Source organism: Arthrobacter sp. AZCC_0090, assembly GCF_014207375.1.
GTDB lineage: Bacteria > Actinomycetota > Actinomycetes > Actinomycetales > Micrococcaceae > Arthrobacter.
Map to the genome: position 1 here is coordinate 1 of NZ_JACHEE010000015.1, position 57,671 is coordinate 57,671.

Here is a 57,671-nt window from a genome sequence, read left to right on the forward strand (position 1 = left end):
CCCGGCACAACTCCCGAACCCGGGAACCACGCCGGACAAAACACCATCCGGGACCCCCGGAAACCGCACCGGAACACACAAAAGCGAACCAAGAATTGGTTTCCATTTGAAAGGGAGTCTGTCGCAATTTTTCCGCATCAGCGGCGGCGACTCGAACTACTCTACACACCACCAAGACCCCACGCAAATTCACGTGCAGAGGCTCAAGAACCGCGGCAATCCGCGGCGAAACGGACGGTTACGCGCAAAAAGAAGCCGTCGGCGTCGTCGTCCGGCATTGTGTGGTGCACCACTTAAACGGAAGCAACGGTTAAATGCAAGAAGGGCCAGCAACCAAACGGTTGCCGACCCTTCTAGTGCTCTGGATTACCAGGAAGACTTGGTGATGCCCGGAAGCTCACCACGGTGAGCCATGTCGCGGAAGCGAACACGGGAGATACCGAACTTCTGGAAGGTACCGCGCGGGCGGCCGTCGATGATGTCGCGGTTACGCAGACGGATCGGGGAGGCGTTGCGGGGCAGCTTCTGCAGACCGAGGCGAGCCTCTTCGCGTGCTTCGTCAGTCGCGTTGGCGTCAACCAGGGTCTTCTTCAGTTCGAGACGCTTGGCAGCGTAACGCTCAACGATGACCTTGCGCTGCTCGTTGCGAGCAATCTTGGACTTCTTAGCCATGTTTAGCGCTCCTCTCGGAATTCGACGTGCTGGCGGATCTTGGGGTCGTACTTCTTCAGGACCAGACGGTCCGGGTCGTTACGACGGTTCTTGCGGGTTACGTAGGTGTAACCGGTTCCCGCAGTCGACTTCAGCTTGATGATCGGACGTACGTCCTTGTCCTTTGCCACTAGAGCTTCACCCCACGAGCCAGAACTTCGGCGACGACTGCGTCAATGCCGCGAACGTCGATGGTCTTGATGCCCTTGGCCGACAGGGTCAGCGTGACATTACGGCGCAGGGACGGAACCCAGTAGCGCTTCTTCTGAATGTTGGGATCGAACCGCCGCTTGTTGCGACGGTGCGAGTGCGAAATGCTGTGTCCAAAGCCCGGCTCGGCTCCGGTCACCTGGCAGTTTGCTGCCATGACGACTCTCCTAAAAATAAAATGAAACGGCCAGCAGAGTTCCTGCGTGCCGTGCGACAGGCGACGTCCGCAACCAGTCCACACCGTTTTCGGTAGTTCCCGCGGGGCTGGATCCATCGACTGAAATCAGTCAATGATCACCGCTGCGGCGAAGGTAGTGGGTCCCGGACAACAGGCCGGAATACTGGGCGAATACTGGAATGCACGCAACTTGAGCCCCTAACTACCGGCCCGCGGATATCCCGTTGTTGCCAACAGTTGCCGCCAACCGGAGCAATTGCACACGCTCCGCGCCACCTAGCGCCTAATAAGTCTAGGGGCTGGGGCAAATTAAGACCAATCGGGTGTATAAGACCACTCCACAATGTGGCCCGCTCAAATCATAAGCAGCGGCCAGTCCCTTCACAGGAGAACGAAAGGTTGAGAGTTCAATCTTGAGCTATGAAGTCACAACTCCTCGCCTCCCCAGGCCAACGTGTGAGCACGCCCCCGGATCGGCCTCCAGCGCCCACGCGGCGCAATCCCACCATGGGAAGGTTCGCCGCACAGCATCGCCGACGCATGTTCAGGACGGACATGCTCACCGTCGCGCTGTGGGCTTCCCTCGCGGCGGCGTTGGCTTTGTGGCTCGCCGACGGCGGGGTGTCGTCCGTCGGGAATGTCACCCAAGCAGTCACCGCCGTCGGGATCTTGGTGGGGCTTGCCGGCATGGATCTGGTCTTCCTCATGCTTCTGCTCGCGGCGCGATTGCCTTTCGTGGATGGCGCAGTCGGGCATGACAGGGCGCTGAAATTCCATCGGAAGCTGGGGAAACCCGCACTTTATCTCCTACTGGCACACGGACTTCTCCTCGCGATCGGCTATGGGATGGCCGAGGGTTTGGATCCCGTCAGTGAGGCCATTGCGCTTTGGGTCCTGGTACCCGATATGTGGCTGGCGTTCGTATCGATGGCACTGTTCATTGCCGTGGTGGTCACCTCGCTTGTGGCTGTACGGCGCCGCTTTCCCTACGAATTCTGGTATTTCGTCCATCTGCTCACCTATCTGGCGGTAGCTGCGGCTTTGCCGCACCAATTCAGCGTGGGCGGCCTGTTCGCTGAGGGCACCTGGCAACGCTGGTACTGGCTGTTCCTGTGCATCGCCACGGGATCGGCATTGGCTTGGTTCCGTGTGGCCCAGCCCGTGATGGCCACATTCCGTCACCAGCTGACCGTACGCCGCGTGGTGCGCCTTGCGCCGGGCGTCTTCAGTATCGAAATGAGCGGCCTGCGATTGAACGAATTGTCAGGTAGCGGCGGGCGTTTCTTCGTGTGGCGCTTCTTGGCACCCGGCATGTGGTGGCAGGCACACCCGTTCAGTTTGTCGGCGGAACCGCAGGTCGTGACACAGTCCGCCGGGCCGTCGTCGGGCCTCCTGCCACAGCAAGGAAGCTTGCGCATCACCGTCCGGAACCTGGGCAGGGGCTCGGCCCGGTTGGCCTCGCTCAGACCGGGAACCAAAGTGAGCATGGAAGGCCCCTACGGAGTCTTCAGTACTGCAGCCCGAAGCCGGGAACGGGTCGTGATGATCGGGGCCGGAATCGGAATCACGCCTCTCCGGGCGCTTCTGGAATCCACTCCCTTTGCCCCCGGCCAGGCGACCGTCCTGCTGCGCGGCAGCAGCGCAGATGAGCTATTCCTTGGCGACGAGATCCTGGAGCTGTGCAGGAAGCGCGGTGCCACGCTCTTCCATCTCATCGGGCCGCGCTCCGCGAATCCTCAGGGCACGTGGCTGCCTGCCTCGGCTGGCGCCTCGCGGCTGCGGGATTTCGTACCGGATATCACGGAAGCGGATGTCTACATCTGCGGCCCCTCCGCTTGGGCTCGCAACGTCCTGGCCGAGGCAAAAAGCGCAGGCGTGCGGGAGGAACAACTCCACTACGAAAGGTTCGACTGGTGAGACTCAGAGCAGGAATATCAGCGGCGCTGGCGTCGGCAGCGATCCTCTTGGTCGGGTGGCAGGCAGGTGCGCACGTGGCGGACTCCAACGCGTCGGGAGTCACGACGTCCGCCGCGGGCGGCACCGGCACGGGCGGGACCGCAACCGCCGGCGGGACGGCCTCGGATACGGGCTCGACGACGAACGGCACCACCGGGAGCAGCGCTTCGGGATCGTCCTCGGGAACTGGAGTCGGATCCAGTTCCAGCTCAGGCTCCAGTTCCAGTTCGGGCACCGGCGCGAGCGCTAAGGCAGGCGCATCAGCGAAGGCCGGTGGCACCTATGCCGGCCAAGCCGTGGAGACCCGCTTCGGAACAGTACAGGTCCAGGTGACCGTTAAGGCCGGAGTGATCACGGATGTTACTGCCCTGCATCTGACCGACCAGGAACAACGATCGGTCCAGATCAGCAATAGGGCGGCGCCCCTGCTCCGCTCCGAGGTCTTGAGCGCACAGTCGGCGAACGTCCAGACCATCGGCGGTGCCACCGTAACCAGCGATGCGTACTTGACGTCGCTCCAGGCAGCCCTCGATGCAGCCCATTTCTAGCCCTGGCGGACCCCTGCAAAGTGACAACAAGGAACCGCGCCTTCGTTCCCGCATCTTCACGAGCATGGGCACCGTGGTGAGCCTCGCCGTCCCCGCCGCTCCGGCGACGGCTCCCCAAGCCGCGGTGGACGAGCTCGAGGCAGCCACCGCCGTCGTCGAGAAGTTGTTCAACGGGCTGGATCGTACGTTCAGTCTCTACCGTCCCGACTCGGAAGCGAGCGCGGTGGCCCGGGGTGAGTTGGCACTGACGGACGCCTCGGCGGACATGCGCCGGCTGTATGTCGAGGCCTCCGAGTGGCGCACGCTCACGGATGGCGCGTTCACAGCGGAACGGCCAGACGGCGTCGTGGACTTGGCGGGGATTGTCAAGGGACATGCGATGCGGGAAGCCGGAACGTCGTTGCTCGCGCTGGGCCTGAAGGATTGGTGCCTCAACGCGGGTGGGGATGTCTTGGTGGACGGTTCGCCGACGCCAAGCAGTGCGCGGCCGTGGCTGGCGGGGGTTGTCGACCCAGCGGATCGGACGACGCTCCTGACCTCGTTTCCGCTCGGCGGGTACAGTCTCGTCAACGCGGGCAAGCGCGCCCTGGCGACCTCCGGAACCAGCGAACGCGGCCACCACATTTGGTCAGCCGGCTTGCAGGGCGGGCAGGGCGCCGGATTCCTGCAGGTTTCCGTCGCGTCAGCCGACATCGTCACGGCCGACGTCCTGGCCACAGCAATCATGGCCGGCGGCGCCCGGACCCTCGCGCTGGCTACCGCGCGTTGGGACGTGGAGGTGCTCGCTGTGAAGAACGACGGCGGCCTGCTCGCCACGCCGGGATTCCGGAAGCCTGCCGCTCAGAACAGTTAGGGCCGGGTGAGCTGCGGGTACTTCGGGCTCAGGCCGTCGCCGGACGATTTGCCCGTAACGCGTCGGACGACCCAAGGGGCGGCGTGTTCACGGACCCAACGCGCGTTGGCCCGCAAGGCTTCCACCCGCGCAAGCTGAGGTTGCGTGACAGGCGGCGGCACCTCAAGGGAACCTTCGTGCTCCAGGACGGCCAGGACGCGGTTGGCCATGTTGATGTGGCCAGCAGTGGACATGTGCATCCGGTCCTGCGCCCACATGTGCCAGTCGTGGTATTCGCTGAAGCGCCAATAATCCACCAGCAGCGCCCCATGCTCTTCGGCGATTTCGCGCACCAATTCGTTGTAGATAGCGGTGCGTCCGCGCATAGTGCCGAACACCTTTGAACTGCGGGCGTCGAAGCCCGTAAAGAGAAGCAACGTGGCGCCGGTGGCGCTGAGCTTCGCAATGCCGGCTTCGTAGTCCTCCATGAGCCTGTCGATGTCCACCTTCGGGCGGAAAATGTCGTTCGCCCCGGCGTATAGGGTCACCAGCGTCGGTTGAAGCGCGACGGCGGCGTCCACCTGTTCTGCCATGACTTGCCGGAGCTTCTTGCCGCGAATCGCGAGGTTGGCATAGCCGAAATTGTCGTTGCTTCGAGCTAGCTGCTGGGCAACGAGGTCCGCCCATCCCCTGACTCCATTGGGTCGCGAGGGGTCGGCGTCGCCAAGTCCTTCGGTGAACGAGTCTCCCAATGCCACGTACCGGGCAGAAAAATCCATGGCGCCAGTCTTTCATTATTGCAGGGCGGCCGTCACTCGAAGGCGGGCCGTCACTCGAGAGCGGGCACCGTCACTCGCGGCGCGGGCCAAAGCTCAGCGTTCGCGCAGGATCCAGTGATCGTCATCCAGGCGCGCCACGATCTTCTCGCCGATCCGTGCGAGGTCCGCAACGTCGTCGTCGGTCATGGCATCCAACATCAAGGCGCGAACGGCATCCACATGCCCCGGGGCGAGGGACACGATGGTGTCCATGCCGGCGTCCGTCAGGTGCGCCACGGTGACGCGGGCGTCGCCCGGGTGCGCCTCGCGTTCCACCCAGCCACGCCGCTGCAACTTGGTGACTACGTGCGACAACCTCGACAAGGAAGCGCTGGTGCGGGCCGCGAGCTCACTCATCGGAAGGAACCGCCCGTCCGCTTCGGACAGCATGGCGAGCACGTTGTAGTCGAACAGCGACAACTTGCCGGCCGCTTGCAGCTGGGTGTCCAGGGCTGCGGGCAGCAGTGTGTTGATGCTCAGGAGGGCCAGCCAGGCACGGCGTTCGTCGGCATTGAGCCAGCGCGGTTCGGTCATGGATTCATCTTAGAAGGAAATTAATGCTTGACACTTCAACTTAATGCGATTATGGTTTTAGTTGAAGCTTCAAGTAAGTGAATGCGGACCAATCCGCAGGACCATGAGCACTCAAGCAAAGGAACAACAATGGCTGACATCACCATCATCGGCACTGGCAACATGGCATCCGGGATTGCGGCCCGCGCCGCCACCGCAGGCAAGAGCGTCCAGGTCCTCAGCCGCGACGCCGGCTCCGCTGCAGCGCTGGCCGCATCGGTCAACGGAACGTCCGGCATCACTGGCTCACCGGTGGAAGGCAGCATCGTGGTGCTGGCCACTCCGTTCGAGGCCTCCAAGGCCGTCCTTTCGTCCTATGGTTCCGCGCTCAACGGCAAGACGATCGTGGACATCTCCAACCCCGTGAACTTCGAGACGTTCGATTCCCTTACTGTTCCCGCCGGATCGTCGGCCGCCGAAGAACTCCAGGCCTTGGTCCCTGGCGCATCCGTCGTCAAGGCGTTCAACACCGTGTTTGCAGCCACGCTCGCTGACGGCGAAGTGGACGGCCAAACCCTTGACGTGCTGGTGGCGGGCGACGACGCCGAGGCGAGCTCCGCCGTCGTCGACTTCGTCAAAGGCGCCGGGCTACGCCCGGTGAACGTCGGGCCGCTGCGCCGCTCGCGTGAGCTCGAAGCGTTCCAACTGCTCGTCATGACGCTCCAGATCAGCGACGCCCACCCCGACTACAACTGGAACTCTGCAGTCAAGCTGCTGCCGTAGGGCATTGCGGTTTCGGAGGGCGGCCCGTTGTGGCCGCCCTCCGCGTTGTAGGCTGGGCGGCATGTTCGTCGTTTCACTGACATACAAAGTTCCCGACGAGATCGTCGACTTCCACCGCCCCGCACATATGGATTGGGTCAAGGAAGCGTTCGACGCCGGCACTTTCGTTGCGTCTGGACGTCGCGTTCCGGCGGTCGGCGGTGTGCTGTTGTCCAACGTTGACCGTGCAACGCTGGACGCTTCTCTCGCTACGGATCCGTTTTACGTCAACGGGGTGGCCGACTTCGAGATCATCGAATTCTCAGTCACGACGGCTTCGCCAGGGTACGAAAACCTGCTGGACTAGTCTGCTACCGGTTCAGGCTCTGGTTGCGGTTCCGGGGCGTCACGGGGAGCACATTTTTGGTGCCTCACCTCGGCGAGAAGCCCGGAAATTCGCGCCTTCGATGCCCGCCCACCTCGAAAAAGTTGTCAGGCGTGACGCTGACGCCTCAAAGCCGGGCCGGCTCAGGGGACGTTCCCAGGCGCTCCGGCAAGACCACCGGCATCAGGGCCGGCCAGCGGGCGCTCAGGTGATCACCGCTCGAAACTCCCCTGAAACGGCGCGAAAGCCACGGCGCCACATCGCGCCTGAGCCACGCGGCGTCGTCGGCCACTATCTCGGCGCGGGTCCTCGGCTGCAACGGCCCAAGGACCGGTGAGCCCAGCGAATGTGCGGCCCCCAACACTTCCAAGACCTTCTTAGCCATGTATTCGTGCCCGATTCTGGACATGTGCAGCCGGTCCGGAGCCCACATCCGGCGGTCCTGGTACTTTTCGAAGCACCAATGGTCTACCAGGAGCGTTCCGTACGCGGCGGCGATGCGCCGGACGTGCTTGTTGAAAACGGCCGTGCGCAGCTTGAGAGGTTCCAACACCGGTGAGAGCGGCACGTTGTACTCGGTGAAAAGCAGGATTTGAGCGCCGCTCTCCGCGATACGGGCAACCGCTCCTTCGAATCCGCCGATCACAGCGCGCATATCCAGCCGAGCACCGAGGAGATCGTTGCCGCCGGCGTGGAAACTGACCAGCGTGGGAGCCATGTGGAGCGCGGGCTCAAGTTGTTCAGCCACGATCTGCTTGAGCCGGCGGCCGCGAAGGGCCAGGTTGGCGTAGTGGGTGTGCGGCTGGCGCCTGGCCAACTCCTCGGCGACGCGGTCGGCCCAGCCGCGGCAATCGTTGGGAAGGCGAAGGTCGTTGTCGCCGACCCCTTCCGTGAAGGAATCCCCGACGGCGACGAACCGCAGCGGCGTATGCGTAGTCATGGACATGTCCCCCCGTTGTTTTGAGCGTTGCTTTTGTTGTTGCTCTGGGTGTGGCTTCCGGCGGCCGCTTGGCTTCCGGCGGCCGCTTGGTGGGCGGCGGCCGCTTGGTGGGCGGCGGCGACCGCTCGGCGTGAGGCCGCTGCCGCGGCTTTGCGTTCGGCGAGCTTTCGCAGCCCGGCCTTCCGCGGAACCTTCACGGGCTCCGGCCAGCGCGGGCTCAGCGTGTCTCCCAGCGTGACACCGCGGAGCTTTCGGCCGAACAGGGGCAGGACCCAGTCATTCACCCAGCGTCTCTGGCGACGTTCCCAATCGCGCAGCTTGAGCCGCTGCGGCGGTTCCCAATCCTTGGGTGAGAACTTGTGCGGGATGCCGAGGTGGTCCAGGACCTGCGCCGCCATGTATTTGTGCCCGGCCTTGGACATGTGGAGCCGATCCGAGGCCCACATCCTGCGGTCGTGATAGGCGTCAAGGCACCAATAGTCCACCAACACGGCGCCGTGCTTGGCGGCGAGCTCGCGCACCCGTTCGTTGTAGAGGGCATTGCGCTTCTTGAACGGTTCCAGCACGGCCGAAACCTTGACGTCGTACCCCGTGAACAGGACCAATGTGGCTCCCGTGGCTGCGAGCCGAGCTACAAGCTTTTCGTATTCGGCCATGAGTTGGTCCATGTCGGTGCCGAAATCCAGGATGTCGTTACCGCCGGCGTAAAGCGTGATGAGCGTGGGTTCCATGGCCAAGGCCCGGTCCAACTGTTCCTCAACGACATGGCGGAGGCGCTTGCTCCGGACGGCAAGATTGGCATACTCCCAGCCCGGTTGAGCTTTGGCCAGTTTCTCGGCTACGCGGTCGGCCCAGCCCCGGACGCCGTTCGGTAGGGCCTCGTTCCGGTCCCCCACGCCCTCGGTGAAAGAATCGCCCAAGGCGACAAACCGCCGTCGTCCGTTCTGGTCAGCATGAAGCACGTTCCCAGCCACGACGCCAGCGTACCCCCGCCCGGTTGCCCGCCGGCAAAGCCCAGGTTAATTCGACGCTCGCTCACCTATGGCGTCTTTTGGCCGAACGCTCGCTCACCTATGAGGCCGCCCGGCGGAACAAGAGTGCGACAAAAGTGAGCGAGCGTCGCAGGGGCCGGTTAGAGTTCGGCCTTCCCCTTGCGCCAGTAGCCCATGAACGCCACTTGCTTCCGGTCGATTCCTACATCCCTGACAAGATACCGGCGCAGCTCCTTGATGACCCCGGCCTCGCCTGCGATCCAGGCGTAAAACGGCAGTGCGCCGGCGGGAAGGCCCGGGTTGCGGCTCGTTTCGATGACCGCCGTGTCCATGCGCAGCGGGGTTTCCCAGAGGATGTCCTGGTCCACATTGACGTCTTCCGGTTCGGGACCAGCGGCGCCGTCCAGCGAGATGATGCCCACCCAGCCGGGGACGGGAACCGCTCCCCGGACGGCTTCCTTCAGAAACTCGCCATGAGGCCGCGAGCGGCCAATCGCGGCACCCCGCGCGAGCCAGGTGATTTCGATGTCGGCCTCGGTGGCGAGGTCCAGGAAGTCGCCCGCCTCAGGCACTTCGAGGAAGGCATGGCCTGTGATGCCCGCAGGCAAAGACTCCAGAATGGCACTGATGGCCGGCACGGCCGTTTCGTCTCCGGCAAGGAGGACGCGCTGTGCCAAGCCGGGACGCCACTCGATGCCCGAGTAGATTTCGGCAGTGATGCAATGGGCTGCCCGATTGTTGGGGCCGATGATCGTGATCGAATCTCCAGGTTTCGCGGCAAGCGCCCAGTTGGCTGCCGGACCACCCGACCGGAGGGCAGGCGGGGCCCGCTTGTACGACGGCGCCCTGCCGGACTCGCGCGACCCGGCCGCGCCAGCTGCGCCTCCACCGCCCGCCGACCCGCCGCCGTCGTCGAAATGCATCACGAAGTCGACGTCGATCTCCGGGTAGACGGCGTCCAGCCTCTCGTTCCGCACTGTGTAGGTCCGCATCGAACCGCGCACCGCGGGGTCCATGGCCAACCATTCCTGGTACCAACCGGCGTGGCCCATGTTGAAGGCAGGTAGCGGCAACGGGTGGCCGTCCGCGTCGAGCGACGGAATCATGAGCTTGATGCGCAGGTCCAAGGTGTTCCCTGAGACGCCGAACCCGCGCAAGCAATATCCCCCGAAAGTGATGCGACGGAAATTGGGTCCCAAATCCTGCACCGCGGTGACCGTGACGTCGAACGCGAGGGTCATTGGCTCGGTGATGGCGTTCCGCACTGCGTTTGCGTTCATGAGGCGAACTCCAATTCGACACGGTTTGAGGGAGAGACGGTGTGGTGCCGCCCGATCGGAAGAACGAGCGGGGTGCCGGAAAGCGGATCCGGAACCACTCGGGACTCCAGACCGAAAACGTCGCGGACCAGATCCTCGGTGACAACATCTTGCGCAGATCCCTCGGCAACAATTCCCCCGGCCTTCATGGCGATGACGTGGTCGGCGTAGCGCGCCGCCAGATTGAGGTCGTGAAGCACGATTGCCACCGTAGTTCCGCGGCGACGGTTGAGGTCGGTCACCAGATCCAGCACCTCCACTTGGTGTGCCAGGTCAAGGTAGGTGGTGGGCTCGTCGAGGAGCAGGACCTCCGTTTCCTGGGCGAGGGCCATCGCGATCCACACTCTTTGGCGTTGCCCACCGGACAATTCGTCGACGTTCCACTCAGCAAGCTCAAGCGTTGCCGTGGTTTCGAGCGCGCGCTGCACGGCGGCGTCGTCGTCCTCCGTAGCGGTGCGGAAGAATCCTTGGTGCGGATAGCGTCCGCGGCCCACGAGTTCGCGGACGGTGATGCCATCCGGGGCAAGGGGGTGCTGCGGCAAGAGGCCCAGGATGCGGGCGAGTTCCCGGGCCGGACGGCGGTGGATGTCCTTGCCATCCAAGGTGACGACGCCGGCGCTCGGCTTCAACAGCCTGGACAGCCCTCGGAGCAGCGTGGACTTTCCGCAAGCGTTGGCACCGACGATCATGGTCACTTTGCCTTCGGGAATCACCGTCGAGAGTCCTTCAACCACGCGGCGTTGCTCGTATTGGAGCGTCAAATCGTGTGCTCTCAGTTGTGCCATGTCAGGCTTCCTTTCGGTTGGACGTGACCAGCAGCCACAGCAGGAATGGAGCACCAAGGGCCCCGGTGATAACGCCGACCGGCAGTACGGTGCCGCCCAGGACCAAGGGGGCCACGTTGTACGCGAAATAGTCGGCCGCGAGGACAATCAAAGCGCCTATGAACGACGACGCCGGAAGGCTGGGCCGCCCGAGAAACCGCCGCGCAATCGGCCCCGCAAGGAAGGCAACGAAGGCAACCGGCCCGGCAGCCGCCGTCGCAACCGCTGCGAGCGCGACGGCGGTGATCACCAGCCCGAAACGCACAGCGTTGACCCGGATCCCCAGTCCGGCCGCGGCGTCGTCGCCCAGTTCGAGCATGCGCAGTGGTCGGGCGAGGATGGCCAGTGCGGGAACGAGAACTGCGAGGGAAGCGAGGAGTATGCCCACGCGCTCCCAGTTGGCCGAATTCAAGGAACCGTTGAGCCAGATGAGGGCCTCGGAGGCTGTCCGGATATCTGCCCTAGTCATGAGGAAGTTCACCACTGCCCCCAACACGGCGGCGATCCCTACGCCGGCGAGGATGAGCCGGTTGCTTGCCGCGTTTCCGCGCCCGCCAGAGCCCTGCCCGCCCGAACCGCGGCCGCCCGAACCCCGCGAAATGGCGTAAATGAGCAGCGCGACGCCGATTGCTCCAGCCAGCGCAGCCGCCGACACAGCGGCGCCGGACGCGCCGAACACGACGATAGCCAAGACCGCCGCGGCACTGGCTCCGTAGCTGATGCCGATGACGTCGGGGCTCGCGAGGGGGTTGCGGAGCATGGTCTGGAAGAGCCCGCCGGAGAGGCCGAACGCCACGCCGATCAGGATGCCCAACACAGCCCGCGGCAATTTGTTTTCCATGACGATGAAGCTTGCGCCTGGGATCTTCTCGCCGTCCGTCAGATGGGCCATGAGGATCCTGAAGAAATCGGGGATGGTGACGGTATAGCTGCCCAGGAGTACGGTCACCGCAAAGAGAATCACGACGCCGGCGCCCAGGAGTCCGGTCCGCTTCAGCCTGTGCGAGGCGGCGCTCATAGGGAGGCCCCTTTGCCCCGGCGGACGAGCCACACGAAGACGGGAGCACCAACAATGGCTGTCATGATGCCCGCGGGGACCTCGCTGGGAAGCATCACGACTCGGCCAAGCACGTCCGAAGCCAACAACAGCGCCGGCGCGAGAACCATCGAGAACGGCAGGATCCAGCGGTAGTCCGGGCCGGTAAAGAAGCGCACGGCGTGCGGAACCACGAGTCCGACGAAACCGATGGGACCAGCCAACGCCGTGGCCGAGCCACAGAGCAGCACGATCCCGAGCGCGGTGACACCCCTGGCCAGAACCACATTCTGGCCGAGTCCACGGGCAACGTCGTCTCCGAGGGCCAGGCCGTTCAGGATGCGGCCGCTACCCAGGACGATCAACGCCCCAAGCAGCAGGAACGGCAACCCGGTCAACACCACGGACCAGTCGCTGCCGGCGATTCCACCCACCTGCCAGAAGCGGAAACGGTCCAGCGTGTCTTGGCTCGAAACCAAAATGACGTTCATCAGCGAATAGAGCCCCGCGCTCAGGGCCGCTCCCGCCAAAGCGAGCTTCACCGGCGTCGCCCCGCCACGCCCCATGGACGCAATCAGATAGACGACGACGGCGGCCGCCGCGGCACCGACGAAAGCGAACCAAATGTAGCCACTCGCCCCCGAGATACCGAAAAGGTAGATTCCTGCGACCACCGCGAGTGCCGCTCCCGCATTGACGCCCATGATGCCGGGGTCGGCCAGGGGGTTGCGGGAGACTCCCTGCATCGCAGCACCAGCAAGGCCAAGGGCAGACCCTGCCACCAAGCCGAGGACGGTGCGTGGAATGCGGGAGTGAACAACGGCATGGTTGCCGTCGTCCGGGTTGAACCGCGTGAGGGCTTGCCAGACGGTTTCAAGGGACATGCCCCTCGCACCGATCGTGAGCGAGGCGGCGCAGACCAACACAAGCACGACGACGGCAGCCAACAACCACCCACCTTTCCCGCGAACTAGCAGGTGATGCCCCTTGGGAGCGCTTTGACGGTCATGAGCTGCCAATTCGCGCGTGGTTCCGCCGGGGGAAGGTGGGCCAACCGTCGTCGTACTTTGTGTCATGTCAGGCGCATCGCTTACTTGGCGGCCGCGTCGGCACCTTTGGCCAGCTGCGGCAGGAACGTGTCCAATGCCCACGGCAGGCTTAGGGGCGAGGATGCGGAGATCGCCAGGGTGAGGGTGTTGTCAGAGTCGGCAACCAGGGCGCCCTTCTTGATGGCGGGGATCTGGCCCAGCAAGGGGTCATTCTTGATCTGGTCAGTGGTCTTGGAATCCGGAACCCAGGTCACGAAGACGTCCGATGAGAGCTCGTTGGCCTTTTCAGCGGACCAGGGAACGAAGAATTCCTTGGAGCCCTGGCTGGCGTTCTCCACCACCGGAGCAAGCTTCATGCCGATTTCGGAAAGAAAACGCGGCCGGTTGTCGTTGGCTGTGTAGACGTTGACGCCGTCGCCCTTTGCAGGCTCGAGGTTGCCGTAGATGAACGTCTTGCCGGCGAGTTGGGGGAAAGCGGAAACCTTGCTCTTGATGGTGGCCTCGGTGTCCGAGACCAGCTCGGCCGCCTCTGAATTCTTGCCCAAGGCCTTGCCGATGATCGTGGTGGCCTCCTGCCACGGTGTGCCGTACGCGAGTTCGGGTTGCGCCACCACCGGGGCAATTTCGGAGAGCTTCTTGTAGTCGGCTTCGGTCAGGCCGGAATAGGCGGCAAGGATGGCGTCCGGAGCGAGCTTGGCGATCTCCGTGAAGTTGATGCCGTCTGCCTCGGAGAACTGTGCCGGCGCCTTCGCGGTGCCGAAGCCGGCACCCAGCTTCTCAAGCGCGGCGTCCTTCCAAGGAGTAGAACCCTTGCCGTTGTTGCCCCAGGCGTTCTTCGGAACACCGACCGGCACGACGCCGAGAGCCAGGGCAACGTCGTCGTTGACCCATGAGACGGTCACCACGCGCTGCGGTTGCGTCTTGATGGTGGTCTCACCGAAGACGTTCTTGATGGTGACCGGGAACTGACTGCTTGGGGCCGGGGCCGTTGCGGAACTGGCGGTGGTCGATCCGGTCGAGCAACCGGTGAGGGACAGCGCGACGGCGGCAAGGACAGCGGTCGCTGCACCTGTGGTCTTTAGCAGGGTACGGCGTGAGGGGAGGGAAGCCACGGGACTCCTTAGGTAAGTGACGCAAACCTAAGTAAGGCTAGCCTACCCTTTGGAGAATTACGAAACGTTTACTTTGCGTAATTGCCTCGCGTTGGTGAACCCCCGGACGCTCACTCACCTATGAGGGCAAAACCCCGGACGCTCGCTCACGACTAGTGAGCGAGCGTCCGGCGGAAACCGGCCAAAAGTGAGCGAGCGTCTGGGCTAGCGGAGCACGATGTCCACGGGGTTGGCCTCGGAACGCCATGCACCCGGCACGCCCGGGCCTCCGATCACCGGAGCGGTAAGCACGCCGGAGCGGTTGGTCCGCTTGTCGCGCAGGATTTCGGTAACGGAACCGAGGTGCCGGGAAAGGTCGATCACGTTCTCGGGCGCGGCAAGCAACAGCTGGAAGCCGAACTCGTGCAGCGCCTTGATGCCCGCGCCGGCGAACTCCTCCGAGGCCAGGACGAATGCCTCGTCCATCATGACCGTTCCGTAGGTCGTGAAACCCTGCTCGGCGATGCCCAATTGGTAACTCAGGGCCGCGGCCATGATGAACGCCGTGAAGCGCTGCCGCTCACCACCGGACATCGAGCCGGTGTCCGCGTGCATGTACACCTCGGTCTTCTTGCCACCCCGTGGGCCTTGGACGGAGCGGTGCTCCTTGCATTGGATGAAGAGATGCCCGCGGACATCCAGCACCTCGGCTCGCCACCGCCGGTCCTCGGGGGCCTGCGATCCGAGACGCTTGACCAGCGTTTCGAGCGACTTGTAGCGGTTGGTGAGCTCGACGTCGTCGTCCGCCTCGGTGAAGGCACCGGCACCCGAACGCGACGGCCGCGAGTGGCGCGTCTTCAACGCGTTCTGGATGGCGTCCTTGAACTGCTTCGCCGTGGCGGGCAGCGTCTGCTTGATGTCGAGTTCCAGGAAGCTTCCCTCGTGGAAATTGACCTCGGACAGGATGCCGTTGAGGGGCAGGATCCGGCTGGTGATGGCGCGGCGTTCCTCGTCGAGCAAGTGCAACAGCGTGCTGAACGATTCGTGCGTGCGCTGGTTGAAGAACTGCCTGAATTCGGCTTCCTGCGCAGGCAACCCTTCGCTGACGATCTGGTGATAGCGGGACTCGAACTCCCCCGCGGCGCCGATCGAGGTGCCGTGGTCCGCGGAAATGGCGGTGCCCCATTCGCGCACGAATCCTTCGAACATGCGCGTCAGCCGCTCGGCCAACGCCTGCCCCCGCGACTCGGCGGCGTGCAGTTCCGCCAGGAGCTTGCTACGGACTTCGGCAGCCAGGGTGTCGAGTTCGTGAAGCTCCCTCACCTCGCCGAATGCGCTGAAGTACGGTTCGAGGGCAGCAACGGTAGCGCCCGACGGCGGCGCCTGGTCCAGGCGGTTGCGTGCGGCATCAAGGAGTGTGTCAGCCGTGGTCATCTGGTGGTCGAGTGTCTTGTATTCGCTCTGCAAAACCGCCGCCGACCCTGTGGAGGACTGGTGCTTTTCGCGTACGGCCTCGATGTTTGCACGCAAAGGTTCCAGGTCGGCCTGCGCTGACAAGGCATCCTTGAGCCGCTGTTCGATCTTCGCCAGCTCCTCGGCCGCCACTGCTGCAGAGACCTGATCCCAGCCACGTTCGTCGTCGGCGATGCGGCGCAACGCTTCGAGCTGGCGCGTCATGCCTTGGTGGGAATCCTCGCGGTTTTGGGCGAGTTCGGCGGCCTTCAGAAGCTCGTTTTCGAGCTCGCCGACTTTCGCGGCCACGAGCTCCAGCTTGGAAGCATTGTCGAAACCGAGAACGTAGTCCTGGCGGCTCGTGAAGCGGTCATCCTTCTCCACGGTGTGCCTGTTGCGCTTGACCACTCCGCCCAGGCTCAGGCCTTTGTCCAGCTTGGCGAGCTCGTCCGGGTCTTCGACACACGGGAAAGCGAAATCGAGGGCGATCCGCTCGCGGATCCACTGTCCGGCGTTCTCATTGGCACCCAAGGTGAGGATGTTCAACTTCGTCAGCAAATCGCCGTCGGACACGTCCTCCACAGCCAAAGCGCCCCCCGCGAGCGGTTTGGAAACGTCCACGGCCCGCAGCGCGCCGCGCACCGTGTTGTCGTTCAGGTAGCGCGTGACCGCGGCGAAATGCTCGCCCGGAACCAACAGCGTCGTGGCCAGGTTCCGCAGGGCGCGCTCGGCCGCGGGCCGCCACTGTTCCTCCCCCTCGGCGAGGTCTATCAGCTCGCCTCCAAAGGGCATGCGATCCTCGGGAACGCCGGTGGCTGCGGCGATCGCGGCGCGGTTTTCAATGCTCGACGGCGGCAGCAGGGACTTGCGCGTCTTCAGCGAGACGAGCTCCTGTTGGGCTGCCGCGAGTTCACGTTTCTTGGTGGCGTGGCCGTCGAACGCTTCGAACCGGAGTTCCCTGAGCGCTTCGGAATCGTCCTTGAGTTCGGCGGAGCGGCTCGCGGCCTGCTCATGGGCCTGCTCCCAACCCTCAGCTGTCCACTCAAGGTTGAGTCCGGCGTCGGCCAATGCTTGGCGGGCCGCTTCCTCGACCTGTTGGCGGAGCTTGAGGCCGACCCGGGCATTTTCGAGCGACTGCTCGATCGCCGAAATCGCGTTCCCGCCCTGGTTGTTGTAATCCGATTCGAGCTGGCGAAGTTCCTTGGCGAGTGCGTCGCGGACGCCTCGCTCAGCGCTGAGCTCCTTGGCTTTCGCCTGGACAAGGTCCTTGAAGCGGGCCAAGGTCTTGGCATGGACCGTGACCGAGAGCTGCTGCTTGTATGCGTCGAACTCCTCGCCGCTGAGCTCCCGGAGCCGGTTGGCCTCCAGCAACGACTGGGCATATTCCTTGTTCATCCCGGGGACGGGAGCGAGCTGATCGCGCTGCTGGCGGACGTCCTCCAGCCGCTGCCTGATGGACATGAGGTTGCTGAATTCCTCGACGACGTCGTCCGCAGCAGTGAGCGTCGCGGGGGCGTCGAGCACCTGGTCGCGGAAGAACGTGTTGACGCTGCCGCCAAGCCCCTTACCGGCCTGGATCACACGCAAAAGCGGAAGCGCCTGGTCCGAGTTGATGCCAAGAAGCCGGCGGAAACGCTCCGCAAAGGCCTTGTGGACATCGAAGATCTGGGCATCCGGGAAGATGGTCTCCAGCGCGCCCTTGGTGAAGCGCTTCTCCGCGATGCCCTCGATCGCTCCGAGATCCAGAGGCTTGTTGTCAATCACGTAGAACCGGCCGACGCTGGACTCCGTGCCGTTCTTAGGCAGGTCAAAAAGCGCCGAGATAGTGATCTTGGTGCCGGCCGCGTTGTCGAACGTCAGAGCGACGGCGGACCAGGTGGCACCCGGTCGCTGGAAGGCACTCGCCGAGCCCTCGCCCACGGCCTTGTCGCCCACTTTTCCACGCATGTACGTGAACGTGGTCCTCTTGTCCTCCACAGCCCCGCCAGCCCGCTGCGCGGCAGCCTCGTTGGAGCGCGGACGGGCATCGAAGACACGCAGCATGGCATCGAACAACGTCGACTTGCCGACGCCCGAATTGCCTGTCAGCAGCGTGCCGTTGCGGTCCACGTGCATCGTGTGGGCGCCATGGAACGTGCCCCAGTTGACCACCTGGACCAAGGCAAGGCGCATCTGGCCCGGGTTCGTGAGTTCGCCGATCGGAAGCATGGTTGCGATAGTCACTTGGCTGCCTCACTCTCGAGCGAAACCCCATCGGAGCTGTGGTCACCTGTCGCGACGCCACCGGACACATGCTCGGCATGCTCGCTCGTTCCTCGCTTAGACGCATGCTGCCGCATGTCCCCGTCGTCGCCGCGGTCAGTCACCGGGTCGTCGTCTTCCTCGGAGTCGGAGTCAGCGTCGTTGGAGTTGGGGTCGTCGTCCGATCCTGTTAGTTCGATGAGGGGTTCTGTCCCTGATTCGTCGGATGCTACTGCGATCAGTGCTTCGATTTGGGCTGGGATGTCGCCGATATTTTCGAACGGGAGGGCTAGTGGGAGAGCCTTGGAGATCGCGAAGGTGTCCTCGATGCCGGTGGCCAGGAGGAGTTGGCGGGCCAGGAGCTTCGTGACCGTGCGGTTCACGACGTCGGTGTCGCGGAGGGCGTCTTGCTGGCCGGATGGCTGGTAGTGCGCCACGAGTTCGGCGATTTCTTCGCGCGTGATGACGGGGTCGGTCTGGGCCGTGACGTGCCGGTCGAGGAGGAGCCTCAGGCGCAGAAGCACAATGGTTTCCACCCGGCTCAACGCGCGCTGTTGGCGCAGGATGCTTGAGCGAGCGCTGCCTCCGATGGCTTCCGGATCAACAGGCCGGAGCACGGCGATTTTCCGTTCGTGATCCAGCTGCAGGTTCAGGAAAAGCTCGGAAAGCCTGCTGCGGAGAATCACTTGGTTGTCCAGGAGGGTGGTCCAGAGCTTTTCGTCGCGTCCGCCGTCGACATATGGTCCTTTGAGTAGCCGGACGAGGGCCTGGCGGACCTTCATGGGCAGCACGCCGGTATCGCCGGGGAACAGCGCCGCGCCGTCGACGAACGTGTCGCGCGGCGTGACTCGGAACGGATCAGAGTGGACATGTCCATCCGTCGCCCCCACCCAGGGAGCATGTACCTTGCCGGATTCCGCCGTAGAGGGGGCATGTCCATCCTGCGAAGCCTCGGACCGGACATGTTGCGTTATGTCCACTCCTTGCTCCGAAGAGGGGGCATGCTCGGTGGGGTGGGCGTCAGTCATCGGAATCCTTAGTCAGCGTCACGAGCGGCAGGTACGCGGTGCGTGTGCTGCCATCGATTTGTTCGAAGTCGATGTTTTCCCAGGCGGCCCGGTCGAATGCCGCGCCACCGTGCAGCGCTTCCGACAGGAGGGCCCGGACGGTGTTGATATGCCGTTCATCTTCCGGGAGGTTGGTCCAGGCCTCCGCCAGGGTGGCAGCGCCCGCCATGGCGGAGCGAACGACGTCGGGCCTCGCCTTCGCCGAGCGCAGCGAGCGGACGCGGTCCGAATCGCTGAAGGCGATGGGGTCGGCGAGCTTGGGAGGCGCTGCGAACTCGTCTGGGTCGAAGAGCTTGACCATGGCGAGTGATTCGAACCCCGCGTTGAACAACACCGGGCCGCGGACCAGGCCGGGACGGTCGCGTTCGTAGGGCATGGAGCGGATCGCCTGTTCGGCTTCGCGCAGGACCTGCCGCAGCCGCACGGACTGGCGGATATCGTCGCTTTGGATGTAGTTGTTGAGGCTCTCCGAAAGCCGGCCGTAGATGCGTTGGATCTGGCTGTGCTGCGTTCGCAGTTCCGCTACCAGGTTCTTGAGTGTTTCACGGTCCTCGTGGCTGAGGTCGTCGGCGAACTGGCGGCTCAACACGTCACCGATCGCCGAACGGAAGCGCAACTGTTGCTGCGGATCTTCGAGGAACGCCGTGAAGGAGCGGAACGTGCGGCCTTCGGGGCTCTGCCGCAAGCGTTTGTCCGCCTCGAGGACCTGCGCCATGGTGGCACCCTTGCTGAGGGACTCCTCGATGATCTGGTTGCGGAGCTCGCCCACCAGTTCTTCGATGCGGTCGCGCATTTTCTTATAGTCCGCGGGCAGGCTCGCGGCCAGGTCCAGGATGTTTCCAGCCGCTTCAACAGCCTCTTCATCGTCCAAGAGACCGTCGAAGTCGCCCGAGCTGATGTCTTCGATCAGCTGCTGCCGCTCTTGGATCTCCTCTTCAAGGGATTCCAAACGGGCGCTTTGATCCGGGTTCGTCTCGTTGGCGAGCTTTTCGACGTCGCCCAGCAGCGTTCCGAGCCGGGAACCGTTGAGGGTTGAGCGTTCGCTGGAGAGGCTATCGAGGAAAGCCAGGACGCGTGCGGCAGCCTCGGTGATTTCGTAGACGATCTGGCCGGACTGGCTGCGACGGGTCAGGAACTGCTTGCGGGTCCACTCGTCGGCAAAGGCCTTGCCGCTCGCCTGGCCGCCCAGCCCGGGATCCTGCCTGCGGAGCTGCTCAAGGAAGGCGTCGACGTCGGCGTGGAACTCTTCGAGCGGAAGCTGCGGCCTTGTGCGCGTGAAGGACGCCTGGAGCACCGCGATGACCCAAGGAGCCGAGCGTGTGAGGGCCCATGCGGGGCCTTTGGTAAGAAGTTCGAGGTCCCTGAGCCGTGCACTGATGGCGTCGGCTGAGGACATTGCTGAGCGGGACACTTACTCTCCTTCAGCTGCCGCGGAACCTTCTGGCAGCGGAAATCCCGAAAACTGCCCCGTATAAGGTTAACGCAGGGTGCGCCGCAACCCTTCCGTGATCTACCTACCGGTAGGGTTTCGATCGCGTATCAACACGCGCGGAGGCCGGTGTTGTTGCTGGCTGGACCGACGATGCCGGCCCTAGTGTCGTTTCCAACGACTTCGACATTCCGACGTCGGCTTTGGCAGCGTTGCGGAGGGGACCCAATGCAGTTCGACCTTACGACTTTGGACACCAGCACCTACGTCTTCGGCGGAACACTGGTCTTAGGCCTGGTCCTAGCAGCGTTCATTGCAGTGGCCGCCATGGCCACTCTTGCGCTGGTTGGAGCGGCGAGCCTCGCCTGGTTCGCCGTGAAGAACGTGCTGGGTGGCCTGGTCCACGGCATCAATTTCGCGTGGGATCAATTGGTTCACCAGGCAGGCAAGGTCGAACTGCCCGTGGAATTCCCATCGCAAACCTCCCCTAGCACAGGTACCTACCCGCGGGTAGCATTGAGGGACAGCTAAAGGGTCCCCCACCCGAGGCGGATCCTGGGCTCGAACCGGCACAACCGGCAAGAGGAGTCTCCCCATGACCTCCGCCACTGATAACAAGAGCACTGGCGTCACCGCGGCAGAAGCCCGTGCCGTCGCCGAGGCCGCCCGCGAAACCGAATGGAACCGCCCAAGTTTTGCAAAGGGGCTGTACCTGGGGGATTTCGATCTTGGACTCATCCACCCATGGCCGCAGGCAAGGGCCGAAGACGTCGAGCGCGGCGAAGAATTCATGGCCAAGTTGGCGGAATTCTGCAGCACCATGTCCGGCCGCGTGATCGAGCGCGAGGCGAAGATCCCGGACGAATACCTCGCCGGCCTCACCAAACTCGGCGTTTTCGGCATGAAGATTCCGCGCGAATACGGCGGCTTGGGCCTGTCGCTGGTCTACTACGGCAGGGCCTTGGCGCTCTTGGGATCAGTCCATCCGAGCCTCGGCGCGCTGCTTTCGGCCCACCAATCCATCGGTGTCCCGGAGCCGGTCAAGGTCTTCGGCACACCCGAACAAAAGCAGGAGTACCTGCCGCGTTGCGCGGCCGGCGCCATCACGGCTTTCCTCCTGACAGAGCCCGACGTCGGCAGCGACCCCGCCCGGATGGGCTGCACCGCAGTGCCAAGTGACGACGGCGAGTCCTACCTTTTGGACGGCGTGAAACTTTGGACCACCAACGGCGTCATCGCCGAACTGGTAGTGGTCATGGCGGTGGTGCCTGCGCGCACCAACCCGGACGGAACGGTAGAAAAAGGCGGCATCACAGCGTTCGTGGTGGAAATGGACTCCCCCGGGATCACGGTCGAGAACCGGAATTCCTTCATGGGCCTGCGCGGCATCGAAAACGGGGTGACCCGCTTCCACCAAGTCCGCGTACCGGCAGCCAACCGGCTGGGCCACGAAGGCCAAGGACTCAAGATCGCGCTCACGACGCTCAACACGGGCCGCCTCTCCATCCCCGGGCTATGCGTGGCCGCGGGCAAGTGGTCGTTGAAGATCGCCCGCGAGTGGTCCAACGCCCGCACCCAATGGGGACGCCCGGTGGGAAAACATGAAGCCGTCGGCAAGAAGATCGCCTTCATCGCCGCCACCACCTTTGCCCTTGAAGCCGTCTTTGAGCTCTCCGCCGAGATGGCCGACGCCGGGCAGAAGGACGTGCGGATCGAGGCCGCCTTGGCAAAGCTTTGGTCCACTGAGTTGAGCTACACCGTGGCTGACGAACTGGTCCAGATCCGCGGTGGTCGTGGCTTCGAGACGGCGGATTCGCTGGAGGCCCGCGGGGAACGCGCGGTCGCGGCGGAACAACTGCTGAGGGACATGCGCATCAACCGGATCTTCGAAGGCTCGTCCGAGATCATGCGCCTGCTCATCGCCCGGGAAGCCGTCGACGCCCACCTTTCGGCAGCGGGCGAGCTCGCCTCCGCGGACGCGACCCTGCAGGAGAAGGCGCGTGCCGCCGTCGGCGCCTCAGGTTTCTACGCCAAGTGGCTCCCTAAGCTCGTGGCCGGAGCCGGCATGGATCCACGCTCCTACGGTGAGTTTGGGCGTTTGGCCAAGCAATTGCGGTACGTGGAGCGGTCCTCCCGCAGGCTCGCCCGGCAGACGTTCTACGGGATGGGCCGCTGGCAGGCGAAGCTCGAGTACAAACAGGCCTTCCTGGGCAGGATTGTGGATATCGGGGCGGAGTTGTTTGCCATGGCGGCGTGCTGCTCGCGGGCCGAAATGCTGTTGCAGACGGCACCGGAACAGGGAGCGGCTGCGTATGAGCTTGCCGAGGCTTATTGTGAGCAGGCCCGGATGCGGGTGGACGGTTACTTCGAGCAATTGTGGCGGAACACCGACGACGTCGATCACGAGCTGTCCGCGAACGTTCTCGCTGGCGACTACGCCTGGCTTGAGGCCGGAATCCTGGACCAATCCGAAGGTACGGGTCCGTGGATCGCTGATGCCTCCCCCGGTGCCTCGCTGAAGGAGAGCCTGCACCGGAAGTACCGCTGAGGCCCGCGGCTGATCAGGGCAGCGCGCAAGAGTTAGCCGACGTCGCCATCGAGGTAGTACCACCGGCGGTCAATCCGTACGAAGCGGCTGTTTTCACGCTGCACCCCGCGTTCGCCGTCGGAACGGTAGTGTGCCGCGAACTCGACTGTCCCTTCAGCGTCCAAGGGACCGCCCCGGCGCGTTGCAAGGATGTCCAGCCGGCGCCATTCAATGTCCGGGTCCAAGTCCAGCGCCAGCGGGCGGGTTTCCGGGTGCCAGGTGCGCAGGAGGTAGTCCCTATCAAGGACAACGAAGGCCGAGTAACGCGAACGCATGAGCTGCTCAGCCGTCGGTGCGTCGGCGTCCCCGCGGTGGAAACGTCCGCAACACTCGGTGTACTGCTCCCCGGACAGGCAAGGGCAGGCGCCGTGGCGGAGGCGAGCGGAATCGAGTGGCATTGACGCCCTCTCTGGACTGGATGGTGAGAGCTAGGCAACAAATTTTGCCACAGCAGATAACAGCTTCGATACAACCTCGGCGAGGCGGAGTCTGGCGGATGATTCATTCAGATTTCGCCCGTAGGCTAGGAGACATGCCCGCGGACCGACGGTCGCGGCGTCCACCTCACAACTCTGGCTCGGGGAGGCTACGTGGAGGATCCAACAACACTGGCCCTCAATCTGACCTTTTTCGGCACGCTCGGACTGGCTTTGCTGATGTTCCTTGGTTTGGGCTTCCTGATGGTTGTCACCTTGGTGCTGGCCGGCGTCGCGAAGTTGCTTTCGATCATCGTTCTCGCCATGGTGGGAATCTTCCCGAAACGAGATACGGTCCCGGTTGTGCACCTACCGCCGCGTCCTCGGCGCGTCCCCGCCTTAGCGGAGTCTAAGGAACCGACGACGGCGGAAGCCGACTCCCTGGGGACGGGTGCGGTTGTTCCCGAGAAACCGCGTCTTGGAGTCCTTGGGACTACGAAGTTGGTGTGGTCGGCGGGGTGGACTGCTTTCCGGAACTTCCCTTGGAAGTCGCTGGTGAACCCACGAACGTGGCCCAAGCCCGCCCAGATCAAAGCCGGAATCGCAGCCACAGCCACCGCCGTAGCCACGACCCAGGCCAAGGAACATCCCTTTGTGGTCGCCGTAAAGCAGGATCCTCCGGTCCTGAACAGCCAGTGGGCTGCGGCCGTTGCCGAGGCTGACGCCCGGGCCGCGGCACGGGAAGCTGAACAGGTCAAGGAAGCCACGGCTCCAGAGGCGACGCCCCGCGCGACTGCCACGCTGGCCCGCGAGCACCAGGGCGACGCCCACGGCCGAAAAACTGTCTCTTCCGGACGCGTGACGGCCTCTGCCGGAGCCCGCCCCCACGCGTAATACCCCAGCGCCCCGCTGACCCAACTGACTCGCACTTGTTGTCGTTTTGACGCCGCAGAACGACAACAACTGCGAGTCAGTTGGGCCGTACCCGCTCTAGGCGACCAGTTGCCTGAACCCGGCCCCGTGGTAGATGAGGGGCTCGGCGTCGTGGTTGATCTCCACGGACTTCACTTGGAGGACGACGATCGCGTGGTCGCCCGCGGGTGTTTCGGAGACCACTTCGCATTCAAGCACGAGCGCCGCGCCGTCGATCAACACGGCACCGGCGTCGCTCGTGGACGTCGCAAGGCCAGCGAAGCGGTCCTGCGTCTTAGAGGAAAGCTGCAGGCACAGGGCCTCCTGGCCCTGTGCCAAGACGGAAACGCCCATCCGCGGGGCTCTCCGGAGCTTGGGCCACGTGGTGGAGGAGTTCTGCACCGCGAACATGACCAGGGGTGGTTCGAGCGAGACACCTACAGTGAAGCTGGATGCCACCAGTACTTCCGGTGCGAAGCCGACCATGGCGCTGAGCGCCGCCACGCCTGAGGGAAATTGCGCGAACGCCTGCTTGATCGAAGCGCCTCCATCCACCGTTGCCTGGGTCATGGCGGTTTCCTTTCTCTGTAGTTTCGCGCTTGCCTTTCTACTAATTCACCGGACGCCGATATCGGCAATATTTGTGTATTAGCGTGTCGATTCAAGTCAATTCACAATTCGTCACGCCCTGTTTTCATTACCCCGCAATACGAAAAGCGAAGAATTTGTACGTTTTTCGCATGCCCCGGCCACAAGATGTGTAGCGTCGTGTCAATCCATTGCACAGCCTTGATTCTTCACGGAGGAAGCCGGAGATGAGCCTCAGCGAGCTTCGAACCCTGGGACGCACAGGCGCCCTGATCAGCCCCCTTACCCTAGGTACCCTGAACCTTGGGACGGGCTCGGCGCCCACGGGCGCCGAGGAAAGCATCCGCATCGTCCATGCGGCGCTCGACGCCGGTATCACCAGCATCGACACCGCGGACATCTATTCACAGGGCGAGGCGGAGGCCATTGTCGGCAGGGCACTCCATGGCCGCCGGGATGACGTTTTCCTTTCCACTAAGTTCCACGGACAAATGGGGCCGAATCCCGCGCACGCGGGGAATTCCAGGCGCTGGATCATGAGAGCCGTGGAGGGCAGCCTCAACCGCTTGAAGACGGACAGGATCGATCTCTACCAAGCTCACCGTCCGGACTACAACACGGATGTCCTGGAAACCATCACGGCACTCAACGACCTCATCCGGCAGGGCAAGATCCTCTATTACGGAACCTCGGTATTCACGCCGTCGCAGCTTGTGGAGGCGCAGTGGATCGCGACGACGAACCACCTCGTACCGCCGGTAGTGGACCAAGTGCCCTATTCCTTGCTGGTCCGCGCGAATGAACGCGACGTCTTCGCGATCACGCAACAGTACAACCTCGGCGTGCTCAGTTATGGACCGCTCGACGGCGGCTGGCTCTCCGGAAACTACCGCGTGGGAGCCCCGCAGCCCGCAAGCTCCCGCGCCTCAGCAGTTCCCGGCCGCTTCGATGTCTCCGCACCTTTCAACAGGAACAAACTCCTGGCTGCGGATGCCTTGGCCCGCGTCGCCGAACGGCATGGACTCACCCTCATCCAGCTGGCCGTCGGCTTCGCGCTGAGCCACCCCGCCGTCAGCAGCGTGGTCATCGGCCCACGCACGGAGGACCACCTGACCGATTACCTCAAGGCCGCGGACGTTGTCCTCAACGAAGCCGTCCTTGATGCCATTGACGACATCGTGGCGCCCGGCACCAACTTCCTGGAGCGGGACGCGGGGACCGTCGTCCCGCACCTTGAGTACGCAGAACTACGACGCCGGTAATCAGCTTCGGGAGCAACGGACCGGGCCGCGCGCCGACTATACTCGTTCGCAATCATGACTAGCCTCCCGACTTCCGCCCAAACATCTAAAAGCGGCAACGTGCGCATCGACGCCTGGCTCTGGGCTATCCGCGCCTACAAGACGCGTTCCGCGGCCACTACCGCCTGCCGGGCAGGGCACGTGCGAATCAACGGGAACCCGGTCAAGGCCTCGCAATCCGTGATTATCGGCGACACCATCCGTGTCCGCCAGTCCGGCTTCGAGCGCATCCTTGAGGTCCGCCGGCTCATTGCCAAAAGGGTAGGAGCCGAAGCAGCCTCCCACTGCTTCACCGACCACACTCCGGAGCGCCCCGCGGCGCCGGCACTTGGGCTTCCCCAGCGCGACCGCGGCTCAGGACGGCCCACCAAGAAGGACCGGCGCGACATGCAGAAGCTGAAGGGGCAATAGCACCCGACTCCGACAGGGCCGCTGGGAAGCCCGCGGTGCGGCCCGGCGTCGGGCGTTTTCTCCCCTCGGCTCTGCAGAGCGTGAGCGACGCGTAAAGTGACGGCGTAAAGTGGCAAGGGACGCCGATTCTGGACGCCGCGCTGCCGAAGGAGAGAACGTGACCATTGACTGGGACGAAAAAAGGGCCTTGCTACAGGAGCCCAACATTGCTGCCGTGACGCAGCTGTGCGACGAACTGATGGCCAAGAGGCCAGGTTCTTCCGTGCCATACGTCGATCCGGTGCATGACGAAGACGAGTGCCGGATTGTCACACTCCATACGAGCCCGGGCAAAGGCACTGCCTCGGGATTCATTTCGCACCTCAACGACGACGATGCCGCCCGCCGCGCTCAGCTCATCTACGACTCGGCTGAATTGGACGTGCGCTATGTCATGCCATGGAACTCCTACCCTTGGGTCCGCGACCCCGACCTGCCGCCGGCATTGAGCGCACAGGAGAAGACCGACGGACTCCGCCCGTTCCGCCAGTTCCTCAAGATCAACAAGAGGGTCTCCGCGATCGTCGCGCATGGCGCAGAGGCCGCCGCCTTCCTGGCCCTCTACGAGAAGACCTACCACTCGCCGCTCCGGCAGCACGGGATCAAGGTCTACAAGGCAAGCGCGCTCGGCGGACGGGCGTTTGCCCTGTCCGAGGCGAAGCAGCAGGAACTCCTGGCCAAGAACATCGAAATCTACCGGGACGCCATGCAGCGGGCGGGGATCCAGCACCTATAGAACACGGCTGGCGGGTGCGCGCCGGGAGTGAGTGTTCCGGGCTTATCGGCCCTCCAGCACCTAGTCCAAGGAAACTTCACTACTCATTTTGGGGCTATTCCCCACTCAGTGGCCGATTTCGGCCATAGCGTTGTTAATTGTGTGAGCCCAGTCCCCTAACGGTGTGCTTCTCCCACCGAAACCGGCTGGCCACGCCACTCCTTGCCCGAACCGATGGCGTTTCGTGTCGTGGACAACTCCTTTTGCAGTTGCCATGGGGGCGCGTGGGATTCAATGATGGCAACGCTAAGAGTTAGGAGTCCTGGAGTGTTCGAAGAGGAAACCCGCCGCGCACTGGACCACGTGGCTCGCGGCATCAGTGTTCGGATCGTCGGCGGCGCGGGAAGCGGACGTTCCACGGTCTTGAAGTCGATCGTCGCGGATCTTGAAAAGACCGGAGCCGAGGTGTTCAGCCTCTCCGGCGCGCGGCTCTTGCGGGAGACCCCGTTGGCCGGAATAGGTAGCCTCGGCCTAGACGCACGGATCCGCCAGAATGGGCCACTGGGAGTGGCCGACGTCCTGGCAGAGCGACTCGCGCGGCGAGGCCCCAAAGCAATCGCTGTGGACGACGTCGATCTCCTGGACAAGGAGTCCCTCGCCGTCATAGACATTGTTCAAAGGCGGACGCGGCGGCCGCTGATGACGACGGCTGGCGACTCCCCGCTCTATTCGCAGTCTTCCGTGTTTTCGCCGGCCCGGTGGCCAGAGGCGAAAATCCGCCTGAGCCCGCTTCGCTACGATCAAGTCAACAAACTCCTGGCGCAGACTCTGGGATCGCCGCCAGACGTAGATCTGACCACCGCCATCCTCATGAAGTCAGCCGGGAACCCGCGGCTCGTGGTCAGGATTGCCCAAAGCGCGGTGTTCAGCAAGCTGCTCATACTTCGCGATGGACAATGGAGCATCGCTAGCCACACGCTTTGGAACGAGTACCTTCAGAGCACCATAGAGGCACTCCTTCAGGGCCTCAACACCGACGAACTGACGGCGTTGCACACCCTATCTGTCCTGGGGGCCAGTCCCATGGAGTCCCTGCACACGATGGCTGGTCCGGAGATCCTCGACGGTCTCGAAAGGCGCGGGCTGGTTGCGGTCACGGAAGACGTCAACAACACGATCTGGGTGGACGTCAGTCCCCCGATCGTCGCGGACTATTTCCGCGACCGTCATACGCTTTCTTCGCGCAGGTTGCTGACTGATCGCATAGCCCGGGAAATCGACACCCCGTTCCAGCCGGCGAGCAATCCCTTGTCACCACCTCTTGCCGAGCTGCTCAAGGACCTTCGGAGGGAAGCGGGAGGCGGCACGTCAGCAACCCGACATTTCCAGGAACAGCTCCGTTTGCTTGAGGAGGCGCATTTCGGACTGTGGGAGTCCGAACCGTCCATGTCCAACGCGGCTGCATTCCTCAAGTTCTACTGGGGCGGAGCAATCGACCCCTCGCGCATCGAACAAGTCTTCAGTGGAACCCAGTTCGCGGGGGCGGATCCCGCCGACAGTTTCTTCTTTGCCATGACCCAGGCGCTTTGGGTGATCTCTTATGGCGATGGGCTCGTGGCGGCCACCGGCATACTCAAGGATCTGGGTAGTGCCTACCCCGACTGGAAGGCCGAGGCTGAAGCATTTGCGATCTACCTTGCAGCGTCATTCGACCGCATGCCTGCAAATCTCGACCAAGCCTTGTACGGGCTGACAAGCCACCATCCCGAAAGCGGCGTTGTGCCGGTTATTCAAGGCATGCTGGAGATATACCGCTTCGATGCCCAGGTGGCCCTTATGGCCCTCGATTCAGCAGACAGTTACGAACTCGTCACCAGTATTGAACCTTTCGTTCGCGGGCTCGCCCTCCTCATCGGCGGACAGAGCGATGAAGCGCTCTCCTTCTCCCTGGCCCAGCGTGCGGCAGCACGGCGCGGCCTCGACCAGTTCCGCTTCGTCGCAAGCAGTTACGTATCGGTGCTGGCCTTGCTCCAACGAGGTTTGAGCCTTGAAGCCGACTACGTCATGACCAGCGTCTTCGCCCTGGGCAAGCACGGCTTCCTGGTGAGTTTTCTCCATGATGCGATGCTCAGAATCGCCGGCCTTCGCGAGTTGTCCGCCTCAGCCAAGACCATCCCCTCGCTCGGAACCCAGGCACGCAAGGATGTCGCGGATATCGGCCCCCTGCCCGGAACCGGAAAATCGGTCTACGATCTCGTTGCCGCGCAGTATTCTTCTCCCGAGGAATTCGATGAAAGGGCCGCCGTCCTTCTGGAGCAGCAGATTGATCGCGGATACATCACGGAGGCCGTATATTCCTCGCTGTTCATGCTCGCACTCTCCCCTGGCCAAAGAATCCTCAAGGGAGCGGGTCGGGTGTTCAAGAAACATTGTGGCGCCATGCACGATCAGTTCCTCGCGATTGCTTCGGCTGTCAGCGACAATGATCATCAGTTGCTGAGGATTCTTCTGGACCAATACGAACCCGACACCGACCTTCACCTGATCGGCACGCTTCTCAAGGGGACTGCGAGGCGCTATTCGCTTGAACGCGACCCCGATTGCGCCGCGGCGTTCCAACAAACCGTGTCCGCCTTCGAAGTCCGCTTCCAGCCGAAGGGGGAGGACCTTGTCCTCGACACCGGGGCAGAACGGCCTCAGCCCCTGTCAGCAAGGGAGATAGAGATAGCCATTCTGGCCGGCCATCAAAGCAATATCGAAATATCCAGCCGGCTGGGGATCAGCACCCGGACCGTGGAAAACCACATCTCGAGGGCCCTCAAGAAGACCGGAACCGCGTCCCGGAGCGGCCTGTACGACGTGGTTCGAAGCTTGCGTAAGTGACGGGCCACGGCGGTAGATTGTGGGCATGGGACAGACTTCCTCAGGCCGTCGAGATGTGATCGCTGATCGGCTCTTGGGTGTCGCGGAGTTCAGCCACGCGCACTGGTTCTTCGGCAATCTTTATGAAGCCATCGTCAAAATTCCGCACCGGGTGGCGGCCTCGGAAGCGAGCCGTGAACTCCCCCGGTCTCCGTTTGGAGCGGGTAGCCCCGGCCGCTACTACGCGCCGATCGCCCCGATCAGCGCCCCTGCCGCCATCGCTGCCCTCGTGACTGGTTGGAATCATTCCAGCAGCAGGGGTTGGTTGATAGTGGCTGCCGCCAGCTCGACGACTGGTGCTGCTGCTACCGCATACCTTCTACGGTCCATCAACCCTGAGTTGTTCTTCAGCCCACAGCCGCTCGACGAGACGCGCCGCAAACCCCTGTTGAAGCGGTGGTACAGGATCCACACCCTCAGGCTCACAGCCAGCGCCGTTGCACTGGCCGCCATCCATCAGGCACGGACCATCCGACTCAGAAGCCACCCATAGGAATCCACCGTGGGCGCCGACAGATGCGGCGTACTGACTTTCGCTAAAGATTTTCTCCGCGCGTTCGCTTTGCGTCACATGTCTTTGCGTTTTGTTCATTTTGGGTCAAGTGCCGGTTCACTGACTGCCTGACGGCTGCTGGGAGGATGCAGAGGGGAAACATCGACGGCTAAAGAAGAGGTTACAAACATGGTTACGGTGAACCGGAGGCAATTGCTCGGGGGCGTTGCGGCTGCTGCCGCCTCAATGGCGTTGCCAGCATCGATCGGGAAGGCGCTGGCGGCGGAACCGGCAGTGCGAAGCGGCACGATCGACGACGTCGAACATGTGGTCATCCTGATGCAAGAGAACCGGTCCTTCGATCACTATTTCGGCACCATGCGGGGAGTCCGTGGCTTCGGTGATCCGCGTCCGTGGCTCCTTCCCAACGGAAACGACGTTTGGCATCAACCCCCTGCTACCGTTCAGACTGCTCGCTACCATGCCCGCGGATTGCCCGCAGACGCAAAATACGTCCTGCCGTTCTACCTCGATTCAGCCCGGACATCAGAGAACATCGCCGGCACCGACCATGGCTGGAGCAGCGGCCACTTGGCGTGGAACGAGGGCCGCTGGGACCAGTGGGTAAACCAAAAGCAAGACGTACTGACGATGGCTTATCTGTCCGAGAAGGAAAACAGCTTCCATCGAGCCCTTGCAGACTCATTCACCATCTGCGACGCGTATTTTGCCTCCGTCCACGCCGATACCGCACCGAACAGGATTGCACTGTGGACGGGCACAATCGACCCGCAAAACCGGCTCGGCTCGGCCAAGAATGGACCCGGCATCGAGGAACGCAACGTCACCAACGGCTATACCTGGACCACCTACGCGGAGCGGCTTCAGCAGAACGGCATCAGCTGGCGTGTCTACCAGGGAGGAACAGGTGTTCCGGGCCAACCAACGGACAACTACACCGACAACTCCCTTGAATTCTTCGCCAACTTCCAAAGGGCACAGGGGGCCAGCGGGCCGCTCGTAGACAACGGCGCGTCAACCCACACCCTTGCCGAGCTGAAACAGCACGTGCTCACCGGTGCACTGCCCTCTGTGTCGTGGATCGTTTCGCCCTACAAGTACAGCGAGCATCCCTCGGCTTCGCCGACGGACGGCGCGTACTACATCGACACGGTCCTTGACGCTCTCACCGCGGATCCCAAAGTCTGGGCAAAGACGGCGCTGATCCTGAACTATGACGAGAACGATGGCTTCTTCGACCACGTGGTACCTCCCATGCCGCCGCTGAAGAACCGCCCCGGCACCGACGGCCTAGTATCGGCGACCCTGTCGGCGAGCCTCGCGGATGAATTCCTCGATCTGGATCTGCACCCCGGCGAAGCACACCCTTTGGTGCCCGGCGCCGACCCTCACGGAAAACAACCCATTGGCCTCGGTCCCAGGGTTCCACTTGTTGTCATCTCACCCTGGAGCAAGGGCGGATGGGTCTGCTCGGAAGTATTCGACCACACCTCGGTCATCCGATTCCTGGAAAAGCGATTCCGCGTGCCGGAGCCGAACATCAGCGACTGGCGCCGTTCCGTCTGTGGGGACCTCACATCGGCGTTTGACTTCTCCAGAGCGCAGTCCGACTTCACCGCAATGACACCACCCGCCCCCATCCAGGGGCAGGGCCAGCCCTTCTCAGTCCAGAATCCGCAGTCAATGCCGCAGCAAGCACCTGGAGTCCGTCCGGCGCGCCCCCTTCCGTATCGATTCGGCGTCGAGTTCGTACGCTCCGGCAGCTCCGAACTCACCCTGGAATTCGCAAATCAGGGAGAGGCCGGCGCCCACTTCCTGGTCCGCAACGGACGAGCCCCGCAGGACGCGCCGCGCCGATACCAGGTTGCCGCGAAAGACACCGTCCGCGATTCCTGGTCCAGCGACACTTCATACGACCTGGGAGTGTGGGGCGCCAACGGCTACCTTGCTGAGTTCAAGGGCAGTCTCACGGACGCTGACGAGCTCCAAGCCAAGGTACAAGAGGACGTCGCCGGCACCAGCGTGCAGCTCGTGCTCAGCAATTCCGGAACGCGCCCCCGAAAAGTCCGCATCTCCAATGCCTACGACCAAGGCAAAGCGCTCAAAGTGACGGTCCCGCCCAGGAAGACCGTTGCCAGGGAAATCGAACTGGCGTCCAGCCACGGCTGGTACGACGTGAGCGTTGCCGACGAAGACGCCCCTCAATACCTTCGGCGGTTCGCCGGCCACCACGAAAACGGCAAACCCAGCTACAGCGACCCCGCCACAGGCGCCGCCCTCAACCAACAATAAAGACCCGGAGGCATCAGCCCTTCGGGTCCACGGATGTGAGCAAGCCGGTAGACGTCCTGGTGGTCCAGGACGTCTACCGGCTTGCTTGCAGGTACCGCTACGGCATTTGAGGGAAATGCTGGCGGTTCCTGATCCGCGATTCGCCGAAATCAACTCCCACCTGGCCAATCTCCCACGGTCCGCGGCCCCTGTACATTGGCCTGCCCACGGCCACATGGGGTACCCATCGAGGCGAACGGTATCCAAGTGCTGGAGAGCTGAGAATGAAGTCGTCAATGTTGTCGACAAGAAGTTCGTCCAAAAGTTCGTGAAGGGCTTCCACGAGGGAAACCTGATAGTCATGCACCGAAGCGGGTACGTCTATTCCCAGTCCGCACACCCCACCGGCGCCTAGTACGATCAGCCTTTCGGCGCTTCCGGAAAAAGCTTCCAGCACAGGCAACCCCTCTACCCAGGAAATTGTCTTGCGCATGGCCGACTCAGGACTGGTGTTGCCTTTGGTCCAATCAGCCACGTCCCGGCAAAAGTCATCCAGGACGCCCAGGTGCAACAGTGTCATATGCAGTCCCCGCTGCCTACGTAGCGCATACACGTAGCGCGCTAACTCTTCATAGTCCGAAGGCCCGGCCCCAACGCCGAGGACCGGCACCTCCACCGTGATGGGCGGTACTTTCTGCGTCGTTGAATCCCATTGCCCGCGCGGACGGTTGGCCATGGATGCAATTATGCTCCGGCAGCAGTTCGCTCGCCTCGGGAATGCGGTTCGAGCGGCTGGCCTATTGGGTGTCTCTCAGTATCTGAGGCAGGAATCCCATCTGATCGAGGCGCCATGTCAGCAACGGTGTCAACTCACTCGGCGCCAGGCGGAGGCGGTAAATCCTCCTACCGTCGCCAATCGGCTCGATGACGCCTCGATCAAGGAGCTTCCGGATGTTCTGGCTACGTGTTGCAGCCGAACCCGGGAAAGCGGATTCAAGGTCAGCGGCCCTGGCCTCCCCCTTCTCCGCGACGATGAACAGGGCCATTGCTTCATTCGCCGTAAACCGCGCCGACTGCAGTCCTCTTCGCAACGCGGGCAGTAGGAGCTCTTCCGTGACGAAACCTTGGGTCCCCAGCTTCGAAAGTTTCCTCATGTCAGCCAGGAGTCCCTCTAGAACGTAGGTAGACCACCGGACGAGCGCCGCAGGCTCTAGCGAATCAGCATCCTCGAGACGTTCGTAGTAGAGACTTCTGTTCTGGCCAAACACAGCGGTAGGGTTCAGCCCACGGTAGCCGGCTGCATCGGAGAATCCGTGTCGTCTCATCGCGGCATACGTGAGGAGTCTTCCAACGCGCCCGTTCCCGTTGCCAAATGGATGAATCCACACGAAGCGGTGGTGGGCCAACGCAATCTTCAGCAGTTCGAAGTTCTGCTCGACATCTGCGTTGATGAAATCCAGGAGTGACGTCATGTCGCTGTGGACGTCACCCGGAGCGGGCGGGCGATGGGTAGATCCGCTGATGGTGACATCACTCAGCCGGTACGCGCCAGGCGTGCGATCGCCCTCTCGCTCCAGCCCTGCAACCGATATTCGGTGGATTTCCCGAACCAGTCCGTGTGTCAGCGTGGTCCCCGGGCTCACCGTTGCATCCACGAAGGCCGTTGCCTCTTGCAGCTGGACGATCTCCCGGACACCATCATTTTGCTGCAGGTCGCCATGGCGATCGGCTCGTTCCACACCCGCCACGGCGTCGACAATCGATGTGCGGTTCCCCTCGATGCGCGCGCTCATGATGTTCGACATCAGCTGGAAGAGGTCTCTCAACTGCGAAAAGACCGCAGGATGAGTCGTTCCGTCGCCCATGTCACTACGTAGCCGTTCAAGCTCAATGATGGCCTTGGCCAGCGGAGAACTGAACAGGAAATCGGGAAACTCGATGGGCTTCATTGCGTCAGGATTTTCGCCAGGGTAGTCATAACAATTAAGACTATGCCCGGTTTTACCCCTAGAAATCAAACCACTCGACATCATTAGAGCATCAGACAATTAAATCTGAGGCGTTCAGTATTTAAGCCGGGGGCTCAGTCCGCAAGCCAGCGAATCTTGACACCACCCTGTGACCCGTGCCATATTCATAGAGTGAACCTGTCAGACAGCCGGACAGCCGGACAGGCCGCCACTGGACAGCCAGCCGTCAGCCAGAAAGCTGCGGCTGGCCAGCGCACCGCCACAAGCGGCGCCGTCCCCCGGCCGGCCCAAGCGCCCAGGCCCTCAAGCCCCCGGCCCCTCGCCCGATTCAGTGCTGCGGAAGCCGTATTCAGTGCCATCCGCCAGGACATCGAAGACGGAACCGTGGACGTAGGAGCCAAGCTGAGCTCCGAGGCCACCTTGGCAGCGCAGTACGGGGTAAGCCGCTCGGTCATCCGTGAAGCCCTCCGTTCCTGCAATGCGCTCGGACTGACCGTAACGAAGACCGGCAAAGGCACGTTCGTCGTCGCAGACCGGGTGGCAAATGACCTCACGCTTGGCCAGTATTCAGCGCGGGACCTGAACGAGGCCCGCCCACACATCGAAGTCCCCGCGGCGGGCTTGGCTGCGAAACGCCGCAGCCAGGAAGATCTTGAACACCTCAAGGAAATCGTGGCGTCAATGCTCTCCGAGACCGACCCTGAGACCTGGGTCAGCCTCGACGCCAGTTTCCATTCCGCCATCGCACGCGCCAGCGGCAACAAGGTCTTCGAAAGCGTCGTCGCGGACATCCGCGAGGCGCTGGCCCACCAATCCGAGACCCTGAACATGGTGGCCGACCGCCAGCATGTTTCAGACGACGAGCACCTCCGTATTGTCGAAGCCATAGAATCCGGCGACGCCCTAGCCGCCGAAGACGCCATGGCCGACCATCTCAGCGCCGTCAGCGTTGCGTTGGACACCATCCTCAGCAAATGATCCACCAACTGAAGGAAGCCATGCCCACCCCGCATGCTACGCACACCTCTGTGCCAGAAAGCTCTGTGCCAGAAAGCGCCGTGCCGGAAAACACCGAGTCGAACCCCTCTATGCGAACAACCCCGCGCCACGTCCCCCTCGCTGAACAGACCCGCGACGGCTTGGTAGAGAGCATCCACTACGGCTCCCTCATCGCCGTCGGGCCCAACGGCGAAACACTCCTCGAAGCGGGCGAGCCCGACGCCGCGTTCTACCCGCGGTCCTCCCTCAAACCCCTGCAGGCGGTCGCCATGGTCCGCGCGGGACTCAAGCTTCCGGAGAACCTCCTCGCCCTCACCGCGGCAAGCCACTCCGGGGCCGCGATGCACCTCGAAGGCACCGCCCGCATCCTCGAAATGCACGGCCTGGACGAGAGCGTGTTGGAAAACAGCACTGACCTCCCTTACGGCACGGCCGAGCGCGAAGAATGGCTCCGCGCCGGTGGCAAGCCCACGCAGCTCGCGCAGAACTGTTCCGGTAAGCATGCCTCAATGGCCGCGACATGCGTGATCAACGGCTGGCCCGTCCAGGGCTACCTTCGCCCGGAGCATCCCCTACAGATGCTCGTGAGGGACACCATCACCGAGCTCACGGGCGAAGACGCAGCTGCCGTCAGCACGGACGGTTGCGGCACCCCGCTCTTCGCCCACAGCCTGCACGGCATGGCCCGGGCGTACGGCCGCTTGGCGGCAGCGGACAACAAAACAGCGGAGGGCCAAGTAGCCCACGCCATGCGCGCCTACCCCGAGATGGTGGCCGGCGAGGGTCGTGACGTCACGGCGATCATGCGCGCGCTTCCCGGTCTGCTCGCCAAGGACGGTTTCGAAGGCCTCCAGCTGATCGGCCTGCGGAACGGCACCGGCGTCGCCATCAAGATCTCCGACGGCGGCGACCGCGCCCGCATGCCCGTCACGGTGGGCGTCCTCGAAGCCTTAGGGCTCGACGGCGGCCAGCTCGCCGCGCTTGCAAGCCCACCCGTGTTGGGCGGCGGCCACCCGGTGGGCGTCCTGCGTGCAACGAACTTCCTCGCATCCAACTGACGCAGCCAAAGAAGCCAGCAGACCAAAGGACAGCAATGACAACCGTCAATCACGCACGCCCGTTCCGCTCGGAACACGATCTCCTCGGCGATCGCGACGTCCCAGCCGATGCATACTGGGGAGTGCACACGCTGCGTGCCATCGAGAACTTCCCCATCACAGGCCAGCCGTTGGCTGCCAACGCTAACCTCGTCAAGGGCCTCGCTGCAGTGAAACTGGCCGCAGCGCGCACCAACCGCGAGCTTGGCCTCCTGGACGATGAGCGGGCAAACGCCATCGAGCAGGCTTGCCAGGACATCCTGGACGGCAAGTTCCACGAGCAGTTCATGGTGGATGTCATCCAAGGCGGCGCCGGCACTAGCTCCAACATGAACGCGAACGAGGTCATCGCCAATCGCGCCCTCGAAATCCTCGGGCACCCCAAGGGCGACTACGCCAGGCTGCACCCGAACGACCACGTCAACTTGAGCCAGTCCACCAACGACGTCTACCCAACGGCCGTCAACCTGGCCACCATTTTCTCGGTCCAAGGCCTTCTTGCGGCACTGCAGGAACTCCAGGTCGCCTTCGCGGAGAAGGGCCAGGAATTCCGCACGGTGGTCAAGATGGGTCGCACCCAGCTGCAGGACGCCGTCCCCATGACCCTCGGCCAGGAATTCGGCGGATACGCCGTGACTGTCGGCGAGGACCGGGCACGGCTGGCCGAATCCCAGCTGCTGATCCACGAGATCAACCTTGGCGCCACCGCCATCGGCACGGGACTTAACGCCCCCGCTGACTACGCCGAGGCGGCTTGCCGGCACCTGGCCGAGATCACGGGCCTGCCCTTGGTCACGTCTGTCGACCTCATCGAGGCCACCCAGGACGTGGGCGCATTCGTGCACCTCTCGGGCGTGCTCAAGCGAGTCGCCGTCAAGCTTTCCAAGATTTGCAACGATCTCCGCTTGCTGTCCTCCGGACCGCGTGCGGGACTGGGCGAGATCAACCTCCCGGCTGTGCAGTCGGGCTCGTCCATCATGCCAGGCAAGATCAACCCGGTGATCCCGGAAGTGGTCAGCCAGGTGGCCTATGAAGTCATCGGCAATGACGTCACCGTCACCATGGCGGCCGAAGCGGGCCAGCTCCAGCTGAACGCCTTCGAGCCGATTATCGTCCACAGCCTCCACAAGAGCATCTCCCACCTGGAAGCCGCGTGCCGCACACTCACGTCGCGCTGCATCCGGGGCATCACCGCGAACACCGAACGGCTGCGCCTCACAGTAGAACAGTCGATCGGACTCGTCACGGCCCTCAATCCGCACATTGGATACGCCTCTGCCACCGCCATCGCCCAGGAAGCGCTGGCAAGCGGCAAAGGTGTGGCCGAACTCGTTCTTGAACACGGATTGCTGACCTCGGAGCAGCTCAATGAGCTCCTCCGCCCGGAACGCCTCGCCAACCTCAGTAAATAGGCTGAGTCAAGCACACTATGCGACGACGGCGGCACTCACCGGCCGCCGTCGGGCCTGAGCGCCCGAACAGACAGGCCGGACGGCGAGATCCGGACCCCCAACAGGACACCCCCTAAGGATTCCCATGACCAATGCACCCATCACGGACCACACTGTCCCGCCACAGGCGCACGCCACTGAAAAGCTCCTTCACGCCGAGGACAAGGGCTATCACAAGAGCCTGAAGCCGCGTCAGATCCAGATGATCGCGATCGGCGGCGCCATCGGCACCGGCCTGTTCCTGGGTGCCGGCGGCCGACTCAACGCCGCGGGCCCCTCACTCGTCATCGCGTACGCGGTCTGCGGCTTCTTCGCCTTCCTGATCCTGCGCGCCCTTGGCGAACTCGTGCTGCACCGCCCGTCGTCGGGCTCCTTCGTCTCCTACGCCCGCGAGTTCTTCGGCGAGAAGGCCGCGTTTGTCTCAGGCTGGTTCTACTGGATCAACTGGGCCACCACCACCATCGTGGACATCACCGCTGCGGCCCTCTACATGAACTTCTTCGGCAAATACGTGCCGTGGATGGGCGTTGTTCCGCAGTGGGCCTGGGCCCTGATCGCCTTGGTGGTCGTCCTGAGCCTGAACCTCGTTTCCGTCAAGGTGTTCGGTGAAATGGAGTTCTACTTCGCGCTCATCAAGGTGGCCGCGCTGGTGGTGTTCCTCGTGGTTGGCACCTTCTTCGTCATCTTCGGCACCCCGGTACCGGGCCAGGAAGTCGGATTCAGCCTCCTCACGGACCACGGCGGCATCTTCCCCAACGGCATCCTGCCCATGATCATCCTCATGCAGGGTGTGCTGTTCGCGTACGCTTCGATCGAGCTAGTGGGCACCGCAGCTGGCGAAACCGAGAACCCCGAGAAGATCATGCCCAAGGCCATCAACTCCGTGGTCTTCCGCATCGCGGTCTTCTATGTCGGCTCCGTCATCCTGCTGGCCCTGCTGCTGCCGTACACCTCCTATGTCAAGGGTGTCAGCCCGTTCGTGACGTTCTTCGGCCATATCGGCATCCAGGGCGTGGACGTGATCATGAACCTCGTGGTCCTCACGGCGGCCCTGTCGTCCCTGAACGCCGGGCTGTACTCCACCGGCCGCATTCTCCGCTCCATGTCCGTGGCCGGTTCTGCTCCGAAGTTCGCCCAGCGCATGAACAAGGCCGGTGTCCCCTACGGGGGCATCGCCATCACCGCCGGTGTCTCTTTGCTTGGCGTGCCGCTGAACTACCTGGTCCCGGCCGATGCGTTCGAGATCGTCCTCAATGTCGCTTCCGTTGGCATCATCGTTACCTGGGCCACGATCGTCCTGTGCCAGATGCAGCTCAAGCGCTGGGCGGACAAGGGCTGGCTGAAGCGCCCGTCCTTCCGGATGTTCGGCGCTCCATACACCGGGTACCTCTCGCTGCTGTTCCTGGTGGGCGTGTTGGTGATGGTGTTTATCGACTCCCCGCTCACCATGTTGGTCACGGCAATTGCCTGCGCTCTCATGGTGGTCGGTTGGTACCTGTGCCGCAAGCAAATCCACGAGCTCGCCGCAGCCCGCGACGGGTTCACCGGCAGCTCACCCGTGATCGCCAACCTGCCGGTTGCCGGTTCCGAGGACAGGATCTAACCCTTTCAGTACTGAGTGCCCGACGGCGGCACCCGCGGTTACGTTCGCGCGGAACCGCAGGTGCCGCCGTCGTGCGTTGGGTGCCCCAACTGACTCGCATTTGTTGTCGTTTTGGGCCCTCAAAACGACAACAAATGCGAGCTAGTTGGGTGCCAGACATCCGATCATTCGCCGTTAGGATGTAGCCATGGCTGTCACAGATGAAGCGATCGGCAAGATCAAGGACATGCTGATCCGCGGCGAGCTCAAGGCCGGGGACCGCCTCCCGCCGGAGAAGGAACTGAGCGAGCGGCTCGGCCTCTCCCGAAGTTCACTGCGCGAAGCCGTCAAGGCCCTCGAACTCATCCGGGTCTTGGACGTGCGGCGTGGCGACGGCACCTACGTCACCAGCCTTGACGCCAAGTTGCTCAACGAGGCCGTGGCGTTCGTGGTCGATCTCCATCAAGACCGTTCCATCCTGGAGCTCTTTGAGGTCCGACGAATCCTGGAGCCCGCCACCGCCTTCATCGCCACGGGCAAGATCACTCCCACGGCCCTCACGGCCCTGCGGGGCACCATGGACGGAATCGACGAGAACACCGACGTGGAAGAACTCGTGGCCCACGACCTCGAATTCCACGGCATCATCACCCAGGCGGCCGGAAACGACTACCTCGCGGGTCTTCTTGAGGCTCTCTCCAGCAGTACCGTCCGGGCCCGCATTTGGCGCGGCCTGACCCAGGAAAAGGCCGTGGCGCACACCCTCGCCGAGCACAAGGCCATCGCGGACGCCTTGGAACGCGGCGACGCCGAGCTGGTCCGGGCACTCGTCACCGTCCACATCAGCGGCGTCGAGAGCTGGCTGCGTCAGGCGCTCTAACTTCGCTTCTGAAGCCCGTACGTCCGTACCGCCGTTCCCTCGAGGAACTCCTGCCGCTCCCCCTTCGTGAGGCCGGCGGCGAGTTCGAGAAGCACCTCCATTGTGCGTCCGTACGGCGCGCCTAGGGTGCAGACGGGCCAATCTCCGCCGATCATGAGCCGTTCCGGGCCGAAAGCGTCCAGGGCTTCATCCCACAGGGGACGCAAGGCCTCGGCCGTAAAGGGAATCCCGGGCAAGTGCAGGCCGGACACCTTCGCCACCGTGTTGGGGGGCTCGGCCAAGGCCCGGAAGTCCGCACGCCACAAATCCATGGCTGCAGCATCGGCCAATGGAGGCTTCCCGAGATGGTCCAGCACAACTGTCAGCTCAGGCAGATCTCGGGCCACCTGGACCGTCCGCCCGAGGTGCCTCGGAAAGGCATCAGGGACGTCGACCACCAATCCGTGGGCGGCAACCATGCGCAGCGAATCGCGGACTGCGGGCAACTCCAGGAAGTCGTCCCGCGGATCGTCGTGGACCAAGTGCCGGATGCCCCGGAAAGCGGGATTCCGAAGGAACCGTTGCAACTCCTGCTCCGCTTCGGCGGGCTTTTCGAGGGAAATCCAGCCGACGACGCCGAGTACCCAGGAGTTGCGGTCCGCGACGGCGAGCATGGACTCGGTATCCGCAACAGTGTCGTCAGCTTGGACGAGAACCGCTCCAACGACGCCTGCGGCATCCAGGGTGTCCCATGCCTCGCTCTCGTCGTGGGTGCGGAAAAGGGCGCCGTGTTGCGGGCCAAGCCACGCGTAGGGACGCGGGCCGCTCGCGGGGCCGGGTCCGGCGTCGCTCTCCGGACCCGGCCCAAGCTCCCACAAGTGCAGGTGGGAATCAATCACACGGTCACACCCGCCAAAGCCGCCCACAGCTCCTCCGGCACGTCCTCATTCATCCGCGCGGCATTGGCGGCGATCTGCTCCGGAGCGCTGGCCCCCACCGTCACGTTCACCACGGCGGGATGTCGCAGGCTGAACTGGAGCGCCGCCGTCGGGAGCTCCACCCCGAAGTCCCGGCACACGCCGGCGAGCGCCCGTGCGCGCTCCACGAGCGCGCGCGGGGCACGCGCATAGTTGTAGTGCGCGTCCTCGGGGACCTCGGGCCGCGCCAGCAGGCCGGAGTTGAACACGCCCACGTTCACCACGCCGGTGCCACGCTCAACACAGCGGTCCAGGAGCGGAACGCTGGGCTGCTCAAGCAAGGTGTACCGACCGGCGAGCATCACGAGGTCCAGGTCCGCGGCGTCGACGCATTCGAGAGCGGCCTCCGCCGAGTTGGAGCCGACGCCGATGGCTTTCACCACGCCTTCCGCACGCAGCTTTTCCAGGGCAGGCAGCGCTTCGCCGATTCCCTTGGCGAGGTCGTGGAAGTCTGGATCGTGCAGGTAGGCGACGTCCACGTGGTCCAGGCCGAGGCGTTCGAGCGATTCCTCGATGCTCCGGCGGATACCGGCCTCGGAGAAGTCCCACTGGCGCTTGATCGTAGCCGGGACGTCGAAGCCTTCGTCGTCCTTCGCGTCGGCTCCCGCGGTGTTCGGCACCAGCAGCCGGCCCACCTTGGTGGACACAGTGAACTCGCTGCGGTGCTTCTTACTGAGTACGGCGCCGAGCCTGCGCTCGGACAGCCCCAGGCCGTAGTGCGGGGCGGTGTCGAAATAGCGGACCCCAGCATCCCAGGCCGCGTTGACAGTGGCGTCAGCTTGGGCGTCCGACATGGCACGGTAGAGGTTGCCGATGCCGGCCGCTCCGAAGCCGAGCTTGCCCAGCCGGCCAGTCCACTGCGTCCCGCTCATGCCAGCTCCCACACCAACTGGATGCCCGAGTCATTGCCCGAATAGTCATCCTGGACTTCCAGAAGTTCGGCCATGCGGGTTTGCCAGGGGACGTTTGCCGGGTGGTCCGCGAGCGCCCGGCGCATAGCCTGATAGTCCTCTACTTCGACCATGTGGAAGAGGTCCTGGCCACTGCGCCAGATCCGCCAATTGCCCACGCCGGCCTCTTTCAGGGCGGCGACGAGCTCGGCGGGGATTCCCGCATGGGCATCCGCATAGTCCTGCTCGGTGCCCGGCTTGAGCCGGGTGTGCAGGGCAATGGTTTCCGGCACGCTACACCCCGGGCTTCAGGAAGAGTTCGACGACGGGCACCGCCACGTCCGGTCGCTGGACGGGCAGCTTCAGTGTCAGCGTACCCGCCGGTTGTCCCCCAGGGGTGGTGTTGATTGCTTCCCGGTCCGGTGCGATCTCCAGCATCGCCACTTCGGAGGCGTCGTTGAGCAGCTGGGCATATTCGACCTTGCCGGCGAGTTCGGGGAGGTGGACGTATTCGAACGGCCACGCAAACAAGTGCACGTAGAGCCGGTCGCCACAGCGCGTGTACCGGGCATCCGCGGGCGGGGTCCAGGCCGCGGGTCGGGCACCGTAGATGGCGCGGGAGTGCAGCTTCATCCAGTCGCCGATGCCGCGGAGGGACTCCACCGCCCTCGGATCGAAATTCCCGCGGCCTGTGGGGCCGACGTTCAGGAGCAGGTTGCCGTCCTTGGACACCCCGTCGACGAGCATTCGGACGAGCAAGTCCACGGACTTGTAGTCCAGGTTGTCCCGGTCATAGCCCCAACTGCCGTTCAGCGTCTGGCATGCCTCCCAAGGTACCTCGACGCCGTCCACCACCATCGGCCCGGAAGGCTGGTACTGCTCGGGCGTGGCGAAGTCGCCGGGAATGTCCAGGCGGTCGTTGACGATGATGCCCGGCTGCAGTTCCCGGACCATCTTCAAGAGTTCCACGGAGCCCCACGCCTCACGGCCCTTGCCGCCCCAGATCTCCTTGTGGTCCTCGCTGGTGTAGGAGAAGTCGAAGAAGAGGTAGTCGATCTGGCCGTAGTTGCTCAGCAGTTCGCGTACTTGGCCGTGCAAGTATTCGCGGTAGCGGGCCATGTCGCGGCCTTCGTTGAGCTTTGCGGCCTCGGGGTTGTCGCGTTCGGGGTGGAACCCGTCGATGGTGAAATCGGGGTGGTGCCAGTCAATGAGGGAGTGATAGAACCCCACCTTCAGGCCAAATTCGCGCAACGCCTCGACATACTGGGCCACCAAGTCCTGGCCGGACGGCGTTTTGGTGGACTTGTAGTCGGTCAGTGCGGAGTCCCACAGGCAAAAGCCTTCGTGGTGCTTGGTGGTCAGCACCACGTACTTCATGCCGGCGTCCTTCGCCGCACGGGCCCATTCCCGCGGATCGTAGAGATCCGGGTTGAAGTGCTGGAAATACTTCTCATATTCCTCGGCAGGAATGCGTTCGCGGTTCTTGACCCACTCGTGCCGGGCCGGCAGGGCGTACAGGCCCCAGTGGACAAACATGCCGAACCGGGACTCCGTAAACCAAGGTGCTTGGGCGATCAAGGTGTTTGCTCCTAGTGGTGTGCCCACGTGGGGTCTTCTGGGTGGCTGTAGCCGGCACGACTTGGAAGGAGTGTAATCCCACCAAATCTGTGCGTGTCCCTATTGGTACAGGTTCGGCTTGATCTGCTCGGAGTCGATGTTCTTGGCGTCGTACCAGTAGAAGCCGGTGTTGATGACCTTTTTCACAGGCTGTTTGTTGATGGCGGCGACGGCGGCCTTGACGGTTTCGTAACCAATGCCCACCGGGTTCTGGGTGATGGCGCCGGCCATCACCCCGCCGCGGATCGCGTCTAGTTGTGCCTTGCCGGAGTCGAAGCCCACGATGGCCAGCTTGTCCTTGAGACCGAGTTCATTGACAGCATTAACGACGCCGATTGCGGAACCTTCGTTGGTGCCGTACATGCCCTTGAGCTCAGGGTGTGCCGCGATGATGGCCTTGGCCGCATCGGTGGACTTAAGTTGGTCGCCGCCGGCGTACTGGATGTCGACGATCTTGATCTTCGGGGCGTTTGCCGCGATCCAGTCCTTGAAGCCGTCGCGGCGGTCAACACCGGATTTAGAAGTCTGATCGTGGCAAATGATGGCGATGCTGCCCTCATTTCCGATCAGGCCGGCCAAGTGCTTGGCAGCCTCTCCGGCTGCAGCCTTGTTGTCCGTGGATGCGGTGCCCACCGGGATATCGCTGTCCACGCCCGAGTCGAACGCGATGATCGGAATATTCTTGCTCTTGGCCTGTTCGAGCAGCGGGGTGGCCGCCTTGGAGTCAAGCGCCGCGAAACCGATGGCTGCCGGGTTCTTGCCGAGCGCCGTGGTTAGCATTTGGATCTGCTGGTCCACATCAGCCTCGGTGTTGGGGCCCTCGAACGTGATGGTGACGTTGAACTCTGCTGCGGCTTTCTCGGCACCCTGTTTCACTGCCTGCCAGAACTGGTGCTGGAAGCCTTTGGAGACGATCGCGATGTACGGCTTGGCGCCGGGCGCGGTCGCGGCGGCACCCGGAGCCGCGGCTGGGGTATCGCAGCCGGCGATTGCCACGGCCCCGAGGGCGACGCCAGTCAGGGTGAGAAAAGAGCGGCGGTTGTAGATGGACTTGCTCATGCTTGGAAACTCCCTTGTTTTCTAAGACGTAAGGCTCGGTCCTGTGCAGATGCGACAGGCATGAAGAAGCGTGGCTGACGGTTACTGGGCGGTCTCCTTCCTCCGCAGCATGTCCAGGTAGACAGCCACCAGGATCACGACGCCTATTGCTACGTTTTGCCACTCCTGCGGCACCGAGATGATGCGCAGGCCGTTAGTCAGCACGGACATGATCAGGGCCCCGATCACGGTTCCTACAATGGAGCCTTTGCCTCCGGCCAATGATGTTCCACCGATCACGACGGCGGCAATCGCCTGCAGCTCGTAGCCGAGACCCTGCCCAGGCTGGGCCGAGTTCAAACGGGCGGCGATGATCACGCCGGCGAGGCCCGTGAAGGCGCCAGCCACTGTGTAAATCCAGAGCTTCCACGACCGGACGTTGATTCCGGAGAGCGCGGTGGCTTCTTCGTTGGAGCCGATGGAGAAGGTGTATCGGCCAATGAGGGTTTTGCTCATCACGATGCCGGCCAGTATTGCCGCGGCGAAGAAGATGAACACCGCGTTCGGCACCACTAATCCGACAATCGGCTTGCCGAGCGCCAGGTTGCTGAAGCCCGGGGTGGAGGTGAAGTAGATCGGCTTGGTACCGGAGACCACCAGGGCCATGCCCTGCGCCACGAGCATCATTGCCAGCGTGGCAATGAACGGCGGGATTCTCAGGAAGGAGATGAAGAAGCCGTTGATTGCACCGATCACGGTACCCATCAGGATGCCGCCCACCACGCCCATCCACAAGGGCAGGCCTAGATAGCTCAACACCACCCCGGTCATGACCGAACAAAGGCTCATTCCAGTACCTACTGAGAGATCGATGCCGCCAGTGATGATCACGAACGTCGCGCCGAGGGCAAGCAACCCGATCACCACCGTAGAGAGTAGGATGTCCGAGAGGTTCGTGGGCAGTAAGAACCTGGAGTTCATGATGCCGAAGAAGATCACGAGGACAATCAACGAACCGAAGGCCAGCAACTGTTGCAAGGACGAACGCAGGCGCACGGAGATGTTTCCCTTGCGGGCCGTGGTTTCCGATGTGGGTTCCAGCCCCGGTTTGTGCGGTGCCGGGGAGTCTACGAGGCTCATGCTGTCACTGCTCCTGGTATAGCGGAGATACGCCGGGTGGCCAGCTCCATGATGTTTTCCTGGGTGGCTTCCGCATTGTTGAGGAAACCTGTGATCCGGCCTTCGCTCATGACAGCGATCCGGTGGGACATTCGCAGCACCTCGGGCAGTTCCGAGGAGATCATGATGATCGCCTTCCCGCCTGCCGCCAGTTCGTCAAGGAGCTTGTAAATCTCCTCCTTGGCACCGACATCGATCCCGCGCGTGGGTTCATCGAAGATCAGGATGTCGCAATCCTTTACAAGCCACTTCGCGATCACGATCTTCTGCTGATTGCCGCCGGAGAGGTTGCGGGCCAGTTGGTGGACGGAGGGAGTCTTAATCCGCAGCTTCTTGCTGAATTCCTCAGCGGTCCGGCGCAACGCACCCTCCTTGATGAAACCGCCCGCTGAGTTTTCGGTCAGCGAGGAGAGCATGATGTTCTCCTTCACGTCACGCTCCAGCATGAGACCGAGATGCTTGCGGTCCTCGGACAGATAACCGATTCCCAGCTTTGCCGCGACTGCCGGATTGGGGATGTCGACATCCGCTCCGCGGACCCGCAGATTGCCGAAAGTGGCGCGGTCCGCACCAACCAATGCCCGGGCCACTTCGGTCCGGCCAGCTCCCATGAGCCCGGCGAAACCGAGGATCTCGCCGCGGTGCAGATCGAACCCGACGTCCCTCAGCAGCGCCTTGGTGGCAAGCCCTTCAACCGAAAGCACGACGTCGGTACGCGCCCCGGCGGTAGCCGCCGTCGGGCGCTGTTCTCCCGAAACCTCCCGCCCCACCATCAGGGAGATGACCTCCTTCATGGAGGTTTCTGCGGTGCCGACGGTGTCCACATATTCGCCGTCGCGGATCACGGTAATGCGCTGGGAGATCAGCTTGAGCTCGTCCATCCGGTGCGAGATGTAGATGACGCCAGTCTCCAGCGAGATGAATCCTCGGATCAGATCGTGCAGGGTGGCCACTTCAGCGTCATTGAGCGCTGCCGTGGGTTCGTCCATGATGATCACCTTGGAGTCATGACTCAGTGCCTTTGCGATCTCCACCATCTGCTGCTTGGCCACAGTCAGCCGACCCACGCTTTCGCGCGGGTTCAGCTGCAACCTCATGCGATCGAACAGATCCTGGGCTTTGCGGTTCAGGGCGTGCTCGCTGAGTAGGCCGAAACGCCGCGGCTCGCGGCCTATGAAGATGTTTTGCGCCACCGTGAGGTCCGGCATCAGATTGAATTCCTGATGGATGATGCTGATGCCGAGTTCCTGAGCATGTTTGGGACCGTTCGACACGAAGGGCTTGCCGTCCAGGTCGAAGCTTCCGTGGTCCGGGACGTAGAGCCCGGAAAGGAGTTTCATGAGCGTCGACTTTCCGGCGCCGTTCTCACCTACCAGGGCGAGGACCTCACCCCGGCGCAATTCCAGATGCATATTGTGCAGGGCCCGGACACCAGGGAAGCTCTTGGTGACGCCTCGGACGGCTAGCAGCGGTGGCACTTGCTGGGTCATGCCATCACCTCCTTGTGATTAAGCGTGTATGTGCGCGTCTTGCAGGACCTTTAGCCGGCCCACTTCGGGCCGTCGGGAAAGCTGTAGTCGGCCAGCGTGCCGCGGGCCATTTCGCCGCCGGCCCCGGGTGCGGACGGAGGCCAGTAGCAACCATCGTGGACATCGACCGGGGTGACGAAGTGCTCGTGCAGGTGGTCGACGAACTCAATCATCCGACCATTCTTGTCGCCGGAAACTGCCACGAAGTCGAACATCGAAAAGTGCTGGACGGCCTCGCACAGACCAACCCCGCCGGCGTGCGGGCAGACGCGGACGCCGAACTTCGCCGCAAGGAGGAGGATGGCGATGTTCTCGTTCACTCCCGCCACCCTGGCCGCGTCCAGTTGCAGGACCTGCAGCGATCCGGCCTGCAGCATCTGTTTGAACATCACCCGGTTCTGGACATGCTCACCCGTGGCCACGGGAATCGGAGCCACGCCCCTGGCAATCGCCGCATGGCCCAGCACGTCGTCAGGGCTGGTCGGTTCCTCGATCCACGCGATGTCATAGGGCGCCAGGTGCGTCATCCATTCAATGGCTTCCTGGACGTCCCAGCGTTGGTTCGCGTCCACCGCGATCTTGATATCCGGCCCCACGGCATCGCGGGCCGTGCGGACGCGCCTGATGTCGTCTTCCAGCGAGGCCCCCACCTTGAGCTTGATCTGCCCGAAACCGTCCGCAACGGCTTCCTTGGCCAGACGCACAAGCTTGTCATCGCTGTAACCCAACCAGCCCGGCGTCGTGGTGTAAGCGGGGTATCCCTCCGCGAGAAGCGCTGCCCTGCGGGCGGCGCGCCCCGGCTCCGCCGCCCGCAATATTCCCAGCGCGTCCTCAGGAGTGAGCGCATCTCTGAGATACCGGAAGTCCACGAGCGCCACGATCTCCTCCGAACTCATCCGGGAAAGGAGTTCCCAGAGCGGCAACCCTGCCCGCTTGGCCTTGAGGTCCCAGAGGGCGTTGACGACCGCGCCGATCGCCATGTGCATCACGCCCTTTTCGGGGCCGAGCCAGCGGAGTTGGGAATCGTGGGCGAGGAGCTTCCAGGTGCTGCCCATGTCGTCGAGCAGTTCCTCGACGTTGCGGCCGAGGATGTGGTGGCGGAGTGCTTCGATCGCTGCGGTCTCCACCTCGTTGCCGCGCCCGATGGTGAAGACGAAACCGTGGCCCTCATGACCGTCACCGGCATCGGTCCTGATCACCAGATATGCCGCCGAATAGTCCGGATCCGGATTCATGGCATCCGATCCATCCAATTCCCGAGAGGTGGGAAAGCGGATATCGAAGGTGTCCACAGCGGTGATGACGCTCATTGTGCTCCTTGCTTGGTCGCCCCGGGGGCGCTTCGTTTGTCCACCCGGGGGCGCTTCGTTTGTCCACCCGGCCACGATCCTCTGTAACTGGTCAGGAAACTCAATCGAGAATAAACATCCGATGTCTGGCTTGTCAACGGGTGAATTTTTCATACTATTGGAGAAAGCAACAGCGCAGAGCTCGGATGACTGAGCGAGCACGAAGGAGGAACTGTGGATCTTTGATTTGCAAGGGTAGGCCGCGTAGGCGACGAGCAGCCCGCCGTTCTGGCCCAGGGCGAAGACGGGGTTGAGCGATGGTTCAGCCTTGAGAATCTGACCCCCGGAAATTGATCGGGAATTCCTGGCAGGCGACGGCATCGGCCGCACCCGTACAGCCTGCATCGTCATCGGCTGAAGCGTCCTACCTTTCCACGAAGGCCGAGGCTGTGGAATGCATAGCCGGTACGTGGCCGCCGACGATGTCTCCGAACGCGACTAGCAGTTGCCTGAAGCGGCGGGCCAGTGGACCAAAGGCAAATCTCTGGCGGCCTCCACCCCTTTGGGACCCTGGTTGGTTCCGGCCGACCAGCTTGACGCCGGCCACCCCCGTTGCGCACCTGGGTCAACGGAAATATCCGGCAGTCCTCCAGCACAAAAGATATGATTTTCGATTCCGCGACCGTTCTTCATCATGTGAGCCAATACATGATTCTGGAGCCAGGGGACGTGCTCCTTTCCGGTACCCCGGAAGGCGTTGCCCTGTCCGGCCGGTTTCCGTACCTTAAGCCCGGGGACGTCGTCGAGCTGGAAATCGACCCGCTGGGTCAGCAACGTCAAGTGTTTTTATAGGGCGCGGAAACGTGTAACGGCGCCTGCCTCTGTAGCTGGCGGGATCTCCCGATGAGCGCAGCCCCAGCGCGCCCTCTACTCCGCGTCGAAGGGACCGGTGCTGTCCCTCACCCTGGCCATGGCCGCCGGCCACATCCGTGAAGGCATCCGCGTGACCTGTGTCAATCCCGGCACCGTAGACACCCTGGGTGCGCCGCCTGTTCGACTCCTCAACCGGTCCCGCCTCTGAACGCGCTGTCCTCAACGCTCGCCAGCCACACGGCCGGCTTTTCGACGGGTCAGAAGTAGCCGCAGCTGTTGCATGCCTCGCCAGCCCGCTGGCAGGCTCCACATCAGGTACTGTTTTGGCTGTCGACGGCGGCATGCAGGGGTTGCGGCTGAGGACGGGCACCTAGCAGGCGCCGCCGCCCCCGCAAAAGGTGTCCGCGGTGCCGCCAGTATCGCGGCTAAATTGCCTGCCGAAGCCACGACTCCACGCCACTGATATGCACAGTAACGAGTGACCGGACAAGCTCGGCGTCGCGGCGCTCCAGGGCGTCCGCGATTGCTCTATGCTCGGCCAGAGTGTGTGTAACTGCCTTGTCCTGCGTCAGCCCCCGCCAGATGCGTGCACGGACCGTGCTGCTGGATAACGCCCCCAGCAAGCTACTGAGGTAGTCGTTGCCTGCGGCCTCGGTGATGATGCGGTGAAACTCCAAATCGTGGGCAACGAGTTCTTCGACGTCGGTACCCTCGTCGATCCTATCCATGGTGGCGCGTAGAGCCTGGAGCCTTTCCGTTGTGATCTTGCTGGCGGCGATGAAGGCACTAGCGGGCTCCAGTATTCGCCGAACCTCGAAGAGCTCCAGTATCGACCTGTCCTGGTGCAGGTCGACGACGAACGCGACAGCTTCATTGAGCAGCTTCGCATCAAGGCTTGTTACATAGGTTCCGTCGCCCCTGCGTACATCCAGCACGCGGATGAGTTCCAGAGCCTTGACCGCCTCACGGAGTGAACTGCGCGAGAGGCCAAGATGCTCGCTCAATTCTTTTTCCGGCGGCAGGCGATCCCCGGGCTTTATCTCTCCACGGATCAGCATGTCCTTGATCTTGCTGATAGCTTCATCTGTAACAGCCATGACTAGATCATATCCGCGAATCATCCGATGTTTAGATCAAGAATCGAGCGCGTCATCCGCGTCCCGACCGATTCGGCTGAATCGGGGGAATATTTCGATTGTTCGGACTGTCCTGGCCCCGGTGGTGGCCGCGTACATGCGTTCGACGTCGTCGTTATCGCACCATGCATAGCCGCCGATCCCGGAGAACTCAAAGCCGGCTTCGCGGGTTATGGCGGCAATCCTTTCCAGGTTGTCTTCGAGTCCGGTCATCGAGACGGTGGCCTTGCCGGCCCAGAAACCGGGCTCCGGCGCCTCCGCCTGATCCGTGATCCTCCGTTCGATGCCGTCCCATCCCTGCGCGCGGGCCGTGACGTAGGAACCGGACCGTTACCAGAGAGACAGGGATCGAGGCCGGCCAGCCCTCAAGTCAACAGGCTCTGGGCGCCCTTTGAGACGGACTATCACCTGCTGGTTCCTGTCACTTATGAGCTCTGCCGCGGTCAATGATCCGTCCCGCCAGGTGAGGGATACTTCAATGCCAGTGCGGGCGCGCAGCCCTTTGACGCTGCCGGTGCGGAGCTCTTTGGGTAACGCAGGCAACAGGACGATTTCTTCGCCGTGGCTCTGAATGAAGCACTCGGAGAGGGCGGCGACAAAACCCAAGTTGCCGTCGATCTGAAAGGGCGGATGGGCGGAAAACAGATTTGCGTACAGACCAGCGCTTTGTCCTCCCCTGTCGGTCTTCATGTCGCGGAAGAACAGTCTGAGAAGGTCGCTGACCTTCCCTGCCTGCCCGAGCCTGGCCCTGAGTGCCAGCTTCCATACCAACGACCAACCGGTCGATTCGTCACCCCGTGCGTCCAGACTGGCCGAGGCTGCCGTACGCAACACTTCGTCGCTCGGCAGATCCCCGGGGTACAGGAAGTAGAGGTGGGAGAGGTGGCGGTGTTCTGGTTCCCATTCGGGGTCATCCGCAAGCCACTCCCGTATCCGGCCACCCCGCCCGACACTGGGCATGGGCAGCTTGGGAAGCGCCGTGACAGCCTCGCGGACCACGGGATCATCCTCCATGCGCAGGAGTCGGGCTAAGGCCACCAGATGAGTAAAGACCTCCCTGACCAAGCTCAGGTCCAAGGTGGACGACACCCCCAGGTCGACCGGTCGGCCCTGATGTTCAAAAGCATTTTCCGGTGATGTGGAGGGGCAGGTCCCCACCGAACCGTCCGCGTTCTCCACCGTCAGGTCCAGAGCGAAGCGTGCGGCGCCACGTAGCGCAGGCCAGGCCTGCTTCCGGCCAAAGTCCTCGGTCGCTCCAAAGCGCACATGGTCCCAGAGGTGGTTGGCGAGCCAGAGGCCTCCCACGGGCCAGAAGGACCAAGTAGGGCGAAACCTGCCGTGTCCGACGGGCAGGCTGTAAGCCCAGATATCGGAGTTGTGGTGCATAACCCAGCCTCTGGCACCGTAAAGGCGCGATGCTGTTCTGCCGCCGGTGATCTGTGCGGCCTGAATGAAGTCAAAAAGAGGCTGGGCGCATTCCGCGAGGTTCGCCGTTTCCGCGGCCCAGTAGTTCATCTGAAGGTTGATGTTGGTGGTGTAATTCGAGTTCCAGGGTGCCGGGAGCTGGTCATTCCAAATTCCTTGGAGGTTTGCCGGAACGCCCCCCGGGCGGGAGCTTGACATCAGCAGGTATCGACCGTAGTTGAACATTAGGGCCGCTAGCCCGGGATCCGCAGCCAAAGGGCCGCCTGTGTGAGCATTCGCGGACGCCAGCCGGGCGTCGGTTGCCTGGAGCTGCGCTTCATCGCTTCCGTCGATACACATCTGGGATTTCTGGTAAAGCGCTCCGTGAGAAGCCAAGTGCGCCTTCTCAAGAGCTGCCGAGCCCTGCTCTACTGCCGTGGTTAAGCGCTCGTCGAGGTGCTGGATGCAATCTTCCGCTGTTCCCTGAGGGTTCTCGCCCAACTTTGTGAAGGTGGTCTTGGTACCGATGTACAGTGTGGCCGCATGTACTCCGGAGGCTTGAAGCCTTACATCCGGTGACGTATGGCCACCCTGCAATTCGATGCCGTCGTGCTCCCACTTAACGACGAGAGCACCCTTGAGTGACAACGCGTCGTCCTCGTCGTAGGTGATCTGGGAGAGCCCATCCTGCACGAACACATCCGTGGGCATCTTCAGTCGAAGTCCGCGCATGCCCTCAACTGAATTGCGGCCGAGTATCTGCAATCGGGTCTCTAAGGAGACACAAAGATCGAGACCTTCCGGCAACGAAGTTTCGACCCGGACAACCATGACATCCGGGTCATGGCTTATGAAGGACCTGACCTGCACCCTTGAGCCGCTGGCCTCGAATTCGGTCGTATGAACGCCCGCGGCAAGGTCAAGGTGACGCGAATAATTGCTGATTCTGTCCGTCAGTTCCTGACGTATCAAGTTCAGGTAAACATCGCCGAATGGAAGGTACGACTGGCTGTGGCGATGCTGGAGCGCTTGGACCTTCTGCGTCGCTTGCCCAAATTCCCCGGCGGCGACCATTTCTCTCGCGCTCGCAAGGAGTTCGGCTGCAGATTCAGGTTCGATTTGGGGCGCCATGTGCTCGCTTGCGGGGGAACCGGACCATGCACTCGCGTCGTTGACCTGTATGCGTTCCCGGGCGATTCCACCGAAGATCATGGCACCGGTGAGACCGTTGCCGAGCGGGAGTGCCTCCAGCCAACCTGCGGCCGGGCGGTCGTATCTCAGAGTATTTTCCTGCAAGTGAGAGTCATTTCTGCTGTGGGCCGGAGATGCGCAGAACGATTCTGGCGAAAGACCTCGAATGAGCCTCGAGAGCTCGCCGGGCGGTATGACCACCATTTCTACGCAATGGTGGGAATAGGATTCAACGTGTATTCCGTCGAGCCCTCCCACGGGTTTTATGACTGACGTTTTTCATGTGTGCCGAAGATCCGCAGCTGCTCAATGAAACAGGGGCCTGCCGGCAGCTGCCTCCTGGTAGTCGGGCTTGACGCCCGGTTGTGCCAAAGTCCCCGCGACCGACAAGGACGGGAATGGGCTGTCCGAGACGAAGACGTAGTACTTGCTGAGCCGTGCGGTGCAGCAATCGTTGCGGTTGCACACGGCGATGTCGCTGATGTCACGGGTGCTACCGACCAGAATTTACCTTTGCCAAACGTCATGTGAGTCTCCAGGGGTTCGTCGTTACCGTGAGTCCGTTCGAGCTGCCGAGCAGCCGGTCTGCCCAGGTGGGCGAGGGCCCGGGAAGACCCGGACGGTCTCTCCCCAGCTCTGCAGGAGCATGTCGTGCATCACTTGTGCGCCCGACAGCGGGGTCTCGAGCACGGGCCCGGACTCGCGGTACATGGTGTTTGGCTGGATGTAGCGGTCCAGCAGGGTGTTCAGATATCCCAGCGCGTCCTCGCCCTTGCCCATCGACGCGCTCATGGAAGCGGCTCCAGTGAACGTGTAGCCCTGGAGCGCCCCGGTGAAGCCGACCCAGTGGGCCAGCGACCGCTCCAGAAGGTCACGGTTGGCTGGGACCGTGGGGTCGAGCAGATAGTCGTTCGCGGGAACCTAGCTCGAGCTATTCATGGCGGCAGGGCCTGCGGCAGGGAATTGGGAGTTTCCCGATGCCCTGCGGTAGCCCGTCGCAACTTCGACTCGGACTCACCCTGCCGGGTTCAGGGGACGACCACTGTCAGGTGCTGGTCGCCGGTGCCGTAATTGATATGTAGCAGTGCGGTGGTGTCCGTTTCGGTGGAAGGGACCGTGATGTTGAGGGTGGTCGTCCACGAACGGCCCGGTGGGAGCGTGGGGATATTCGGGTCGCTGTAGGACTCGGTGATGCCCTGCTGGCCCGCGACGGGTTGCAGGGTGGCGGGTGCTGATGCGTTCTTACCGTTGTTCGTGACCGTGACTCCGACGGCTGTGGTGGCGCCGCGGGTGAGTGAGCAGGTGTCGGGGGTAGCGGCGGAGATGGTGAGCGGACCGTAGCTCTGGGTTCCGGTAAGGACGGCCGCCTGATCGGAGGTGACACCGACCCATCCGCAGGCGGTGGCGTCCAGGGAGTCGTTGCTGGACCACAGGATCGCGCCCTGGGTCTGCGCCTGCAGGCTGGTGAGGATGTGGGTCCAGTCGGATGCGGAGATGAAGGGGTGGCTGGTGCCGCTGTTGTCCCACTGCGGCCAGATGTAGGGGTAGATGGGCAAGGCGGGGTTCAGGGACTGGTCGTGAGTGACGGCCAGGTTGAGCGCATTGTCCCACCCAGACAGGGTCGAGTAGTAGGTGTACATCGCCGGGGCGAAGTAGTCCAGGTACCCGGGTGTGTAGAGCTGCTGGGTGAGGCTGGTGTAGCTCGTTGACCAGTCATAGGAGTACATGCCGATCGGCGCCGAGGGCGCAGCCTCATGGGCCCAGGTGATCAGCTGCTGCCAGAGCGTCAGCTCGTTCTGCGCCTGAGCGGCGGAGGTCGCGCTGACCATGAGGATGTTCTCGAAATCCAGCGTGAGCGGCGTGGTCGAGGCCGCGCGGAACTGGCTGACGAAGTACTGCACCTTCGCGGTGAAATCGCTCTGGGTGGGTATGTTGGTGCAGCCGGTGTCGGTACAGGCCATATGCCAGACGTCATAGACAACGGCGGCCCTGGTAAGCCCGTACTGCTCGAGGTTCGCGCGCGGGTACGACGTGTTGTCGTAAAGCGTGAACGAGGTGGCCTGTGGCGTCGGCGGCGGAGTCGTGATCCGCACGCCCTTGGGCTGCTGCTCAGAGATGGACCGCGCATTTGCGGTGCCTGCGGTGAACGACAGCACAGCGAGAATGACTAACAATGATCCGATGATTAGGCGGTGATATGGCGTCTTCTTGCTCATTACTACTCCAATTGGGTAATTGATCGGATGATCGACGGGATCAGCATCGGTGGATGAGGCAGTCAACCCTCGGACCCGTGGTGCTCGCGAATCGGGGCGCATGCCTCGTTTGAGGAACGCTCGCGAAAATCAGAGGCCGCCGAGCCTCGGGCGCATCCATCTGAATGTGGTACTGGCGCGGCGATGACCCTTGACCGGCAGAGGCCAGGCTAGATCACGGAATCCGGTAGAGCCGCACGCCGAGTCCTTCGATGTCGTCGGTGTACCTGCCCTGTGTCTTGCTGAGGCTCCGGTGTTCGTAGAGCACGTCCACCGGGTCATTCCCCGGCGCGGCGAATGAGACGGGGCGGGCTTCTTTGGACAGGTTGACCATGAACAGGTAGTCGCGGTTGCCGAGGCGCCGGGCGGTCCAACGCAGCGCATCGTTGTCAGCGACCTGGATCGACGGCGTCCGTTCGGTGGAGAGGATGACTGGTGAGAGCTCCCGGATCTGGGTCACGACCGTTTTCGCATTGTCCAGTAGGGTGCGGTATGGGAAACCGCTGACGTCGTTCTCGATGTCGAATCGGGAGTAGTACAACAGGCCGGTCGCACCGGCCACGATGGCCTGCCACGACATACTCCGGACCTCGGCTAGGTTCGGTGGGCGTACGCCGAAGTGCTTGTAGTTGCCGAGGTTGTGCAGTTGAATGACGGGCCAGATCGCGGTGTTGGGCAACTCCCGCACGGTTGCTTCGGTGTGGGTGAAGACACGGCGAGGGATGTCGGTCGGCTTGCCGAAGATCGGATACGGGTCCGTGCCGAAGGCGTCGGTGACATACTGAGCGTCGTCACCGGCCCACACGCGGTAGTCGACCGAGTAGCTCGGGTGGTTGGGATCGTTGTCCGCGACTGATGTGTATCGCGGACGGAGGCGGTCGGCCTGGCTGTCGGCGGGGTTCTCGTCGTTGATGTACCAGCCAAGGAGTGACGGGTGGCTCTTGTACTGGTTGACCAAATTGGCATCGGAATTCTGATGAATGAAAAGGGTCGTCAGCCCGCGAGCCTGGGTCTCGTCGAGGATTTGCGGTGACGGTACGTGGTAGGACAGAACGGTGGTGAACCCCGCGTATTTGAGATCGTCGAGGTTCTGCACGGTGGTCGGCCCGTTGTACGCCCCGATCGGGAAGTACAGCTCGCCATTGCGCCGAACCCTTCCGTGCGAGTCGAGATAGCTCGTTGGCACCTCATCCGCACGGAGCTTCCGAAGGGCGAACGTCTTCTCCGAGGCGGTGGAACCGTCGCGGGTGCGCGCGCTCACCCGAAGTTGGTAGGACCCTTCGCGCAGCCTCGAGACCGGGCTGGT

General features: G+C 63.0%; 51 protein-coding genes and 3 pseudogenes (1 of these 54 running past the window's edge). 21 read left to right on the forward strand and 33 right to left on the reverse strand.

What is annotated here, in order from left to right; translation table 11 throughout:
- Positions 1–366: 366 nt before the first annotated feature.
- From rpsN to rpmB, 3 genes are read right to left on the reverse strand one after another with little or no spacing between them, the layout of a single operon-like run.
- Positions 367–672 (reverse strand): 30S ribosomal protein S14, encoded by a 306-nt coding sequence (gene rpsN, locus HNP00_RS19815; protein ID WP_028267656.1) that lies wholly within the window; start codon positions 670–672, stop codon positions 367–369.
- Positions 673–674: 2 nt separating this feature from the next.
- Positions 675–842, reverse strand: a complete 168-nt coding sequence (gene rpmG, locus HNP00_RS19820) for a 50S ribosomal protein L33 (protein ID WP_003798558.1) — start codon at positions 840–842, stop codon at positions 675–677.
- Positions 842–1,078 carry a 50S ribosomal protein L28 gene (rpmB, locus tag HNP00_RS19825; protein WP_078107326.1) on the reverse strand — a complete coding sequence of 79 codons (237 nt, stop codon included), beginning with the start codon at positions 1,076–1,078 and terminating at the stop codon, positions 842–844. The genes rpmG and rpmB overlap by 1 nt, the downstream gene beginning before the upstream one ends.
- Before the next feature lie 561 nt (positions 1,079–1,639).
- Here rpmB and HNP00_RS19830 point away from each other — a divergent pair.
- Genes HNP00_RS19830 through HNP00_RS19840 form a run of 3 tightly spaced genes read left to right on the forward strand, consistent with a single transcriptional unit; the run spans position 1,640 to position 4,456 of the window.
- On the forward strand, positions 1,640–3,016 hold the full coding sequence (locus HNP00_RS19830; RefSeq protein ID WP_260405079.1) for a ferredoxin reductase family protein: 1,377 nt from the start codon (positions 1,640–1,642) through the stop codon (positions 3,014–3,016).
- Positions 3,013–3,603, forward strand: coding sequence for an FMN-binding protein (locus HNP00_RS19835; protein WP_184741441.1), 591 nt, complete (start codon positions 3,013–3,015; stop codon positions 3,601–3,603). Before HNP00_RS19830 ends, HNP00_RS19835 begins: the two co-directional genes overlap by 4 nt.
- Positions 3,587–4,456, forward strand: coding sequence for an FAD:protein FMN transferase (locus HNP00_RS19840; protein WP_311770625.1), 870 nt, complete (start codon positions 3,587–3,589; stop codon positions 4,454–4,456). Before HNP00_RS19835 ends, HNP00_RS19840 begins: the two co-directional genes overlap by 17 nt.
- Here HNP00_RS19840 and HNP00_RS19845 read toward each other — a convergent pair.
- Both HNP00_RS19845 and HNP00_RS19850 read right to left on the reverse strand, forming a co-directional pair.
- Positions 4,453–5,214, reverse strand: a complete 762-nt coding sequence (locus tag HNP00_RS19845; protein WP_184741442.1) for an SGNH/GDSL hydrolase family protein — start codon at positions 5,212–5,214, stop codon at positions 4,453–4,455. The genes HNP00_RS19840 and HNP00_RS19845 overlap by 4 nt on opposite strands.
- A gap of 93 nt (positions 5,215–5,307) precedes the next feature.
- On the reverse strand, positions 5,308–5,787 hold the full coding sequence (locus HNP00_RS19850) for a MarR family winged helix-turn-helix transcriptional regulator (RefSeq protein WP_184741443.1): 480 nt from the start codon (positions 5,785–5,787) through the stop codon (positions 5,308–5,310).
- Between the two features lie 129 nt (positions 5,788–5,916).
- On the opposite strand from HNP00_RS19850, the gene HNP00_RS19855 reads away from it, so the two are divergent.
- Positions 5,917–6,549, forward strand: a complete 633-nt coding sequence (locus HNP00_RS19855; RefSeq protein ID WP_184741444.1) for an NADPH-dependent F420 reductase — start codon at positions 5,917–5,919, stop codon at positions 6,547–6,549.
- Between the two features lie 61 nt (positions 6,550–6,610).
- Positions 6,611–6,895 (forward strand): YciI family protein, encoded by a 285-nt coding sequence (locus tag HNP00_RS19860; protein WP_184741445.1) that lies wholly within the window; start codon positions 6,611–6,613, stop codon positions 6,893–6,895.
- A 145-nt stretch (positions 6,896–7,040) separates the two neighbouring features.
- Here the strand turns inward: HNP00_RS19860 and HNP00_RS19865 are convergent, their stop codons facing one another.
- The 10 genes and pseudogenes from HNP00_RS19865 to HNP00_RS19910 form a co-directional block, all read right to left on the reverse strand.
- Entirely contained in the window at positions 7,041–7,859 is an 819-nt protein-coding gene (locus HNP00_RS19865; protein ID WP_184741446.1) for an SGNH/GDSL hydrolase family protein, read from the reverse strand.
- Positions 7,860–8,008: 149 nt separating this feature from the next.
- Positions 8,009–8,815, reverse strand: a pseudogene (locus HNP00_RS19870) (SGNH/GDSL hydrolase family protein); the annotation flags it as partial.
- Between the two features lie 170 nt (positions 8,816–8,985).
- Positions 8,986–10,125 (reverse strand): siderophore-interacting protein, encoded by a 1,140-nt coding sequence (locus tag HNP00_RS19875; RefSeq protein ID WP_260405080.1) that lies wholly within the window; start codon positions 10,123–10,125, stop codon positions 8,986–8,988.
- Positions 10,122–10,949: an ABC transporter ATP-binding protein gene (locus tag HNP00_RS19880; protein WP_184741447.1), complete on the reverse strand. Its 828-nt coding sequence runs from the start codon at positions 10,947–10,949 to the stop codon at positions 10,122–10,124. The genes HNP00_RS19875 and HNP00_RS19880 overlap by 4 nt, the downstream gene beginning before the upstream one ends.
- 1 nt (position 10,950) lies before the next feature.
- Positions 10,951–12,006, reverse strand: a complete 1,056-nt coding sequence (locus HNP00_RS19885) for an iron chelate uptake ABC transporter family permease subunit (RefSeq protein WP_184741448.1) — start codon at positions 12,004–12,006, stop codon at positions 10,951–10,953.
- A complete protein-coding gene (locus HNP00_RS19890; protein WP_184741449.1) occupies positions 12,003–13,100 on the reverse strand; it encodes an iron ABC transporter permease in 1,098 nt (365 codons plus the stop codon). The genes HNP00_RS19885 and HNP00_RS19890 overlap by 4 nt, the downstream gene beginning before the upstream one ends.
- 14 nt (positions 13,101–13,114) lie before the next feature.
- Positions 13,115–14,185 carry an iron-siderophore ABC transporter substrate-binding protein gene (locus tag HNP00_RS19895; protein ID WP_184741450.1) on the reverse strand — a complete coding sequence of 357 codons (1,071 nt, stop codon included), beginning with the start codon at positions 14,183–14,185 and terminating at the stop codon, positions 13,115–13,117.
- Between the two features lie 204 nt (positions 14,186–14,389).
- On the reverse strand, positions 14,390–17,839 hold the full coding sequence (locus HNP00_RS19900; protein WP_184741451.1) for an ATP-binding protein: 3,450 nt from the start codon (positions 17,837–17,839) through the stop codon (positions 14,390–14,392).
- A complete protein-coding gene (locus tag HNP00_RS19905; RefSeq protein WP_311770633.1) occupies positions 17,836–18,747 on the reverse strand; it encodes a DUF4194 domain-containing protein in 912 nt (303 codons plus the stop codon). Before HNP00_RS19905 ends, HNP00_RS19900 begins: the two co-directional genes overlap by 4 nt.
- Positions 18,748–18,877: 130 nt before the next feature.
- Positions 18,878–20,335, reverse strand: coding sequence for a DUF3375 family protein (locus HNP00_RS19910; RefSeq protein ID WP_184741453.1), 1,458 nt, complete (start codon positions 20,333–20,335; stop codon positions 18,878–18,880).
- Positions 20,336–20,581: 246 nt separating this feature from the next.
- Here HNP00_RS19910 and HNP00_RS19915 point away from each other — a divergent pair, with 246 nt between their 5' ends.
- Entirely contained in the window at positions 20,582–20,884 is a 303-nt protein-coding gene (locus tag HNP00_RS19915; RefSeq protein ID WP_184741454.1) for a hypothetical protein, read from the forward strand.
- Positions 20,885–20,948: 64 nt separating this feature from the next.
- On the forward strand, positions 20,949–22,901 hold the full coding sequence (locus tag HNP00_RS19920) for an acyl-CoA dehydrogenase family protein (RefSeq protein WP_184741455.1): 1,953 nt from the start codon (positions 20,949–20,951) through the stop codon (positions 22,899–22,901).
- A gap of 32 nt (positions 22,902–22,933) precedes the next feature.
- On the opposite strand, the gene HNP00_RS19925 is transcribed toward HNP00_RS19920, so the two are convergent.
- Positions 22,934–23,338, reverse strand: coding sequence for a YchJ family protein (locus tag HNP00_RS19925; RefSeq protein WP_184741456.1), 405 nt, complete (start codon positions 23,336–23,338; stop codon positions 22,934–22,936).
- Positions 23,339–23,530: 192 nt separating this feature from the next.
- Between HNP00_RS19925 and HNP00_RS19930 the strand changes: the two genes are divergently transcribed.
- Positions 23,531–24,250, forward strand: a complete 720-nt coding sequence (locus HNP00_RS19930; RefSeq protein ID WP_184741457.1) for a hypothetical protein — start codon at positions 23,531–23,533, stop codon at positions 24,248–24,250.
- A 96-nt stretch (positions 24,251–24,346) separates the two neighbouring features.
- On the opposite strand, the gene HNP00_RS19935 is transcribed toward HNP00_RS19930, so the two are convergent.
- Positions 24,347–24,838: a flavin reductase family protein gene (locus HNP00_RS19935; RefSeq protein WP_184741458.1), complete on the reverse strand. Its 492-nt coding sequence runs from the start codon at positions 24,836–24,838 to the stop codon at positions 24,347–24,349.
- 245 nt (positions 24,839–25,083) lie between these two features.
- Between HNP00_RS19935 and HNP00_RS19940 the strand changes: the two genes are divergently transcribed.
- The 6 genes from HNP00_RS19940 (at position 25,084) to HNP00_RS19965 (ending at position 33,050) form a co-directional block, all read left to right on the forward strand.
- Positions 25,084–26,118, forward strand: coding sequence for an aldo/keto reductase (locus HNP00_RS19940; RefSeq protein ID WP_184741459.1), 1,035 nt, complete (start codon positions 25,084–25,086; stop codon positions 26,116–26,118).
- A gap of 54 nt (positions 26,119–26,172) precedes the next feature.
- Entirely contained in the window at positions 26,173–26,568 is a 396-nt protein-coding gene (locus HNP00_RS19945) for an RNA-binding S4 domain-containing protein (RefSeq protein WP_184741460.1), read from the forward strand.
- A 157-nt stretch (positions 26,569–26,725) separates the two neighbouring features.
- Positions 26,726–27,343 (forward strand): uracil-DNA glycosylase, encoded by a 618-nt coding sequence (locus tag HNP00_RS19950; protein ID WP_184741461.1) that lies wholly within the window; start codon positions 26,726–26,728, stop codon positions 27,341–27,343.
- Positions 27,344–27,649: 306 nt separating this feature from the next.
- The gene (locus HNP00_RS23695) at positions 27,650–30,205 is read left to right on the forward strand and encodes a LuxR C-terminal-related transcriptional regulator (RefSeq protein WP_184741462.1); all 2,556 of its coding nucleotides are present in this window, start codon (positions 27,650–27,652) and stop codon (positions 30,203–30,205) included.
- A gap of 25 nt (positions 30,206–30,230) precedes the next feature.
- Complete coding sequence (locus HNP00_RS19960) at positions 30,231–30,737, forward strand: DUF1772 domain-containing protein (protein ID WP_184741463.1); 507 nt, start codon at positions 30,231–30,233, stop codon at positions 30,735–30,737.
- Between the two features lie 189 nt (positions 30,738–30,926).
- On the forward strand, positions 30,927–33,050 hold the full coding sequence (locus HNP00_RS19965; protein ID WP_184741464.1) for a phosphocholine-specific phospholipase C: 2,124 nt from the start codon (positions 30,927–30,929) through the stop codon (positions 33,048–33,050).
- A 97-nt stretch (positions 33,051–33,147) separates the two neighbouring features.
- Here the strand turns inward: HNP00_RS19965 and HNP00_RS19970 are convergent, their stop codons facing one another.
- Together HNP00_RS19970 and HNP00_RS19975 are read right to left on the reverse strand one after the other, a co-directional pair.
- Positions 33,148–33,765, reverse strand: a complete 618-nt coding sequence (locus HNP00_RS19970) for a hypothetical protein (protein WP_184741465.1) — start codon at positions 33,763–33,765, stop codon at positions 33,148–33,150.
- Between the two features lie 61 nt (positions 33,766–33,826).
- On the reverse strand, positions 33,827–34,978 hold the full coding sequence (locus tag HNP00_RS19975; RefSeq protein ID WP_184741466.1) for a Fic family protein: 1,152 nt from the start codon (positions 34,976–34,978) through the stop codon (positions 33,827–33,829).
- 192 nt (positions 34,979–35,170) lie between these two features.
- Here HNP00_RS19975 and HNP00_RS19980 point away from each other — a divergent pair, with 192 nt between their 5' ends.
- The 5 genes from HNP00_RS19980 (at position 35,171) to HNP00_RS20000 (ending at position 41,008) form a co-directional block, all read left to right on the forward strand.
- A complete protein-coding gene (locus HNP00_RS19980; RefSeq protein ID WP_311770626.1) occupies positions 35,171–35,977 on the forward strand; it encodes a FadR/GntR family transcriptional regulator in 807 nt (268 codons plus the stop codon).
- Positions 35,978–36,087: 110 nt separating this feature from the next.
- Positions 36,088–37,056, forward strand: coding sequence for an asparaginase (locus tag HNP00_RS19985; protein WP_260405081.1), 969 nt, complete (start codon positions 36,088–36,090; stop codon positions 37,054–37,056).
- 35 nt (positions 37,057–37,091) lie between these two features.
- Entirely contained in the window at positions 37,092–38,507 is a 1,416-nt protein-coding gene (gene aspA / locus HNP00_RS19990) for an aspartate ammonia-lyase (RefSeq protein ID WP_184741468.1), read from the forward strand.
- A gap of 124 nt (positions 38,508–38,631) precedes the next feature.
- Positions 38,632–40,149, forward strand: coding sequence for an amino acid permease (locus tag HNP00_RS19995; protein ID WP_184741469.1), 1,518 nt, complete (start codon positions 38,632–38,634; stop codon positions 40,147–40,149).
- A 187-nt stretch (positions 40,150–40,336) separates the two neighbouring features.
- A complete protein-coding gene (locus HNP00_RS20000; protein WP_184741470.1) occupies positions 40,337–41,008 on the forward strand; it encodes a FadR/GntR family transcriptional regulator in 672 nt (223 codons plus the stop codon).
- Here the strand turns inward: HNP00_RS20000 and HNP00_RS20005 are convergent.
- From HNP00_RS20005 to HNP00_RS20040, 8 genes are all read right to left on the reverse strand, one after another.
- Positions 41,005–41,886 carry an amidohydrolase family protein gene (locus HNP00_RS20005; RefSeq protein WP_311770627.1) on the reverse strand — a complete coding sequence of 294 codons (882 nt, stop codon included), beginning with the start codon at positions 41,884–41,886 and terminating at the stop codon, positions 41,005–41,007. The genes HNP00_RS20000 and HNP00_RS20005 overlap by 4 nt on opposite strands.
- Positions 41,883–42,836, reverse strand: a complete 954-nt coding sequence (locus HNP00_RS20010) for an aldo/keto reductase (protein WP_184741471.1) — start codon at positions 42,834–42,836, stop codon at positions 41,883–41,885. Before HNP00_RS20010 ends, HNP00_RS20005 begins: the two co-directional genes overlap by 4 nt.
- Positions 42,833–43,147, reverse strand: coding sequence for an L-rhamnose mutarotase (locus tag HNP00_RS20015; RefSeq protein WP_184741472.1), 315 nt, complete (start codon positions 43,145–43,147; stop codon positions 42,833–42,835). The genes HNP00_RS20010 and HNP00_RS20015 overlap by 4 nt, the downstream gene beginning before the upstream one ends.
- 1 nt (position 43,148) lies before the next feature.
- The gene (locus tag HNP00_RS20020) at positions 43,149–44,432 is read right to left on the reverse strand and encodes an alpha-L-fucosidase (protein ID WP_184741473.1); all 1,284 of its coding nucleotides are present in this window, start codon (positions 44,430–44,432) and stop codon (positions 43,149–43,151) included.
- 99 nt (positions 44,433–44,531) lie between these two features.
- Positions 44,532–45,530, reverse strand: coding sequence for an ABC transporter substrate-binding protein (locus HNP00_RS20025; protein ID WP_184741474.1), 999 nt, complete (start codon positions 45,528–45,530; stop codon positions 44,532–44,534).
- 81 nt (positions 45,531–45,611) lie between these two features.
- A complete protein-coding gene (locus HNP00_RS20030) occupies positions 45,612–46,649 on the reverse strand; it encodes an ABC transporter permease (protein ID WP_184741475.1) in 1,038 nt (345 codons plus the stop codon).
- The gene (locus HNP00_RS20035) at positions 46,646–48,178 is read right to left on the reverse strand and encodes a sugar ABC transporter ATP-binding protein (protein ID WP_184741476.1); all 1,533 of its coding nucleotides are present in this window, start codon (positions 48,176–48,178) and stop codon (positions 46,646–46,648) included. Before HNP00_RS20035 ends, HNP00_RS20030 begins: the two co-directional genes overlap by 4 nt.
- A 50-nt stretch (positions 48,179–48,228) precedes the next feature.
- Complete coding sequence (locus HNP00_RS20040; protein WP_184741477.1) at positions 48,229–49,527, reverse strand: L-fuconate dehydratase; 1,299 nt, start codon at positions 49,525–49,527, stop codon at positions 48,229–48,231.
- 642 nt (positions 49,528–50,169) lie between these two features.
- Between HNP00_RS20040 and HNP00_RS23700 the strand changes: the two genes are divergently transcribed.
- Together HNP00_RS23700 and HNP00_RS20050 are read left to right on the forward strand one after the other, a co-directional pair.
- Complete coding sequence (locus tag HNP00_RS23700) at positions 50,170–50,358, forward strand: fumarylacetoacetate hydrolase family protein (protein ID WP_311770628.1); 189 nt, start codon at positions 50,170–50,172, stop codon at positions 50,356–50,358.
- A gap of 61 nt (positions 50,359–50,419) precedes the next feature.
- Positions 50,420–50,753 (forward strand): annotated as a pseudogene (locus tag HNP00_RS20050) (SDR family oxidoreductase); the annotation flags it as partial.
- 51 nt (positions 50,754–50,804) lie between these two features.
- Here the strand turns inward: HNP00_RS20050 and HNP00_RS20055 are convergent.
- The 6 genes and pseudogenes from HNP00_RS20055 to HNP00_RS20080 all read right to left on the reverse strand — a co-directional run.
- Positions 50,805–51,476, reverse strand: coding sequence for a FadR/GntR family transcriptional regulator (locus HNP00_RS20055; protein WP_184741478.1), 672 nt, complete (start codon positions 51,474–51,476; stop codon positions 50,805–50,807).
- Between the two features lie 102 nt (positions 51,477–51,578).
- Positions 51,579–51,800, reverse strand: a pseudogene (locus HNP00_RS20060) (sugar phosphate isomerase/epimerase); the annotation flags it as partial.
- 45 nt (positions 51,801–51,845) lie between these two features.
- Positions 51,846–54,215 carry a glycosyl hydrolase family 95 catalytic domain-containing protein gene (locus HNP00_RS20065; protein WP_184741479.1) on the reverse strand — a complete coding sequence of 790 codons (2,370 nt, stop codon included), beginning with the start codon at positions 54,213–54,215 and terminating at the stop codon, positions 51,846–51,848.
- Between the two features lie 444 nt (positions 54,216–54,659).
- A complete protein-coding gene (locus HNP00_RS20070) occupies positions 54,660–54,902 on the reverse strand; it encodes a hypothetical protein (protein WP_221451678.1) in 243 nt (80 codons plus the stop codon).
- 236 nt (positions 54,903–55,138) lie between these two features.
- Positions 55,139–56,326: a hypothetical protein gene (locus HNP00_RS20075; RefSeq protein ID WP_184741480.1), complete on the reverse strand. Its 1,188-nt coding sequence runs from the start codon at positions 56,324–56,326 to the stop codon at positions 55,139–55,141.
- Positions 56,327–56,540: 214 nt separating this feature from the next.
- On the reverse strand, positions 56,541–57,671 hold the 3' portion of the coding sequence (locus HNP00_RS20080; protein WP_184741481.1) for a hypothetical protein. Its footprint extends 840 nt past the window's final position; only the last 1,131 of its 1,971 coding nucleotides appear in the window; its start codon lies off the right edge, out of view; its stop codon occupies positions 56,541–56,543.

Bases quoted from the DNA above. Each gene is read 5' to 3' on its own strand.
- rpsN (WP_028267656.1), bottom strand. From the start codon at position 672: ATGGCTAAGAAGTCCAAGATTGCTCGCAACGAGCAGCGCAAGGTCATC.
- rpmB (WP_078107326.1), bottom strand. From the start codon at position 1,078: ATGGCAGCAAACTGCCAGGTGACCGGAGCCGAGCCGGGCTTTGGACAC.
- HNP00_RS19830 (WP_260405079.1), top strand. From the start codon at position 1,640: ATGTTCAGGACGGACATGCTCACCGTCGCGCTGTGGGCTTCCCTCGCG.
- HNP00_RS19840 (WP_311770625.1), top strand. From the start codon at position 3,587: ATGCAGCCCATTTCTAGCCCTGGCGGACCCCTGCAAAGTGACAACAAG.
- HNP00_RS19845 (WP_184741442.1), bottom strand. From the start codon at position 5,214: ATGGATTTTTCTGCCCGGTACGTGGCATTGGGAGACTCGTTCACCGAA.
- HNP00_RS19850 (WP_184741443.1), bottom strand. From the start codon at position 5,787: ATGACCGAACCGCGCTGGCTCAATGCCGACGAACGCCGTGCCTGGCTG.
- HNP00_RS19855 (WP_184741444.1), top strand. From the start codon at position 5,917: ATGGCTGACATCACCATCATCGGCACTGGCAACATGGCATCCGGGATT.
- HNP00_RS19860 (WP_184741445.1), top strand. From the start codon at position 6,611: ATGTTCGTCGTTTCACTGACATACAAAGTTCCCGACGAGATCGTCGAC.
- HNP00_RS19865 (WP_184741446.1), bottom strand. From the start codon at position 7,859: ATGTCCATGACTACGCATACGCCGCTGCGGTTCGTCGCCGTCGGGGAT.
- HNP00_RS19875 (WP_260405080.1), bottom strand. From the start codon at position 10,125: ATGAACGCAAACGCAGTGCGGAACGCCATCACCGAGCCAATGACCCTC.
- HNP00_RS19880 (WP_184741447.1), bottom strand. From the start codon at position 10,949: ATGGCACAACTGAGAGCACACGATTTGACGCTCCAATACGAGCAACGC.
- HNP00_RS19885 (WP_184741448.1), bottom strand. From the start codon at position 12,006: ATGAGCGCCGCCTCGCACAGGCTGAAGCGGACCGGACTCCTGGGCGCC.
- HNP00_RS19890 (WP_184741449.1), bottom strand. From the start codon at position 13,100: ATGACACAAAGTACGACGACGGTTGGCCCACCTTCCCCCGGCGGAACC.
- HNP00_RS19915 (WP_184741454.1), top strand. From the start codon at position 20,582: ATGCAGTTCGACCTTACGACTTTGGACACCAGCACCTACGTCTTCGGC.
- HNP00_RS19920 (WP_184741455.1), top strand. From the start codon at position 20,949: ATGACCTCCGCCACTGATAACAAGAGCACTGGCGTCACCGCGGCAGAA.
- HNP00_RS19925 (WP_184741456.1), bottom strand. From the start codon at position 23,338: ATGCCACTCGATTCCGCTCGCCTCCGCCACGGCGCCTGCCCTTGCCTG.
- HNP00_RS19935 (WP_184741458.1), bottom strand. From the start codon at position 24,838: ATGACCCAGGCAACGGTGGATGGAGGCGCTTCGATCAAGCAGGCGTTC.
- HNP00_RS19940 (WP_184741459.1), top strand. From the start codon at position 25,084: ATGAGCCTCAGCGAGCTTCGAACCCTGGGACGCACAGGCGCCCTGATC.
- HNP00_RS19945 (WP_184741460.1), top strand. From the start codon at position 26,173: ATGACTAGCCTCCCGACTTCCGCCCAAACATCTAAAAGCGGCAACGTG.
- HNP00_RS19960 (WP_184741463.1), top strand. From the start codon at position 30,231: ATGGGACAGACTTCCTCAGGCCGTCGAGATGTGATCGCTGATCGGCTC.
- HNP00_RS19965 (WP_184741464.1), top strand. From the start codon at position 30,927: ATGGTTACGGTGAACCGGAGGCAATTGCTCGGGGGCGTTGCGGCTGCT.
- HNP00_RS19970 (WP_184741465.1), bottom strand. From the start codon at position 33,765: ATGGCCAACCGTCCGCGCGGGCAATGGGATTCAACGACGCAGAAAGTA.
- HNP00_RS19975 (WP_184741466.1), bottom strand. From the start codon at position 34,978: ATGAAGCCCATCGAGTTTCCCGATTTCCTGTTCAGTTCTCCGCTGGCC.
- HNP00_RS19985 (WP_260405081.1), top strand. From the start codon at position 36,088: ATGCGAACAACCCCGCGCCACGTCCCCCTCGCTGAACAGACCCGCGAC.
- aspA (WP_184741468.1), top strand. From the start codon at position 37,092: ATGACAACCGTCAATCACGCACGCCCGTTCCGCTCGGAACACGATCTC.
- HNP00_RS19995 (WP_184741469.1), top strand. From the start codon at position 38,632: ATGACCAATGCACCCATCACGGACCACACTGTCCCGCCACAGGCGCAC.
- HNP00_RS20000 (WP_184741470.1), top strand. From the start codon at position 40,337: ATGGCTGTCACAGATGAAGCGATCGGCAAGATCAAGGACATGCTGATC.
- HNP00_RS20010 (WP_184741471.1), bottom strand. From the start codon at position 42,836: ATGAGCGGGACGCAGTGGACTGGCCGGCTGGGCAAGCTCGGCTTCGGA.
- HNP00_RS20025 (WP_184741474.1), bottom strand. From the start codon at position 45,530: ATGAGCAAGTCCATCTACAACCGCCGCTCTTTTCTCACCCTGACTGGC.
- HNP00_RS20030 (WP_184741475.1), bottom strand. From the start codon at position 46,649: ATGAGCCTCGTAGACTCCCCGGCACCGCACAAACCGGGGCTGGAACCC.
- HNP00_RS20035 (WP_184741476.1), bottom strand. From the start codon at position 48,178: ATGACCCAGCAAGTGCCACCGCTGCTAGCCGTCCGAGGCGTCACCAAG.
- HNP00_RS20040 (WP_184741477.1), bottom strand. From the start codon at position 49,527: ATGAGCGTCATCACCGCTGTGGACACCTTCGATATCCGCTTTCCCACC.
- HNP00_RS23700 (WP_311770628.1), top strand. From the start codon at position 50,170: ATGATTTTCGATTCCGCGACCGTTCTTCATCATGTGAGCCAATACATG.
- HNP00_RS20055 (WP_184741478.1), bottom strand. From the start codon at position 51,476: ATGGCTGTTACAGATGAAGCTATCAGCAAGATCAAGGACATGCTGATC.
- HNP00_RS20070 (WP_221451678.1), bottom strand. From the start codon at position 54,902: ATGAGCGCGTCGATGGGCAAGGGCGAGGACGCGCTGGGATATCTGAAC.
- HNP00_RS20075 (WP_184741480.1), bottom strand. From the start codon at position 56,326: ATGAGCAAGAAGACGCCATATCACCGCCTAATCATCGGATCATTGTTA.